General features: G+C 37.4%; 53 protein-coding genes (2 of these 53 running past the window's edge). 10 read left to right on the top strand and 43 right to left on the bottom strand.

Features of this window, described 5'->3' with window-relative positions; all coding sequences use genetic code 11:
- A protein-coding gene (locus B154_RS0120170; protein ID WP_018616155.1) for a tail fiber domain-containing protein crosses the window boundary here: on the bottom strand, positions 1-2,139 show its 5' portion. Its footprint begins 1,011 nt before the window's first position; 2,139 of the gene's 3,150 nt are visible here — the first part of the coding sequence; it begins with the start codon at positions 2,137-2,139; the stop codon falls past the left edge of the window.
- A gap of 221 nt (positions 2,140-2,360) precedes the next feature.
- Between B154_RS0120170 and B154_RS0120165 the strand changes: the two genes are divergently transcribed.
- Positions 2,361-4,148 (top strand): DUF885 domain-containing protein, encoded by a 1,788-nt coding sequence (locus tag B154_RS0120165; RefSeq protein ID WP_018616154.1) that lies wholly within the window; start codon positions 2,361-2,363, stop codon positions 4,146-4,148.
- Positions 4,149-4,282: 134 nt separating this feature from the next.
- Here the strand turns inward: B154_RS0120165 and B154_RS29225 are convergent, their stop codons facing one another.
- The 20 genes from B154_RS29225 to B154_RS0120070 all read right to left on the bottom strand — a co-directional run bounded on the left by B154_RS29225 (position 4,283) and on the right by B154_RS0120070 (position 21,420).
- Positions 4,283-4,771 (bottom strand): CHRD domain-containing protein, encoded by a 489-nt coding sequence (locus B154_RS29225; protein WP_018616153.1) that lies wholly within the window; start codon positions 4,769-4,771, stop codon positions 4,283-4,285.
- Positions 4,772-4,826: 55 nt separating this feature from the next.
- Positions 4,827-5,057: a membrane protein insertion efficiency factor YidD gene (gene yidD / locus B154_RS0120155; RefSeq protein ID WP_018616152.1), complete on the bottom strand. Its 231-nt coding sequence runs from the start codon at positions 5,055-5,057 to the stop codon at positions 4,827-4,829.
- Positions 5,041-5,451 (bottom strand): ribonuclease P protein component, encoded by a 411-nt coding sequence (gene rnpA, locus B154_RS0120150; RefSeq protein WP_026260324.1) that lies wholly within the window; start codon positions 5,449-5,451, stop codon positions 5,041-5,043. Before rnpA ends, yidD begins: the two co-directional genes overlap by 17 nt.
- Before the next feature lie 78 nt (positions 5,452-5,529).
- Entirely contained in the window at positions 5,530-5,685 is a 156-nt protein-coding gene (gene rpmH / locus B154_RS31570) for a 50S ribosomal protein L34 (protein WP_071595313.1), read from the bottom strand.
- Between the two features lie 225 nt (positions 5,686-5,910).
- Positions 5,911-6,747, bottom strand: a complete 837-nt coding sequence (murI, locus tag B154_RS0120145; RefSeq protein WP_018616150.1) for a glutamate racemase — start codon at positions 6,745-6,747, stop codon at positions 5,911-5,913.
- A 67-nt stretch (positions 6,748-6,814) separates the two neighbouring features.
- Positions 6,815-7,465 (bottom strand): OmpH/Skp family outer membrane protein, encoded by a 651-nt coding sequence (locus B154_RS0120140; RefSeq protein WP_018616149.1) that lies wholly within the window; start codon positions 7,463-7,465, stop codon positions 6,815-6,817.
- A 116-nt stretch (positions 7,466-7,581) separates the two neighbouring features.
- The gene (locus B154_RS0120135; protein ID WP_026260323.1) at positions 7,582-8,097 is read right to left on the bottom strand and encodes an OmpH/Skp family outer membrane protein; all 516 of its coding nucleotides are present in this window, start codon (positions 8,095-8,097) and stop codon (positions 7,582-7,584) included.
- Positions 8,098-8,128: 31 nt separating this feature from the next.
- Positions 8,129-10,921, bottom strand: a complete 2,793-nt coding sequence (locus tag B154_RS0120130; RefSeq protein WP_018616147.1) for a BamA/OMP85 family outer membrane protein — start codon at positions 10,919-10,921, stop codon at positions 8,129-8,131.
- A 143-nt stretch (positions 10,922-11,064) separates the two neighbouring features.
- On the bottom strand, positions 11,065-11,820 hold the full coding sequence (locus B154_RS0120125) for an undecaprenyl pyrophosphate synthase (protein ID WP_018616146.1): 756 nt from the start codon (positions 11,818-11,820) through the stop codon (positions 11,065-11,067).
- A gap of 180 nt (positions 11,821-12,000) precedes the next feature.
- Positions 12,001-12,843 (bottom strand): type IX secretion system protein PorG, encoded by an 843-nt coding sequence (gene porG, locus B154_RS0120120; protein WP_018616144.1) that lies wholly within the window; start codon positions 12,841-12,843, stop codon positions 12,001-12,003.
- A 61-nt stretch (positions 12,844-12,904) separates the two neighbouring features.
- Entirely contained in the window at positions 12,905-13,786 is an 882-nt protein-coding gene (locus tag B154_RS0120115) for an NAD kinase (protein ID WP_018616143.1), read from the bottom strand.
- 226 nt (positions 13,787-14,012) lie between these two features.
- The gene (locus B154_RS0120110; RefSeq protein WP_018616142.1) at positions 14,013-15,431 is read right to left on the bottom strand and encodes a POTRA domain-containing protein; all 1,419 of its coding nucleotides are present in this window, start codon (positions 15,429-15,431) and stop codon (positions 14,013-14,015) included.
- 152 nt (positions 15,432-15,583) lie between these two features.
- Positions 15,584-16,243 carry a CBS domain-containing protein gene (locus B154_RS0120105; RefSeq protein WP_018616141.1) on the bottom strand — a complete coding sequence of 220 codons (660 nt, stop codon included), beginning with the start codon at positions 16,241-16,243 and terminating at the stop codon, positions 15,584-15,586.
- A 36-nt stretch (positions 16,244-16,279) separates the two neighbouring features.
- Positions 16,280-17,059, bottom strand: coding sequence for an alpha/beta fold hydrolase (locus tag B154_RS0120100; protein WP_018616139.1), 780 nt, complete (start codon positions 17,057-17,059; stop codon positions 16,280-16,282).
- A gap of 156 nt (positions 17,060-17,215) precedes the next feature.
- Positions 17,216-17,749, bottom strand: coding sequence for a CvpA family protein (locus B154_RS0120095; RefSeq protein WP_018616138.1), 534 nt, complete (start codon positions 17,747-17,749; stop codon positions 17,216-17,218).
- A 161-nt stretch (positions 17,750-17,910) separates the two neighbouring features.
- Complete coding sequence (locus tag B154_RS0120090) at positions 17,911-18,363, bottom strand: GatB/YqeY domain-containing protein (protein ID WP_018616137.1); 453 nt, start codon at positions 18,361-18,363, stop codon at positions 17,911-17,913.
- A gap of 58 nt (positions 18,364-18,421) precedes the next feature.
- Positions 18,422-18,772, bottom strand: a complete 351-nt coding sequence (gldC, locus tag B154_RS0120085) for a gliding motility protein GldC (RefSeq protein WP_018616135.1) — start codon at positions 18,770-18,772, stop codon at positions 18,422-18,424.
- Positions 18,773-18,833: 61 nt separating this feature from the next.
- On the bottom strand, positions 18,834-19,952 hold the full coding sequence (locus B154_RS0120080; RefSeq protein WP_018616134.1) for a glycosyltransferase family 4 protein: 1,119 nt from the start codon (positions 19,950-19,952) through the stop codon (positions 18,834-18,836).
- 185 nt (positions 19,953-20,137) lie between these two features.
- Positions 20,138-20,737: a hypothetical protein gene (locus tag B154_RS0120075; RefSeq protein ID WP_018616132.1), complete on the bottom strand. Its 600-nt coding sequence runs from the start codon at positions 20,735-20,737 to the stop codon at positions 20,138-20,140.
- A gap of 74 nt (positions 20,738-20,811) precedes the next feature.
- A complete protein-coding gene (locus B154_RS0120070; protein WP_018616131.1) occupies positions 20,812-21,420 on the bottom strand; it encodes a superoxide dismutase in 609 nt (202 codons plus the stop codon).
- Positions 21,421-21,760: 340 nt separating this feature from the next.
- Between B154_RS0120070 and B154_RS0120065 the strand changes: the two genes are divergently transcribed.
- Entirely contained in the window at positions 21,761-22,057 is a 297-nt protein-coding gene (locus B154_RS0120065) for a YciI family protein (RefSeq protein ID WP_018616129.1), read from the top strand.
- 42 nt (positions 22,058-22,099) lie between these two features.
- Here B154_RS0120065 and B154_RS0120060 read toward each other — a convergent pair whose 3' ends face one another.
- Positions 22,100-22,546, bottom strand: coding sequence for a nucleoside deaminase (locus B154_RS0120060; RefSeq protein ID WP_018616127.1), 447 nt, complete (start codon positions 22,544-22,546; stop codon positions 22,100-22,102).
- Between the two features lie 141 nt (positions 22,547-22,687).
- Between B154_RS0120060 and B154_RS0120055 the strand changes: the two genes are divergently transcribed.
- The gene (locus tag B154_RS0120055) at positions 22,688-23,275 is read left to right on the top strand and encodes a glutathione peroxidase (protein WP_018616125.1); all 588 of its coding nucleotides are present in this window, start codon (positions 22,688-22,690) and stop codon (positions 23,273-23,275) included.
- A 22-nt stretch (positions 23,276-23,297) separates the two neighbouring features.
- Here the strand turns inward: B154_RS0120055 and B154_RS0120050 are convergent, their stop codons facing one another.
- From B154_RS0120050 to recR, 12 genes are all read right to left on the bottom strand, one after another.
- Positions 23,298-24,062, bottom strand: a complete 765-nt coding sequence (locus B154_RS0120050; RefSeq protein ID WP_018616124.1) for an exodeoxyribonuclease III — start codon at positions 24,060-24,062, stop codon at positions 23,298-23,300.
- A 128-nt stretch (positions 24,063-24,190) separates the two neighbouring features.
- Positions 24,191-26,938, bottom strand: coding sequence for a methionine synthase (metH, locus tag B154_RS0120045; RefSeq protein ID WP_281166888.1), 2,748 nt, complete (start codon positions 26,936-26,938; stop codon positions 24,191-24,193).
- A 38-nt stretch (positions 26,939-26,976) separates the two neighbouring features.
- Entirely contained in the window at positions 26,977-27,999 is a 1,023-nt protein-coding gene (locus B154_RS31940; protein WP_018616122.1) for a homocysteine S-methyltransferase family protein, read from the bottom strand.
- Between the two features lie 279 nt (positions 28,000-28,278).
- Positions 28,279-29,040, bottom strand: coding sequence for a LytR/AlgR family response regulator transcription factor (locus B154_RS0120030; protein ID WP_018616121.1), 762 nt, complete (start codon positions 29,038-29,040; stop codon positions 28,279-28,281).
- A complete protein-coding gene (locus B154_RS30920; RefSeq protein WP_051084326.1) occupies positions 29,037-31,919 on the bottom strand; it encodes a sensor histidine kinase in 2,883 nt (960 codons plus the stop codon). Before B154_RS30920 ends, B154_RS0120030 begins: the two co-directional genes overlap by 4 nt.
- Positions 31,920-31,963: 44 nt before the next feature.
- The gene (locus B154_RS0120020) at positions 31,964-32,518 is read right to left on the bottom strand and encodes a YceI family protein (protein ID WP_018616118.1); all 555 of its coding nucleotides are present in this window, start codon (positions 32,516-32,518) and stop codon (positions 31,964-31,966) included.
- Positions 32,519-32,583: 65 nt separating this feature from the next.
- Positions 32,584-33,555, bottom strand: coding sequence for a DUF5777 family beta-barrel protein (locus B154_RS0120015; RefSeq protein WP_018616117.1), 972 nt, complete (start codon positions 33,553-33,555; stop codon positions 32,584-32,586).
- 19 nt (positions 33,556-33,574) lie between these two features.
- Positions 33,575-34,111, bottom strand: a complete 537-nt coding sequence (locus tag B154_RS0120010; protein WP_018616116.1) for a YceI family protein — start codon at positions 34,109-34,111, stop codon at positions 33,575-33,577.
- 137 nt (positions 34,112-34,248) lie between these two features.
- On the bottom strand, positions 34,249-34,785 hold the full coding sequence (locus B154_RS0120005) for a YceI family protein (RefSeq protein ID WP_018616114.1): 537 nt from the start codon (positions 34,783-34,785) through the stop codon (positions 34,249-34,251).
- 26 nt (positions 34,786-34,811) lie between these two features.
- Positions 34,812-35,201, bottom strand: coding sequence for a hypothetical protein (locus B154_RS0120000; protein WP_018616113.1), 390 nt, complete (start codon positions 35,199-35,201; stop codon positions 34,812-34,814).
- Between the two features lie 20 nt (positions 35,202-35,221).
- Positions 35,222-35,635: an OB-fold protein gene (locus B154_RS0119995; RefSeq protein ID WP_018616111.1), complete on the bottom strand. Its 414-nt coding sequence runs from the start codon at positions 35,633-35,635 to the stop codon at positions 35,222-35,224.
- Between the two features lie 110 nt (positions 35,636-35,745).
- Positions 35,746-36,360: a recombination mediator RecR gene (gene recR, locus B154_RS0119990; RefSeq protein ID WP_018616109.1), complete on the bottom strand. Its 615-nt coding sequence runs from the start codon at positions 36,358-36,360 to the stop codon at positions 35,746-35,748.
- A gap of 221 nt (positions 36,361-36,581) precedes the next feature.
- On the opposite strand from recR, the gene trmB reads away from it, so the two are divergent.
- The gene (gene trmB / locus B154_RS0119985) at positions 36,582-37,286 is read left to right on the top strand and encodes a tRNA (guanosine(46)-N7)-methyltransferase TrmB (RefSeq protein ID WP_018616107.1); all 705 of its coding nucleotides are present in this window, start codon (positions 36,582-36,584) and stop codon (positions 37,284-37,286) included.
- On the top strand, positions 37,267-37,473 hold the full coding sequence (locus B154_RS0119980; RefSeq protein ID WP_033412086.1) for a C1orf53 family protein: 207 nt from the start codon (positions 37,267-37,269) through the stop codon (positions 37,471-37,473). Before trmB ends, B154_RS0119980 begins: the two co-directional genes overlap by 20 nt.
- Here B154_RS0119980 and B154_RS30290 read toward each other — a convergent pair.
- Together B154_RS30290 and B154_RS33155 are read right to left on the bottom strand one after the other, a co-directional pair.
- The gene (locus B154_RS30290; RefSeq protein WP_211217521.1) at positions 37,456-39,609 is read right to left on the bottom strand and encodes an alpha-L-rhamnosidase-related protein; all 2,154 of its coding nucleotides are present in this window, start codon (positions 39,607-39,609) and stop codon (positions 37,456-37,458) included. The genes B154_RS0119980 and B154_RS30290 overlap by 18 nt on opposite strands.
- A complete protein-coding gene (locus B154_RS33155) occupies positions 39,560-39,934 on the bottom strand; it encodes a hypothetical protein (protein ID WP_211217520.1) in 375 nt (124 codons plus the stop codon). The genes B154_RS30290 and B154_RS33155 overlap by 50 nt, the downstream gene beginning before the upstream one ends.
- Before the next feature lie 192 nt (positions 39,935-40,126).
- Here B154_RS33155 and B154_RS0119970 point away from each other — a divergent pair, with 192 nt between their 5' ends.
- The 3 genes from B154_RS0119970 to B154_RS0119960 all read left to right on the top strand — a co-directional run bounded on the left by B154_RS0119970 (position 40,127) and on the right by B154_RS0119960 (position 43,155).
- Entirely contained in the window at positions 40,127-41,134 is a 1,008-nt protein-coding gene (locus B154_RS0119970; RefSeq protein ID WP_018616105.1) for an SDR family oxidoreductase, read from the top strand.
- A gap of 186 nt (positions 41,135-41,320) precedes the next feature.
- Positions 41,321-42,469, top strand: a complete 1,149-nt coding sequence (locus B154_RS0119965) for an XdhC family protein (protein WP_018616104.1) — start codon at positions 41,321-41,323, stop codon at positions 42,467-42,469.
- 80 nt (positions 42,470-42,549) lie between these two features.
- Positions 42,550-43,155 (top strand): nucleotidyltransferase family protein, encoded by a 606-nt coding sequence (locus B154_RS0119960; protein ID WP_018616103.1) that lies wholly within the window; start codon positions 42,550-42,552, stop codon positions 43,153-43,155.
- Positions 43,156-43,205: 50 nt separating this feature from the next.
- Here the strand turns inward: B154_RS0119960 and B154_RS0119955 are convergent, their stop codons facing one another.
- From B154_RS0119955 to B154_RS0119930, 6 genes are all read right to left on the bottom strand, one after another.
- Positions 43,206-45,299, bottom strand: a complete 2,094-nt coding sequence (locus B154_RS0119955) for a beta-galactosidase (RefSeq protein ID WP_018616102.1) — start codon at positions 45,297-45,299, stop codon at positions 43,206-43,208.
- Positions 45,300-45,377: 78 nt separating this feature from the next.
- On the bottom strand, positions 45,378-47,174 hold the full coding sequence (locus B154_RS0119950) for a RagB/SusD family nutrient uptake outer membrane protein (protein WP_018616101.1): 1,797 nt from the start codon (positions 47,172-47,174) through the stop codon (positions 45,378-45,380).
- 20 nt (positions 47,175-47,194) lie between these two features.
- On the bottom strand, positions 47,195-50,350 hold the full coding sequence (locus tag B154_RS0119945) for a SusC/RagA family TonB-linked outer membrane protein (RefSeq protein ID WP_018616099.1): 3,156 nt from the start codon (positions 50,348-50,350) through the stop codon (positions 47,195-47,197).
- A 689-nt stretch (positions 50,351-51,039) separates the two neighbouring features.
- Positions 51,040-51,357 carry an MmcQ/YjbR family DNA-binding protein gene (locus tag B154_RS0119940; protein ID WP_018616097.1) on the bottom strand — a complete coding sequence of 106 codons (318 nt, stop codon included), beginning with the start codon at positions 51,355-51,357 and terminating at the stop codon, positions 51,040-51,042.
- 8 nt (positions 51,358-51,365) lie between these two features.
- A complete protein-coding gene (locus B154_RS0119935) occupies positions 51,366-51,872 on the bottom strand; it encodes a DUF2480 family protein (RefSeq protein WP_018616095.1) in 507 nt (168 codons plus the stop codon).
- Positions 51,873-52,116: 244 nt separating this feature from the next.
- The gene (locus B154_RS0119930; RefSeq protein ID WP_018616093.1) at positions 52,117-54,234 is read right to left on the bottom strand and encodes a peptidylprolyl isomerase; all 2,118 of its coding nucleotides are present in this window, start codon (positions 54,232-54,234) and stop codon (positions 52,117-52,119) included.
- 572 nt (positions 54,235-54,806) lie between these two features.
- Between B154_RS0119930 and nadA the strand changes: the two genes are divergently transcribed.
- Positions 54,807-55,814, top strand: a complete 1,008-nt coding sequence (nadA, locus tag B154_RS0119925) for a quinolinate synthase NadA (protein ID WP_018616092.1) — start codon at positions 54,807-54,809, stop codon at positions 55,812-55,814.
- A gap of 77 nt (positions 55,815-55,891) precedes the next feature.
- On the opposite strand, the gene B154_RS29210 is transcribed toward nadA, so the two are convergent.
- On the bottom strand, positions 55,892-56,884 hold the full coding sequence (locus B154_RS29210) for an MBL fold metallo-hydrolase (RefSeq protein ID WP_157580888.1): 993 nt from the start codon (positions 56,882-56,884) through the stop codon (positions 55,892-55,894).
- 319 nt (positions 56,885-57,203) lie between these two features.
- On the opposite strand from B154_RS29210, the gene B154_RS29205 reads away from it, so the two are divergent.
- Positions 57,204-57,671 carry the 5' portion of a hypothetical protein gene (locus B154_RS29205; RefSeq protein WP_018616090.1) on the top strand. 126 nt of this gene lie beyond the right edge of the window, so the window shows 468 of its 594 coding nt (coding positions 1-468); the start codon lies at positions 57,204-57,206; its stop codon lies beyond the right edge, outside the window.

Here is a 57,671-nt window from a genome sequence, read left to right as displayed (position 1 = left end):
AGAAGAAGTGGCTAAAGCTGAAGGCAATAATTTTCTCACTACCCCGCCTGTGATTGTCAGTATACTGTCTGTGTTAATTCCTGTTTGTACGCCTAACAATGATAAAGGATTAGCAGTTGCAAAAACCTGCAGTTTATTTGCCGGAGTCGTAGTGCCAATACCAACATTGCCGGTACTATCAATACGCATACGTTCATTTGTTGAGGCAGTACCGCCTGTAAAAAAGTTTAAAGTTCTGCCGGAAGTTGCGTTTCCGATAGCAAAATCACTTCCGGCGCTGTACAAATAGCCCGTATTCCCTCCTCCCAATACCCCGGTGCTGGTATTACCACTTGAGTTAATACCTAAATCAACATAATTTAAAGCTTCGGTTGCGGCATCGTTGCTGGCCACCACATCAGAACTGGCAGCAGAGCCATTTGACTTGTTTTGAATGTTTAACTGCAAATAATTGTTGATAAATCCTTTTCCACTTATTACGTTGAAAGAGGTGGTAGGATTGTTGGAGGTGCCTGCATCCACTAATAATTTTTCTGTATTAGGACTGGCTGTAAAAGTTGGAGAAGTTCCAATACCTACACTACCGCTTCCGTCTATTACAAAGCGTTGAGTATTTTGTGTTCGAAACAAGAGGCTTGTGTTGTCGGTGGTTCCCAAAAAGTTTGTAGTCGCATTTATTCCCGTATTCCCGATTGTTGACCATGAACCATTTGTTATATCTGACAGCGTTCTTTTTCTTAATAAGCCACTTGCATTTGCTGTTACAATGCTGTCAGTATAAGCACCACTGCTTAACGCAGAGGCTGTAACGGCGCCTATTAATGTTGATGCTCCTGTTACACTAAGCGTACCGCCAACGCTTGCATTACCACTAAATGTTTTATTACCTGCTATTGTTTGTGCACCGGTCGTTACAACGCCTCTTGAAGTGGCTGAAGCATCAGGTATGTTAAATGTATGTACAGAACCACTTGATGCAATATTAAAATCTGTGCCTGTTGTACCTGTAGCAAAAGTTTGTGTTGCCGAGATTAGACCATTAAGCGAAGTGACGGCACTTGATAAATAAGTTGGAGTTGCGTTAACCCACTTTGTACCATTGTATTGTAGTAATTGGTTAGCGGAGGGAGTTGTAATAGAGGCGTCATTTAAATTACTTATTCCAAGTGAAACAGCACCGGTACTTCCATTTACACTTGTAACAGGGAAGGTAATCGGCGTAGTAACAGCAGAAGTTATACGGCCTTTATTATCAACAGTCAGGTAAGGGTAAGAGGTTCCGGCATTATTACCGGATGTACCGGCGGTAACACCAGTAGTAACCAAAGTAGGGTTTGGAAAGGCACCTGTAAGGTCACCGCCTGCAGCACCTGTGGCTGTTTGTGTATTAGCGCTTAAAACACCGGAAGCATTAACCGTTAGTCCAGTGCCAACTGATACAGAACCTACAGTTGTAGTCGTAGCTATAGGTAAATCGGCTGGTACTAAAGCTCTGAAAGTAGGTGTTGCGTTGGTCGAACCTGTTGAAGGCCCTGCCAAAAAACTTTTGGGAGCTTGTGTATTTAAAGTAAGCGTTCCGGTTGCGGCACCGCCCGCTGCCACAGTAAATGTGTTAGTAGTAGGAAACAGTACACCCGAAGTATTTAGCGTAACGCCGCCTACTTTATTATTAAAATTAGTATAATCCGTATTAGAAAGCAAACCTGCGGCAACATTTGATGCCGAGGCTAAGGGAATATTTAGAGTATGTGTTGAACCAGTAGAACTCCATGTCAATGCTGTTCCTGATGTTGTTGGGGCAGCAAATGTTTGCGAGGTTGATGTCAGACCATTTAGAGCAGTAATTCCACCACTGCCTTGTGCCAGCATCGTCCAACCTGATGTTGCATTATAAAAGTAAAAGCCCTTTGTTGCGTCAGTTTGGTAAACAAGCAGCCCTTCCGCAGGATTAAATATAGCGCCTCTGTCTGCCTGGGTCATTCTCGGTATGAGTATGCCTTTTTTAGCGGAGGAGATATCAAGCATTGCACTTGTATCAGCTAGGTTTCCAGTTGTGTTGATACTTACACTTTGTGAAAATACCTTTGAAATAACAGTTAACTGTACTATTGTCAGCACTATTAAAATATTCTTTTTCATTTAGGTCGGATTATCAAATTAGTTAACGTTATTGTTTAACAGTCATTGTGCAACAACTCAACTTTTTTTATTGGCCCGACTTGTATATTTAATCCTGCAATTCGTTTTAGAAAAGCTATTAAAGAAGATCTTCAACTTTTTTTATAAAAAGTTACTATTAACATCATTTAAGAGGCATATTCTTGTTATTTTGATCAAATAATTAAAGGTTTACGATCAGAATGAAAAAAATCATATTTTTTGCTTTTGCACTAGTTTCTGTTTCGGCTTGCAAGCTCAGTAATACCAATCCCGGAAAAGAAGATAATAAGGAACTTGCTACTCTTTTTAATAATTACTATGAACAGCGGCTACAACTTTATCCACTTGAGGCGACGGCTATTGGCGATACCAGGTACAATAATCTTTTACCCGTTGATTTTACCGATGGTTATCGTGATTCATTAAAAAAGTTTTACAACCAGTATTTAACTTATATCTCGAAATATGACAGGGAAAATTTGAATGATAAGGACAAAATCAGTTACGATGTTTTTAAGCGAGAAATGCAAATAAACCTCGAAGGGTTAGGTTTTCCGGAGAATTTTATTCCTTTCCAACAGTTTTGGGGCTTGCCACTAACTCTGGGCCAGCTTGGCAGTGGAGAAGGAAATCAACCATTTAAAACAGTCAAAGATTATGACGATTGGATAAGCAGGGCTTCTAAATTTGGTGCATGGGCAGACAGTTCCATCATATATTTTAAAAAAGGTATTGCTGCAAATTATGTTCTACCAAAAGCTTTGGTTGTAAAAATGATTCCGGAAATGGAAGCCATGCAGGTCAGCGAAGACACAGCAAGTTTGTTTTATGGTCCTGTAAAAAAATTCCCTCCAGGTTTTTCCGAGGCCGATAAAGCTCGTTTTACCGCAGCTTTTATCACATTAATTCATCAGCAGCTAATTCCTTCTTACAAAAAGTTGGGAGATTTTCTTAAAAATGAATATTTACCAAAAGCAAGAACGACATCAGGCATCAGCTCTCTGCCAAATGGAAAAGAGTATTATCAGTATTTAATCCGGGCACAAACAACTACAGATAAAACACCTGAAGAAATTTACCAGACAGGCCTAAAAGAAGTTGCAAGAATTGGCAAATTGCAGGACAGCGTGAAAAATGCGGTTGGTTTTAAGGGAGACATGCAGGCATTTTTTGAGTTTATGAAGAACAATAAACAATTCATGCCTTACAAAAAGCCACAGGAAGTATTAGCAGCTTTTGAAAATATTCATAAAAAGATTGAGCCTAATCTTAAAAAGATGTTTAATCATGTTCCGAAAACACCTTTTCAAATAAGGCAAACTGAGGCTTTTCGGGCAGCAAGCGCAAGTGCAGAATATAGCCAAGGTTCTCCTGATGGAACACGTCCAGGTATTTTTTACGTGCCTATTTTAGATGCTACCAGATTCAATTCTACAAGCGGGATGGAAAGTTTGTTTTTACATGAAGCCATTCCCGGACATCATTACCAGATATCGCTACAGCAGGAAGATACAAGTCTTCCAAAATTTCGTCGCTTTGGTGGTAATAATGCTTATATCGAAGGCTGGGCATTGTATTGTGAATCTTTAGGCAAAGAATTAGGATTATATACCGACCCTTACCAATATATGGCAGCCCTTGGCGATGAAATACACAGGGCCATCCGACTGGTAGTGGATGTAGGGTTGCATACAAAAAATATGACAAGAGAAGATGCTATAAAATACATGATGGCAAATGAAGCTGCCGGAGAACAATATGCAACAATGGAAATTGAACGATATATGGCAATACCGGGACAGGCATTAGGTTATAAAATCGGCGCCTTAAAAATTGCTGAATTAAGGAACAAATACCAGAAAGAGTTAGGAAGCAATTTTAATCTGGCAGATTTTCACGATAACATTTTAAAAGACGGTGCACTTCCATTAGACGTATTGGAACGTAAGATGGACGACTGGGCGAGCAGAAAACGGGACAAGAATTAAGTTTATATAGCCCTGGTAGGGATACTTCACCCCGCACAAAGTAGTTCATATCGTTTGTGCTTAGAAGACAACAAAACAAGAGGGTGCATTAAAGGCACCCTCTTTTGCATTACGTTACTGATTTACTTATTCGTTTAAAATTCTACTTGTCCCCTTATTTCCCCTCCAGGATGAGTTTTTGTGTGTATGTTATAATACCATTTACCACCTAACAAATCTGCTTCTTTTAATTTTACCTCATCCAGTTTAACGGTTCCTTTTGCTGTGCCTGCTGTACCGGGTGTAAAATCAGGTATAGGATATACTACTCCCGCATTTGTTCCCTTTTCTGCCGGGCCATGAAAATGCATCATAGTTACACTGTCTGTCATACCAGTCCAGCTAGCGGAGTATGAAAGTGTTTTAGTACTTTTATCGTAAGAAACATCTAGTGTTCCTGACCCACTAGGGCTTACAGCTGGCACTTCCTGATCACCAGTTAGCGCTATGCCTTTTTTAGTAACTGAATCATTATTAGCTGCTGAAATGTTCAGGTCGGAATTGACATTTTTGTATGAATAAATGCCAGCAATCAATACGGCAAAAATGAGAAGACGGGCAGTGAAGCCAAATACTGTTTTCATAAATAAAAATTTTATTTAACACAAAATAGTACTTTAAATTTTTTTTTCATAAAAATTATGGAACCGGATCAAATCCATGGCTCCCAAAGGGATGGCATCTTCCTATTCGTTTCAGCGTCAACCAACCACCTTTGAAAATTCCATATTTTTGCAAAGCTTCTTTTCCATATTGCGAGCAAGTAGGTGTAAAGCGGCATTTAGGGCCTATTATGGGAGAAATGCCAACCTGGTATATCTTTATCAGCAGAATAAAAGGGTATGTAACTATTTTAGAAATCTGTCTCAATTGCCTGTAACTTTAAAATATTATTCTGTAGCTTCTGTAAAATTATTCCCATCTTTTCATAAACTTCTGCAAAGACTGGTAATTCTTTTCCTGTGTAAATAAAAAAAAGTACTATAACAAGTCTTTTTTCCTTTAAGATATGCTGAAGAGGTAATTTTTGAAGCCTGTACGCTTCACGTAAAATTCTTTTCGCCCTGTTTCTTTCTACAGCCTTTTTAAACTTTCGGCTACTTACTGTTACTCCGGCACGTAAGGGTACTGCTGTATCTTCTGTAAAATCGTATAAAACTTTAAGTGGAAAAGCAGACACACTTTTGCCTTTTCTAAACAAACTTTCAATCAGCTTTCTGCTTTTTAACTTTTCTTGCTTGTTGTATGTGAAATGCTTTGAAATAAATACTTTTTTTTACAAAATTAAAGCCCTATCTTAACAGATAGGGCTAATTATGCAAAACGGACAAACTAATGCCGTTTATTTTAATCTCTTTTCGTCTGAAACTGTCAGTTTCAAACGGCCTTTCTTACGACGGCTCGCTAATACTTTGCGCCCGTTAGCAGATTCCATACGCTTACGAAATCCATGTACAGATTTACGGCGGCGACGGTGAGGTTGGAATGTACGTTTCATTTTCTAGTTTTTACAAAGCCCGCAAATAAAGTTTTCAAACAGTAGCTGTACGTCCCATTAGTACTGCTATGGTGAAAGGACGGCAAAAGTAGTGCTTTTTATTTAAATATAATAAGTACTATAAAAAAATTTATAGATTAGTCTTTAAAAAGTAAATGGATTAATAGAAAATAGAGTTCTTTAACTATTCCTGACAACTGCCTGCCCTTTTGCATTTGTAAAATTTTACAGGTTAAGAGTTAAATCTAAATGATTAGATGTTACAGTATGGCCGTAAAAGGTAGTTGCTTGCTTATTAAAATCTTCTGTAGAGTCTGTAGTATAAAAAACTATTTTACCATTTTTACTACATTTTTCTTCTATCTCGGGGTGCCTTTTTAAATAATTAGCCAGGCTTCCGGCTACTATATCTCCCTGTGATATAACTGTAACGCCAGCAGGTAACAACTGCTCAAACTTACTTTTTAGCAAAGGGTAGTGGGTACAGGCAAGAAGAATTGTATCAATTTTATTAGACTGGTTTAAAAGGTTTTTCAAATATTTATTTACAAAAAAGTCTGCTCCTTCGGTTTCATACTCATTGTTTTCTATTAATGGTACCAGCATAGGACAAGCCTGCTGATAAACTTTTATTTCCGGAAAGAATTTCTCTATTTCAATCACGTATGATCCCGATTGTACTGTTCCATTTGTTCCTAAAATCCCAACTTCACCAGTTTTGGTAAATTCTCCAATGCGTTCAGTAGTTGGCCTTATTACACCCAATACCCTTCTCCCTGCCCATTTGTCCGGCAAATTATTTTGTTGTATTGTTCGCAAAGCTTTGGCAGATGCTGTATTACAGGCAAGAATTACGAGAGAACAGCCTTGCTTAAAGAACCATTGTACACACTCCCATGTATAATGATAAACAGTTTCAAAAGAACGAGGACCGTATGGTGCCCGTGCATTATCTCCTAAATAAACGTAATCATATGCCGGAAGAAGTTTTACTATTTCTTTTAGAACAGTTAAACCACCATATCCACTATCGAAAACACCAATTGGGCCTTTTATAGACATGTAGCAAAAATAAAAGAACCATGCAAAATCTGCATGGTTCTCATTAAAACTAATTATTGTTTAATTTCTACGGCTTTTTTGCAGCAGGTTTTGCTGTACCAGCAGGGCGGGTAGCAGGCGCAACAGCACGTGCTCCTGGGGCAGCGGGTTGAGCGGCTGGCTGTTCTTGTGCAGGACCCTGGCTTCTTAATTGATCTGGAAGCGTAATTTTAAGTTCCTTTGCAACTTTTTCGAAAACATTTTCAACTTTTGATCCCATTTCGTAAGCACCAGGTTTTAACACAACAAGATAATTGTTTGCCTGGAGCACTTTACTATAGGCGCCTAGCACTTTCTCGTACATAGGTGCAGCCAGTTCCTGTCTTTTTTGTTCTGTCTTCTGTTGAGAAATCTGTTGCCAATAAACGATTGTAGTAGCAACCTGTGATCTCTGGTCTTTCTGGTAATTTAAAACTGTTGCAGATTTTTTAGCGGCTGAATCTGCTTTATAATTACTGTCTAAACGATTGTATTCTTTTACTGCAAAATCATATTCGCTTCTTAATGAATCCTGCTGATATAGCTGAAGTAAGCTATCAACAGTACGATACCCAGGCATTGCCTGTACCATTATATCAATATCAAAAACACCGATTTTTCCACCGGCTTGTGCATTGGCATCGTTGGCAGCAATAAAACTTCCTGCAAAAGCCAACACCACAAATAAAACTTTTTTCATTTTTTCTTTTTTTAATTTCAATCGGCCCTTTGTTTTCACTTAGGCAATCTTAATGCTATTTACCTAATGCAGATGGCCACTTTGTTTTTTTAGTGTTTATAAATAAATGTAGCAAACTAACTTTTTATTCCCAGTTCCTTCAACACATCTTCGCTCTTATCCAATTTTGGGTCGGCGAAGATAACCGTAATTCCTTCACTTTTATCAAGCACAAAATCATACCCCCTGTTAACTGCCATTTTTTGAATAGCATTATACACTTTATCCTGTACAGGCTTTACCAGTTTTTGCCTTTCTTTAAAAAGATCTCCTTCAAAGCCAAAACGCTTTTTTTGTAAATCCCTTATTTCTTTTTCCATGTTGAAAAGCTGATCTTCCCTTTTCTTTTTCAAATCATCGGTAAGCATTACCTGCTCAGCATCAAAGTTGTGATACATCTGGTTTAACTGAGCCTGTTTATCATCTATTTCCTTTTGCCATTGCTGGCTCGTCTCAGCTAGACGCTTATCTGCGTCTTTGTACTCAGGCATTTTGTCTAAAATATACTTCGTATCAATGATGGCATACCGCTGGGCAGAAACAGTTGCAGTTGTTAGTATTAAGCTAAATACAATAAATAATAACTTTTTCATATGTAGTAATTGAAATTTTTGAAAGTTAATATTATTCAGGTTCATATCCCAACATAAAGGTAAATCGGGCTGCATCTTTTAACCCGCCATTCGGCGTATATCTATCCAGGCCTATTCCATAGTCAAACCCTAACAAGCCAAACATAGGTAAATAAAACCGCATACCTATGCCGACAGAGCGTCTCAGTTTGAACGGGTTATATTCTTTCATGCTGTACCAGCCATTTGCTGCCTCAAAAAACCCAAGAGCAAATATGGTACTGCTGGGGTTTAAGCTCAATGGGTAACGAAGTTCCATCGTGTACTTGTTAAACATTGTAAAGAATCTTGAAGCACTTTGTTGGTCAGGGTTAATTTTAGGATCACTGGTTTCATAAACAGGATAACCACGGTGAGCAATGATATCATAACCTAACAGGGCGAAATTATTACTTAAACCTGCATCCCCGAGTTGAAAACGCTCAAAAGGAGAGACCTCAAGCTTATTATTATACCTGCCTATATATCCATATTTGACTGCTGCTTTCAAAACAAATTGCTTATTTCTTTCCGCGCCAGATGGTTTGCCTATAGGTACATACCATTCACCATTAAACCTCCATTTATGATACTCGACAAATTTATAAGGATTTGCAGTTGTGGCTATGTTCTTATCAATTAAAGAATACGGAGGCGTAAACTGACCGCTTAGTAAAAACGTTGAGCCACTTCTTGGGAAAATAGGCTGATCGACCGAAGATCTCTGTAATGCAACTTTCACGTTTACGTTATTAGATACTCCATTGCTAAAACCCTGAAAGATTGCATAATCTTTTAAAACATAGCGGGTATAATTTAACGAAGTTACAAGGCTAAAGAAGTCATCGGGCCATTTTAATTGTTTGCCAAGGCTTATGCTTGCCCCTGACGTTTGGATGTATGAGTCATTTGCACCAAAATTGTAATACCCCGTCTGGTAGTTATAAATTCCGTTTCTATACTTTGTATCGTAAATACTTACCGTAAATGAATTTCTTTTCTTACCTCCTAACCACGGTTCGGTAAATGAAATATTATAGGACCTGAACGCCTTACCGTTACTTTGAAAGCGCACACTAAGTTTTTGACCATCACCGGTCGGTAACGGTTGCCAGGCTGATTTTTTAAATATATTATTTATAGAAAAGTTGTTAAAAGTAACTCCTAAAGTTCCCGTCAGACCAATGCCGCCACCAAAGCCCGCACTCAGTTCGAGCTGGTCACTTGATTTTTCTTCTACAGTCCAATTTATGTCCACAGTACCATCGTCGGCATTAGGCACTACACCCGGATTTATTTTTTCCTGGTTAAAAAAGTTCAACTGCGCAAGTTCGCGGGTAGACCTTATAATATCAGTGCGGCTAAATTTTTCTCCTGGTATTGTTCTTAGCTCACGCCGTATGACGTGTTCTTTCGTTTTTTCATTACCTGCTATACGAATGTTTTTAAGAGTAGCCTGCGGACCTTCCACTATCCTAATTTCATGGTCAATTGTGTCGTTATACACCGCTGTTTCAACAGCCTCTGCTCTAAAAAACAAGTAGCCGTCATCCATGTATAAGCCGCTTATATCTCCACCTTCAGGCGATAATTCCTTCCCTAATTTTTTATTTAATATATCAACATCATAAACATCCCCTTTCTGAATTCCCAGAATATTTGCTAAAACACTGTCCGAATATTTTGTGTTACCCCGCCAGGTTATATTTCCAAAATAATATTTGTGACCTTCATTTACCTTAAGATGTATATTAAGATTACCCTTGCTGTTATAATATTGTGTATCAGATACGATTGCTGCATCACGGTACCCCAGGGAGTTATAATAGTCCAAAATCTTTTCTTTATCTTCCTGGTACTTTTTTTCATTGTACTTAGCTGAAGAAAGTTTCAGTCTTATGTATGGGTCAAGTAATTCTTTTGTTTGAGTAAACGTAAGAAAACCATTATGCCGTAGATAATCTTTAAAACTTAAATGATTTCCTGATATAAAACCAGCCGTGTCCACCGGAGGATGAACAGTTAGCCGGGTCATTTCTTTTGTACCCTTCATCTGCTTTTTAAGCCTTTGTGCCGGAATTGTATTATCGCTAAAATAAATATCGCTGATTTTGACCTTGTTACCTTTAGTAACGGTAAGAGTCATGGTTATAGAATTATCAACTTTAGGATCTTTGGCTTCCTGTATAACTGTTTTTACACCTCTGTAACCTTTTTCTGCGTAATATTTTTCTATGGCTTCAATTGCGGCGCGACGATTATTTTCTGTAACTATCCTTCCCCTTACCAGCCCAACCTTAGGAGTTAAATCATCGGCCTGGCTTTTTGGAATTCCTTTAAATGAAAAAGAAGATAATCTTGGTCTTTCAGTTACAGCAATTTCAACACCTATATTTGAACCTTGAACCTTAGTTAAATAAATCTCAACATTACTGAAATAATTTTGCTTCCATAAATTGCTGATAGCTTTAGAAAAGTTATCTCCGCCGGGTATTAGTATTTCATCCCCTACATTTATATTGGCAATAGAAACAAGCAAAGCTGCATCGAAATATTGATTACCAGTAACAGTAACATTAGCTACTTTATATTTGTGAGGAGTTTTTTGATTGAAGATATTTTCAAGATTAACATCAATTGAAGCTGTATTTCCGGATGTGTCAATTTTAGCCTCGTTTTCGACAGTATCTATCGTAGCCTGTTTTTGTGTAGAATCAGTACGGTTTGGTATAATTTGAGCTGAAGCGTTACTATGAAACCAGCAAGCTGCTACTATAAATAAAAAGAGTCTGTAAACTTTACGCATTAAATGCTTATTTGAATGTTTTTTAAGCCGGGTATGTTGCAGCTAACGAAGTTAGATTTGTGTATCTGCGGCAAATTAGCGGGAATATTTAAAAGTGTTTGTTAAATAGTGTCTTACAACTCGCGAAGCTAATATTTATCATACTATTTCATCTCTTCCTGTAGCTGTTCGCTTATTTTTCCAAACCTTCTTTCTCTTGATTGAAAGTCCAAAATGGCTTCATAGAGGTTGTCTTTTCGAAAATCAGGCCACCGGGTATTTGTAAAATACAACTCTGCATAGGCTAGCTGGTACAACAAAAAATTGCTAATACGGTATTCTCCGCTAGTCCGTATCATTAACTCAGGATCAGGAAAATCACTGGTGCAAAGGTATTTTTCAAGTGTTTTATGTGTTATTTTTTGCGGGTCTATTTCTCCTGCCTGCACATCAATAGCTATATTTTTCACTGCATTTACAAGTTCCCACCTGCTGCTATAGCTGAGTGCCATAACAAGGTTTAAGCCGGTATTGTGGCTCGTCATCTCTCGTGCTTCCTGCAATTCATCAAACGCGTATGATGGCAACATATTCATATCGCCAATAACATGCAGTTTAATATTATTTTTATTTAGCGTGTCAACTTCACGTCTAACGGTATCTACCAGTAACTCCATTAAACCGTTTACCTCATTTTCCGGACGGTCCCAGTTTTCTGTACTAAAAGCATATAGAGTAAGGTAACCAATTCCTAATTCGGCACACCCTTCCACAATATTTCTTACACTTTCAACTCCATGAAAATGGCCAAATAGTCTGTCTTCTCCCTTTTCTTTTGCCCAACGTCCGTTTCCATCCATTATTATAGCAATATGGTTAGGCAACCGGGAAACGTCAATTTTTTCTTTCAGATCCTGCATTTGTATTGAGAAAAACCTCTTTAAAGGGGCAAAGGTAGCAAAACGAATTATTTAAGTGGAAAAGATTTATAATACCAAATAATTAAAACGCCAAGTATTAATAAATTCTTTTCTATAAGAGTGGACAAATCTCTTATGCTGTTATTTTTAAAATACTTCTGTTGATTATATTTTTTCTTATTAAGGTTTTGGGCAACGGTAGGAAGAAATATTAAAAGAAACGCCGATTTGGGCAATGGCGTAAGCGTCTTTTTGCGTGCTGTTACCGCGCTGCCTACCTTTTATGCCAATGGGCTGGCCAAATTCATAACTGCGATCAGACAACAGTTGTGCCGGCGAAGGTTGTCCGTTAGGCATTAAAGGAAAAGCATCAGGGGCATAAGAAGTACTTACGTCGTCCATGTAATCTGTATTGGTAAATCGATATCCTACTTCAGCAAAAACATTAATGTTTTCATTGACATTGTATTTAAAACCTACAGCCACCGGCAGGCAAAGCGCCATAGAGCCGTAAGGTTTGCGAGCAGGATATAAGGGGCTTCCCTGTCCCTCTGTACCTAAAGAACGTAAAAAATATTTTTGATTATTGAGATAAGCATAAGGGTCATACGAGAAAACGCCTACTCCCAAAGAAATATAGGGGGTATAAGTAAAGCCTGAAATGCCGGGATAAAATTTAAAGAAATTAAAATCCCCGCTTACGGAAAATTCCCAGATATTGGTGTTAAAGCTAAGGTTTCTAAGCTGTTGAACTTCATTGTTACTATACTTATCGGAGTACCCAAGGCGGGCATAATTTCCAGCAATTTTTAAACCTATATAGTTACCAAACTGTTTACGAAAAAAAGCTCCCGCGCTAAATTTGGGGCGATTTATAGCAGCACGGTTATTAATATCTCCAAAATAATGTGCACCTCCTATAGCTAGTCCAAATTCGCCTTCCTGAACATAACTGTTCATATCCTGGGCCTGGCTGCTAATACTTATGATACCAGCTAAGATTACAATTGCTATTTTCTTCATACTAATCAGTGCAGAACACCATTTTTATTATTACAAAAAAATCGATTTTCTTTCAAATTAGCTATTTATTTCTTTTATCGAAGCCCCAAGTTAACTTTTCTCTAAGAGTTGACAGAAAAGTATTTTCATTTAACACAAGAAGGGAAATCTCAAAATCTTCTTTTTTTACGGCCAACTGTATGTCATTTTCAACTATTTCGCGGCGCGAATCCATTGTACAAATAAATTCGTCGGTGCGCCCTTCTACTTCAAAACTGATGATATTGCTGTCAGGTATAACGATCGGACGAACGTTTAAATTGTGAGGTGCGACTGGTGTTATTACAAAACTGGCACTATCGGGAAAAAGAATAGGGCCATTACAACTCATGTTATATCCTGTTGACCCAGTAGGTGTTGAAACAATTATTCCGTCTGCCCAATAGCTGTTTAAAAATTCGCCGTTTAGATAAGTATGAATTTTTATCATTGGAGAAACGTCGCGTTTGTGAATTGCAAATTCGTTTAGTGCAAACGGGGCGTCGCCAAATAAAGGGATACTGGAGTCTAAGTGCAGTAACGTTCTTTCTTCTATAATATATCTTCCACTGGCGAGGGCCTCTACTGCAAGGGTAAGCTCACCTTTACTTATACTTGCTAAAAAACCAAGTCGCCCGAAATTGATACCCATAATAGGTATTTTTTTATTGCGGACCAGGGTGGCGGAGTCAAGCATGGTACCGTCACCACCAAAACTTATAATGCAATCTATACTTGAGTTAAGGTCTTCATGCCGGGAGAATACAGAAAAATCTCTGGGAAGCATACTTACTGCGGAATGAGGGCCAACGAGTGATTTATGCAAGCATGCCTGGATGCGATGCCTTCTGAGCTCCTCAAGCAAGGTAAGCAGCTGCACTTCCTGGTCAGGGTCGAGGCCGCGGCTATATATAGCTACTTTCATGGAAATGAATTAGTATGCAATTTTAAAGTTACTAATAAGTGTTACAGCAGTAAAAGAAAGCAATCGTTTATAATACCAGCTATTTGAATAATAAAAGATTGCCGCCCAAAGGTATTATGCACAAGAGTGCGACGCAACAAAAGATTCACAGATGTTTTTTGCCCGCTAACAAAATCTGCTTTTGACATTTCTGGATTATGACAACAGGAAAAGAGAATTGTTTAATCTACCAATCGTTCTGAGTATGAAAAAAGAGCCCCTGGTCTCCTAGTTGATTAAAGCTATATTCGAATCTTAAGACAATATCATAAAAAGTAACGATATCTATACCTGCACCCCAGGTGCGAAGGAGCCTGTTGTTAAGCCTGCTAATACCATAGTTAGGCGTATATGAATAGCCAAGATCGACATAACCTTTTAAAAAAACACGAAAAGGAATCTTATCATACGTCTTGCTGGCTATAGGATTTCGAAGGTTAAAAGACAGTATTTCCTTTTTTACTGTTGCACGTGCTACTCCACCAGCAACCCCCTCAATAACGTAATATTCTAAACCCCGCATGTAAAAGTCGGTTGAGCCCATAAGGCCATTAGATATATAAGGTTGGTTAAAAGGAAAACGAAGTAGTCCCGTTGCCTGTAGCTGGATGAATGAAGTAGGGGAGAATTTTATATTATAATTACCCCTTCCGCTTAGTTGCCACATATTGGCGTTTTTTCCAAACCGTTTATAAATGGTTGCGTCGCCCGCAAAACCTTTTAATGGATAGGGGATGTAATCTAAATTGCTGTAAGACAAGTTGTAACTAAGATCAGCGTATCTTAATCTTTTAGCTTGGGAAGCCAGATAATTAGGGTTTAATTTTAAAACGAGGTCATCGATACCAATACTGGCGTAAGAGGCTTTAATTGTATGCCTTGTTCGAATAGCCGGTCTATAGGTATAGGCGAAATCAACATAATTTTGTTTGATTATAAAACGGTTATCTTGTTTTACAAACCCTATCTTGTTTGGCTTCGTTGAATCCATTCCATAATTTAATTCGCGGTTGCGTCTAAAGCCAAACCCAATGTTTATTCCATGTTTGAGTTTGTTATCAATGTTTGGATTATCATAGCGAAGAGAGAATTGTTGTGTAAACCCTGAAATAAACCACAAATTCAGGTGGTCGTTTCTGCCGCTAACGTTGTTTTGCATAAACTTCAGTCCGTACTCTACTCTGTTGAAATTATGATCTTCTTCGACCCACCAGGTATTGAAGTTGCGGCTGACAATTTTAAAGTAGGGAATGGGAAAAAGATACCACCGTTCCTTTACATCAATAAAAATAAAAATATGACTACTATCAAGAGCAACAGGTTTTACATCCACATCAACAAAAAGAGTGGTATTCATTAATTGTTGCTTACAGAGGCTCAGCTTTTCGTGAAGTTTGCTGTATAGAAGGTACTCCCCCTTTTTAAAGGGAACTTCCCTTTGAATTATGTAAGGTTTGGTTTTTTTGTAACCGGTTATTATAATATCAGAAATGCTAATTAATGCATTAACAGTATCAGAGGGTGGAGCAATAACAGTTACGGGAGATGGAGGCGCTTTTTCAATCAATTGTGAATAGCTGCGTATTGCTGAAAAACTAGAAATCACTAATAAAAACAGTATCCTGCATAAATTTTGCATTACAAGTCAATCCCGGGGGTTTGTTTATATTGTAAATGTAGAAAGGTAATATTAATAAAATTTGTTAGGCGATTATATTAACAAATTGAATTTTAATCTGCGTTAAGCCGTGCTGAGGTTCACACTTTCAAATAAGACATTAAATTGTCATAATTGTATCGAAGCTCATTTTCATAATGTTCTTCACCTATAAAATACCTGATATTATATTCATAGCGTTGAAAAGTGGCAAGAATATCAGAAACTTCTAATTTATTAATTTTTATCGTTGCTACTAAAAGACCTGTTTCGGTTTCAAATAAAGTATTAAACTGGGTTATGTAAGCATCATTTGTTTCTACCAGGCGGCTTATCTCACCAAAAGAATAACTTTTTCGCTCCATCTCAAGCACGATTACAGCTCCAGGTTCTTCGGCGCCTGTAAACTTTGCCGAAGCCTTTAATAATTCAACATACGGAATTGCCCCTACCCACTCCTGTTCGTTATTGACTACAGGTACTATGGAAAGAGCGTATTGAGAAGCCAGTTTAAGCGCAGAAAGAAAATGCTCGTTAGACTTGATCGATTTTTGAAGCAAATTGTTAGAAAGTATTTTTATGGCAGCACCGTCATCAGCATCAAGCAGATCATCTTTACTGATAAGGCCCAGATACTTGTTACCCGTAACCACAGCAATATGAAGAATATCAAAGTCTTCCATCAACTGCAGGGCAGTGAAAATTCTATCATCAGGCTCAACTGTAGGATAATGATCGGTTATTAATTGATTTGCTAACATTCAAAGGTCCCTTGTTTTTAATTAATAAGGCAAACTTTACGCCAGAATAGCTGCTGGTTGCCTGTTTTTACTTAAAAACTGTTCAAGTATAACATTAAATTCTGACGGCACTTCCATCATAGGAGCATGACCGCATTTATCTATAAAATGTACCTCACTGTTTGGGATAAGCCTGTTAAATTCCTTAGCTACAAAAGGAGGGGTTATGGTATCGTTATTTCCCCAAATGAGACAGGTAGGTTGTTTAATGCGATTTAATTCTTCTCCAAGGTTGTTGCGAATAGCACTTTTGGCTAACGCAATTATTTTAATGACTTTTATTCGGTTGTTTGTTATTTCAAATACTTCGTTTACCAGCTCATCTGTTGCATTTGCAGGATCATAAAAAGTAAGTTGAGATTTCTTACGAATGTATTCTTTATCTCCCCGTTTTGGATAGCTATCTCCCATGCCACTTTCAAAAAGGCCGGAACTGCCGGTAAGAGTTAATGTTTTAATTCTCTCAGGATGTTTTAAAATGTAGACGAGCGCAACATGGCCACCTAAGGAATTGCCGAGCAGGTGAACATTGGTATAGCCGCGAGCCTCGAGAAAACGGTGAACAAATTTGGCCAGTCCTCCCACAGTAGTATGAAAAATGTCTAATTCAAACAGGGGGAGCATGGGTACAATTACTTTATAACTGTTCTTAAAATGTTCTATCAGGTCTTTAAAATTACTTAATGCACCAAACAATCCATGCAGAAGGACCAAAGGTTCTCCTTCACCGACTTCTATAAACTTAAATTTATCCTGTTGTTTGATTTCGTATTTCATCTGCAGTTATAGTATATTGGCAAAACAATCTTATTTCTACAAATAAACGCAATTAATACCAAAGATTGTTTTGATTAATACAAACATAATCAAAACAGTTAATTAGATGCTAACGCTAAAATACTCTAAAAGTCGCAAAAATGTAGTACCGGCACTTTATACCTTCTTCGAAACCTCCTCAAAAAAATGGCTGAGATCGGTGAACATGTGGTTAAAAAAAGGTAAAAATTTGCCTAATGCACCAATTACTTTAGGCCCCAGCGGCTCGATAAAGAAATAAGTTTTTGAAGCTGCCTGAACATTGGGAGTTATGAGATGAATACGGGTGCTAAAAAACAAAATGACGCTAAAACACAAAAGATAAATAATTGCATATAACAGCATTCCTGCTACAGAATCAATCCACCCTAAAAAAGCAATGCTTACTGCCTTTTTTATAACACCCGCCACAAATCTTATTAAAAATGCTACAACTATAAAAACAAGTGCAAAAGAAAGAACCGGAAGCCAATATCCACCAATATTCATTTTATCGTGTAAATGTTTTGCAACTGTTGCTGACAGTTTGAGCGCGGCTGCCAGACCCACAATAAAAGCAAGCAAGGAAAATACCGCTACAATAAATCCCTTGCTTATTCCTTTAAATACGGCAAGAATCATCAACATTATGAAAATCAGATCAATGACCATATCTAAAAAAATATAAATAACTTTCTAATCAATTTGACAACAGCAATAGCTTGCCCCCCTATTGCACACTTGAAAAACTCCTAAAAAACAACTTAAACTAACTCTAGTAGAAGGATAAAAAAATCGGCACCGATACATTTGACAAATTAAAACACATTAGCCTACTTGGAAAGCAATTCCTTTACGGTAGTAGAAATAGCTTTGCCTTCTGCCTTGCCTGCAAGCTGCTTTGAGGCTACTGCCATTACTTTACCCATGTCGGCCGGCGAACTCGCTCCTACCTCTGAAATTATTTTAGATACTTCTGTTCTCAGCTCCTCTCCGGTCATTTGTTTTGGCAAAAACTTTTTTATCACACTTATTTCTTCCTGCTCTTTCTGGGCCAGGTCCTCGCGGTTTTGATTTTTGAAAATTTCAAGGCTGTCTCGCCGTTGCTTAACAAGTTTTTGTAAAAGCTTTGTTTCGTCTTCTTCTTTGAGTTCACCACCTGCTCCTTCGGAAGTTTTTGCGATAATTATGGCTGCTTTTATTGCTCTTAAACCGCGCAAAGCAGCTTCATTCTTGGCTTTCATGGCATCTTTCATCTCTGCCATTACATTTTGTTCGAGACCCATATGTTTTGTTTGATGTTTAAAATGCACATTTTCCAACCCTGATATGCCTTCATTTCCGCTACACCAGCTTATTTGTCTGGAGTTGCGATTCTCTGAATTTGGTATAAAAATCCTTCGCAAAATTTTTCATTTGCTGTGCCAAATCTTTATTTTGAGTAGCGCGTTCGTAAGTATCGCCCATTGTAGTTATCGTCTGGTAAAAAAAATCAGCCATCTCATCAACCATCATATCTTTTGTCCATAAGTCAATGCGAAGGGCAGATTTATCCGCACCATCCCAAAAAGATATCATCATTGCCTTAGCTCTCTGAGCTGCATCAGCAGTACTGTCAGAGGCACGCCATGAGATTTGTTGCGGAACTTTATCGTGATCTAGCTGAACATCAATTGTAATTGTGCTGTTTTGCATTTCTGTTATATTAACTTTACTAAATTTAATTACATTTTAACCTCACAAAAGTAAGGGAGATTTATTTGGAAACTGCCTGCTGAATAAGCTGCCACGTGAGCGTAATCGTTTTATCCCAGCTAAACATCTTTGCACGTTCTTTTCCTGCCACTATCATTTTGTTGCGGAGCTGTTCATCTTTAAAAACACGTTTCATTTGATCGGCAATTTCATTAGGATCTTTTATGTCGGCAAAAAAAGCAGCTTCACCAGCTGTCTCTGCCATACTGCTTCCTGCTGATGTTATTACCGGTACTTCACTTTTCATTGCTTCCAAAACAGCTACATCAAACCCTTCATATGAAGAGGGAAAAATCATAGCATAGGCACTTGCCTTAACTATTGCCAACTGGTCCTTCGAAAGATTGTTTGCAAGAATTACTTCGTTTTTGTACTTATACGTATTTAATTTCTCTAACTGATCTTTATATTCTTCACGATGAATTGTGACAAGCAATTTCATATTTGACTTTTGCCATTTCTTAAAAATGGAAAAGGCTTTTAATAAATTTACCAGGTTTCTGCGGGGATTGAGACCGCTATTAAAAACAAAATACTCGCACCCTTTAGCGTACTCCTCTTTTACCTTTTCCCTTTCTTCCCACAACACAGGTTTAAGAGAATTATCGGCAGCAATATCAATTACGGTAATCTTCTCTTCTGGTACTGGGTATGTACCAGTAATCTCTTTTTTTACAAAGTCAGTAAACGTAGCAACTGCAATAGCTTTTTTTAAAAAGACCGGAGTAAACTTTTTATAAAATGACAAGTTTTCTTTTGGGAAAAAAGCAGGATAATGAAGAAATGAAAGATCACTTACCATCAACACCTGGGGTATTGAAGGTGTTACACTGCACAAGCCGGAAGCCCCAACAAAAACATCCGCCTTACACTTTTTCAAGGCGCGAGGAACTTTAAAATCGTACCACCATTTATATGATAAAAGGTTTGAAGGCGCGGGTGTTATAATAACTGGAGTAACATTCTCAGGTAAAGCAGGCAGACTATCAATTGGCTTGTCAAACAAAAAAATAAAAAGATGTTCAGAATAATGATTTGCAAGCCTGAAAAAAATTTCTTTTATAAAAGAATTTTGTACCTCATCTTTTTGAAAAATTCTCGAATCGACTGCAATGCGCATATTGAGACAAAGGTAGGCAACCGATTAAATCAAAGGCAAAACCAATATTACTGAGCAAAAAATAATATAAAGACTGAAAACCTATTTTTTAATAGCATTAAATTTTTGCTTAGGCAGAAGAAGGTTAAGTAGTCCGCACAAAAAGAGGCTTCTCTCCATTTTAGTTCTGAGATAGCCTCTTTTTATTAATATGTCATTTTCTTAAAATTGGCAATAAGCTCTCTCATTTCACTGTTGGTGTAAAACTTATATATCTCTGGTGCTTTGCCACTTTTATCGGCTTCTAAAGTTCCCGGTATTTTGGTAAATGGACCAAACACCCTAGCTCCAGTATTGTCTGATATTTTCTTAGACTGATTTGGTAAAATCATATAATTATGACTACCTGGGGTAATATTTGCGCCGGTAGTCAGTTTGGTAAGACTATCAATTTTCTTCTTCAATTCCTCCTGGGTAATGGTGCGGCTGTTGCTAATATCCGTTCCCAAAATTTGCTGGCTACCGACAATTGTATCTGCCCTTAAATTTAGGATGTAAAAACCTTTATCTGCAGGTATATTAATGGTATTTTTCCCGGTCGGGGTAGTCACATTCCAGGTTACTGGTTTGTCTCCGTTTACTTCAACCGTTTCTTCCGCATAACCAGAGCCCTCTTTCATAGTTACATCGTTGCCATTGGCTGTTATGCTACCGCGACCCATAATTAAGACCTTTTTATTTGCTTCACCATTACATGCAAAAAGTGCCGTAATAGTGATTAAAGCAAAAAAATTGTTTTTTTTCATCTTTATTATAATTAAAACAAACCCTGATAATTTTACCAGGGTTTAATTATACATAATGTGTTTATACAGAAACTTTATTTAGCCGCATCAAAGTTTTCGGCAACTTTTTTCCAGTTAATTACATTCCATATAGCCCCCAAATATTCCGGTCTTCTGTTTTGATATTTCAGATAGTAAGCATGTTCCCAAACATCTATACCTAAAATAGGCTTTCCTTTTACCTCAGCAACATCCATTAAAGGGTTGTCCTGGTTAGGGGTAGAAGTAACTTCCAATTTTCCATCTCTTGAGATAAGCCATGCCCATCCGCTACCAAATCGTGTAGCGCCTGCAGTGTTTACCTTTTCTTTAAGAGCATCAAGTGAACCAAAAGTTGCATTTATAGCTTCTGCCAGAGCACCTGTGGGAGCTTGTTGTGAAGCAGCAGGGCCAAGGATCTGCCAAAAAAAACTATGGTTCCAATGTCCGCCACCATTATTACGAACAGCAGGAGAGATAGAACCTGCAGATGCAATTAATTCTTCAAGGCTTTTGTTCTCATTGTCTGTTCCTGCAATTGCTTTATTCAAATTGTCAATATAGGCCTGGTGATGTTTGCCATGGTGAATCTGCATGGTTTGGGCATCAATGTAAGGCTCTAATGCATCGGGTGCATAAGGCAACTGCGGTAAGGTAAATGCCATAATTATTTGTTTTAAATGTTTTAAATCAATTTATCATACAACAACAAATTTATAACCTAATAGTTGAAAGTGAAAGAACCCGACCAAATCTTTCTAATATCGGAAATGAGATTTACCGTAAGTAAGATCGATTTTCTGACTTCATACGGCTCTTGTTGTTACTACAATACTAAAAGAAACGGGATGGTTAAAAAACTTAAGGAGAATGTTAATACTTAGGATCACAATTTCATACATCTGCAAAGACATTTTAATAACAACTTTTAAAACTACCTCTATATTAGCGGGTGCTATTGCTTATATTTAGAAGAAAAGTACTTTTTCCACATAAAAATTAAGCATGAATAAACATTATTTTGTACTCAAGCTTCTTCCTAACCGCCCCGATTTTGCAGAGACAATGACTACTGAAGAAAGAAACATAATGCAACAACATGTTTCATATTGGAAAGAATACCTCGACAAAGGGATTATGTTAGTTTTCGGCCCTGTGCTCGATCCCAAGGGTGTTTACGGTCTTGGCATTATTGCTGTTGACAATGAAGAACAAGTAAAAACACTAATTGATAATGACCCGGCCTCTGCAATTAATAAATATGAGTATCATCGCATGATGGCAGTGGTTCCGGAAAAATAAGTATGAAGTTTTGAAAAAGGTTTTTTTGCAGAAACCGATAAGTTACCTCCGCTCCTTAAAAAAATCTTTAATCAATTTTGCGCACTCTGCCGCTAAAACCTCTCCTGTTACTTCAGTTTTAGGATGAAAAGGATTTTTGTTACCATAAAAGAATGCATATCCTTGTTTTACATCCCTAGCGCCAAATACAACTCTTTGCAGCTTGCTCCAATATAGTGCGCCTGCACACATGTGACAAGGTTCTATCGTAACATACAAAGTAGCATCGGGTAAATATTTTGCGCCTAAATAACTACACGCTGATGTTATGGCAAGTATTTCAGCATGAGCAGTGGGATCATTCAGCCTTTCAACCTGGTTGTGTCCCCGGGCAATAATCTTATTGTTTATAACTACGACAGTTCCTATGGGTACTTCCCCTTCATAATACGCATCCTGTGCTTCCCTTAACGCCTGCTTCATAAAATACTCGTCATCCTGAATAATCATGTTGTAAAAGTAAATTGTTTCTTGTGCAGAAAAGGAACTATCAAGCTATAACGCAAACAATTTATCTTAGATTTTGTATCGTTAAAGAAGATTTTGACTGATATTTTATAAAATCTTTTTTTCAACCCACCGGTTACACATATGACTTTGCGACAAAAATTTCTGAAAATTACTTATCCTGTTTTAATGAAAGCGGGGGAGTGGTTGGGCATGAAAGCAAAAGTGGAAACACTTAAAAAAGACATTAAGCCAATTACTTCTTTTTATGATTTAAAGGCAATAGCTAATAATGGAGATCAAATAAGTTTTGCAGATTTTAAAGGCAAAAATGTTCTGATCGTAAACACTGCTTCTGATTGCGGGTTCACTTCACAGTATTACGAATTAGAAAAATTGAATGAGCTATATAAAGAGCATTTGATCATTATCGGTTTTCCCTCAAATGATTTTAAAGAACAGGAAAAAGGTACAGATTCGGAAATAGCCGCATTTTGTAAGACAGCATTTGGAATACAATTTTTACTAATGAAAAAAAGCAGTGTTGTAAAAGGAGTGAAGCAAAACGATGTTTACCAATGGTTGACCTGTAAAAATAAAAATGGCTGGAATGACGTTGAACCAGAATGGAATTTTTCTAAATACCTGGTAAATAGACACGGTTTTTTAACTAACTATTTTGGTCCTGCCATATCACCTTTAAGCAATGTTGTAAGAAAAAATTTAGACTGAGAATCACCCCGCTGCATACTTTTTACTGCAGCTCGAGGTAAACAGGGCAGTGGTCGCTGTGTTTTACTTCGGGACAAATCTTTACACTTACAATCCGGTGTTTAAGATTTTCAGTTACATTGATATAATCAATACGCCAGCCTTTGTTTTCAGCTCTCGTTGTGGGTCGCAGTACGTTCCACCATGAATATTGATGCGGCTCCTTATTCAGATGGCGAAAACCATCAATAAAACCATTTTCTAAAAATTTGTCAAACCATGCTCTTTCTTCGGGTAGAAAACCAGTAGTTTTTTTATTTGAAACAGGATTATGAATATCTATTTCTTTGTGAGCAATATTATAATCGCCACAGACCACTAACTTATCGCGGGTCTTCCTCAGCTCATTTAAAAACTCAATAAATTCATCGAGCCATATATATTTATAAGCCTGCCTTACCTCTCCACTCGTACCTGATGGAAAGTAAACACTAATAACTGAAATATCACCAAAATCGGCACGAATAACGCGACCTTCAAAATCACTTTGTTCTATATTGCTGCCATAAACAACGTTATCAGGTTTTATTTTGGTAAGAATGGCAACACCGCTATAACCCTTTTTTTGCGCCAAAAACCAATATGTCTCATAACCCAGCGCCTCTATCTTTTTGATATCTATATCCCCCTTATGCGCCTTTACTTCCTGCAGGCAAATAACATCAGCGGGGTCTGTTGCAAGCCAGTCTATAAAACCTTTTCTTGTTGCGCTTCGAATGCCGTTTACGTTATAAGTGATTATGCGCATAAATGTGCTTATGTATATAGTGCAGGTTAATAAGTAACTAATATCTGTTTCTATTTGATGATAGCAGAAATATGTGCAGGAAAAAACGTTTTTGTTATGAAGTTGAAACTGCAACAACATAGTTGCTTTTATGCATCATATTCTAACACCGGTCTCAACCACCGTTCTACTTCTTCTAATGGCATGTTTTTTCTTTTTGCATAATCCGTTACCTGGTCCTTTTCGATTTTACCAATACCAAAATATTTACTTTCAGGATGAGCAAAATACCAACCGCAGACTGAGGAAGCAGGGTACATTGCCAGGCTTTCTGTTAATTGAATACCGGCAACATTGGTAGCATCTAACAAAGCGAAAAGCTTATATTTTTCAGTATGGTCAGGACATGCTGGATAACCAGGTGCAGGACGAATGCCGACATATTTTTCTTTAATAAAGTCTTCATTTGTCAGATTTTCATCTTTTATGTAGCCCCAAAATTCTGTTCTTGTTTTATGATGCAGTAATTCTGCAAATGCCTCAGCTAATCTGTCAGCAAGTGCTTGTAAAGAAATCTTATTATAATCGTCGTGTTGCTCAGTAAAACGTTTAAGATGAGGCTCAATACCGTCAATTGTTACAGCAAAAGCGCCAATGTAATCTTGTATACCGGTTTCCTTTGGTGCAATAAAATCTGTTAAGGACATATTAGGTTGTCCTTCAGCTTTTTTTACCTGTTGGCGAAGCGATTCAAGTTCTACGACTGTAGAGAGTTCATCGGTTACTGTAATAGTATCCTTACCGTTAGAGTTTGCAGGCCAGAAACCAATTACGCCTTTAGCAGTTAACCACTTTTCTTCTATTATTTTTTTAAGCAATGCCTGAGCATCGTTGTAAAGTTTTGTTGCTTCTGTACCTACTTTTTCATCGGTAAGTATGTTTGGAAATTTTCCATGTAACTCCCACGCAATAAAGAAAGGCTGCCAGTCAATATATTTTGCTATTTCAGCAAGGTCATAATTGATAAAAGATTTTGTTCCGCAAAAAGAAGGTTTAGTGGGAATGTAATTATACCAATTAAGCTTTATTTTATTTTCCACCGCCTGGTTGTACGATAAATACGCTTTGGTCACTTTTTTGTTTCCGAAATCTTCTTTAAGCTTCTTATATTCTCGATTAATATTTGTTATAAAATCATTTTTTTGATCTTTATTTAATAAAGAACCTGCCACAGTTACACTTCGTGAAGCATCGAGCACGTGCACAACTCCTTCTTCATATTCAGGGGCAATTTTTACTGCTGTATGCATTCTGCTTGTGGTTGCACCACCGATCATCAGCGGCAGATGCATTTGTTGTCGTTTCATTTCACGAGCTATGTGCACCATTTCATCTAAAGAAGGAGTGATGAGACCGCTTAATCCAATAATATCTACATTCTCTTTTCTTGCTGTTTCCAAAATTTTATCTGCAGGAACCATTACGCCAAGATCAATAATATCATAACCATTGCAACCCAGAACGACACCCACAATGTTTTTACCTATGTCATGCACATCGCCTTTAACCGTTGCTAATAATATCCTGGCTGCACCGGCTCCTTCTTCATTTACTGTACCAGCGGCCAGGTGTGCCTGCCTTCTTTCTTCCTTCTCCGCCTCAATAAAAGGAAACAGGTAGGCTACACTTTTTTTCATTACCCTTGCACTTTTTACGACCTGTGGTAAAAACATTTTACCACTTCCAAAGAGGTCTCCCACTATGTTCATTCCATCCATTAAAGGACCTTCAATTACGTCAAGTGGTTTCGGATACTTCTGCCTGGCTTCTTCAGTATCTGCTTCTACATAATCTGTTATACCGTTTACAAGAGAATGAGCAAGTCTTTTTTCAACAGGTTCATTTCTCCACGCTTCGTCTTTTACAGTTTCTTTTCCTTTTGCCTTTACAGTTTCTGCAAAATTGATTAATGCTTCTGTTGCCTGGTTATTATCGTTGTTCCGGTTGAGAATAACGTCCTCGCAAAGCTCGCGAAGCTTTGGCTCGATTTCGCTATATACCTGCAACTGACCTGCATTTACAATACCCATATCCATACCCGCTTTTATAGCATAGTATAAAAACACAGCGTGAATAGCCTCGCGCACATGATCATTTCCGCGAAAGGAAAACGATACGTTACTAACCCCACCACTTACTTTTGTAAGAGGCATTTTTTGTTTTATTTCCCTGGTGGCCTCTATAAAGTCAACGGCGTAATTGTTATGCTCTTCTATACCCGTAGCTATTGCAAAAATATTTGGGTCAAATATTATTTCCTGCGGATCGTATCCTACGTGCTCTGTTAATATTCTATAAGCTCTTTCGCATATTTCAACTTTCCTTTGTTTCGTATCGGCCTGCCCTTGTTCATCAAAAGCCATTACTATAACAGAAGCGCCATAATTTCTACAAATAATAGCTTGTTCTATAAACTTTTCTTCGCCTTCTTTCATGCTTATAGAATTCACTATACATTTTCCCTGAACGCATTTTAAACCCGCCTCAATAATTTCGAATTTAGAACTGTCTATCATTACCGGTATCTTTGCAATATCAGGTTCAGCTTGCAGTAGATTTAGAAAAGTTGTCATGGCCAGCTTTCCATCCAGCAATGCGTCATCCATGTTTACGTCAAGTATTTGTGCGCCATTTTCTACTTGTTGCCGGGCTACTGATAATGCTTCTTCGTATTTGTTTTCACGAATGAGACGTGCAAATTTTTTTGATCCTGTTACGTTTGTTCGTTCGCCTACGTTCACAAAATTCGTCTCGGGTCTTACAACTAAAGGTTCAAGACCTGAGAGGCGGAGATATGGTTTAATAGTCATGATTTTCTTTTCTTCTCTTTCACTTATTTTTAAACACTGTGTCCTTCTTACTTTTCTTTGTATGATTAGTTCAGACTTTCCTCTACCACAGGTAATGCCCGGGGTTTAAAAGTTTTTACATAATCGGCGATGTGCTTTATATGATCAGGTGTGGTACCACAACAGCCGCCTACAATGTTCACAAAACCTTCCTGTGCCCATTCAGCAATAATATGAGCAGTCTCATGTGGTTGCTCATCGTATTGGCCAAATGCGTTAGGAAGGCCGGCATTAGGATAGGCTGATGTAAAACATTCTGCAATCTGGCTCAGCTCCTCAATATGCGGACGCATTTGAGTTGCACCAAGGGCACAATTTAAACCGACACTTAAAGGCTTTGCATGACGGATAGAAGTATAGAAAGCTTCAAGAGTCTGACCGCTTAGAGTTCTGCCAGAAGCATCAGTTATTGTTCCACTGATCATAATAGGCAATTCCGGCGATTTATTATCCCGGAAAAACTTTTTTACGGCGTAGATAGCTGCTTTGGCATTTAGGGTATCAAAGATTGTTTCTATCAGCAAGAGATCTACACCTCCATCTACGAGTCCTTTTATTTGTTCAGTATATGCAGTTGCCACTTCATCAAAAGTGACAGCACGAAAACCTGGATTATTTACATCAGGAGAGAGGCTTAACGTTTTATTTAAAGGTCCGATCGCTCCAGCGACCCATGCCCCGCTTCTGCCTTTCCCTTCGTCTGATGCAAGAAATGTTTCAATTGCATTTCTTGCACATTTCGCAGAAGCAACGTTAAGTTCATAAGCAAGGGATTGCATATCGTAATCTGCCTGAGCAATAGTTGTACTGCTAAATGTATTTGTTTCTATTATATCAGCTCCGGCGGCAAGATACTTTCTGTGAATTTCCTCTATAATTTGTGGCTGGGTAAGGCTTAGCAAATCATTGTTCCCTTTTACATCTGTATGCCAATCTTTAAAACGCTCGCCTCGATAATCTGCTTCCTGCAAATTATATTGCTGAATCATTGTACCCATAGCCCCATCTATGATCAGGATCCGTTTTTCAAGCTCTTTTTGAATATTCATTAATTAGTTTTTTTACCACAATTGCAAGTTGATGCAAAGTGGCAGTGACTTCACTTAAAAAATTTGACTAACTAAAAACGATGACATTCTGGGAAAGCTGGCAGAGTGAGTCGTTTATTAGTTCAGTTAAGATAAATTGTAAAATCAGCAGGTTGAACAATAAACAAATCCACCTTCTGAAGTTTTGCAAAAATAGAATAAGAAACCCGCATTGCAAAATCAAGGACTTTACTAGCACATTTAACAATTGTTAACAATTACCATTCATAATGGAAAAAGTCAACGATCGAGCCACGACTTAAAAGATGCGGAACGTTCGGAACTGACAATAGTCTCAAGTTTACTGGGAGGGTTTAATTTTATTAATACCCGTGACTTTGAATACGTAAACATTTCGGTGATTGCTTGAAAACCAATAATAAACTGCCGATTAATTCTGAAGAACTTTTTGGGGTCGAGTAATTCTTCCAACTGGTCCAGGTTATAATCGATCGCGTAGCGTTTATTGTCCTTGGTTACCAAAAAATTAGCCTTGTTTTCGGTATAGAAATATGCTGAGGTGCTTGTCTCAATTGTCTTAATATGCTCACCATATTTTACAACAAAACGTTCTTTATAGCTGGCTGGCTGCAATTGTAGCGCGGAAATCATTCGTTGAAAATTTATCTCAGAAACATAAGATAGGTTATGGTTAATAAATTTATCAATTGCACGGTTGAGCTCTTCTTTTTTTATTGGCTTAAGCAAATAGTCTATGCTGTTTACTTTAAAAGCTTCCAGGGCATATTGATCATAAGCAGTTGTAAAAACAATGGGACTTTTAACTTTTATTTTTTTAAATATTTCAAAGCTCTCGCCATCGGCCAAATGAACATCGAGAAAAATAAGGTCAGGTTGATCGTTTTGTGTAAACCAGTCAATAGCAGATCCAATGCTTACTACAGGAGACAAAATGTTTGCATGTGGTAGTGCTTCCTTTATCATTTTGCGCAGCCGTTGAAAGGCTGCATCTTCATCTTCTATAATTAATATCGTTATCATGTATCAGAAGTAAGTAATGGTATTTTTACTATAAATGATTCGTCCGTCTTTTTAATTGTCACTTCTTCATTCGTCAGCAATTTATAACGCTTTTCAATGTTTTGCAAGCCCATGCCTGCACCTTTTTCAAAAGACCGTTTTGCATTAATGTTATTTTTAACCAGTAGCGATTTTTTACAAATGGCTATTTCTATAACCAAAGGTGTTTCTGATGAGATTGCATTGTGCTTTACCGCATTTTCAGTGAGCATTTGCAAAGTCAGCGGCGCAATCATATACAGCTCTTGTTCTTGTTCTGATACGTTGTTTTTAAATTGAAGGTTGTCACCAAAACGTTTTTTCTGAATAAAAAAGTAATCGTTACTTATTTCAATCTCTTCCTTTAGCGTTATTACATCTTTATCCCGGTAGGTAACAATTTTTCTGTACAGGTCGGAAAGGTGTTCAACATATTCGACAGCTTTTTGTTGATCTTCTTCTATAACCGATATGAGGGTATTAAAACTATTAAACAGAAAATGAGGATTTACCTGGCTTTTTAATGTTTCAAATTGCGATTGAACTTTTTCCTTTTCACTTCTTTCCCAACGCTTTATTCTTTTTACACGTTCTTTTACTAACAGATATAATAGCAGGCCAAGAGCCAATAATACCATCGCAATAAACCACCATTGTAACCACAAAGGCTTTTGGATTAAAAAAGAATAAGAAGCTTCGTAGCTGTCATCGAACTCGTTGCTAATAGATGCTTTTACACGAAATGTATAGTTTCCGGGAGGCAGTTTAGGAATATTTAAACTGTTGTCTTTGGTGTTTATCCATTCTTGGCTTAAACCTTCCAGTTTATATTGATACCTTATTTTGTCGGGATGAGAAAAAGAAATGCCGGTGTAAGAAAAGGTAAGATTATTTTCATCGTAAGAAAAAGTTCTTTTCTGCCCCAGGTCAACGTTGTTTAAAAACACCTGCACGCCCTCTAACACTATTTTTGGCTTCAGCGATTTTTCCGTTGAAAGGTATCTCATAATACCTTTATTGCCTACAATATAAACTTCATCGTTGCCTGCAACGCAATTGAGGTCTGTATTTACCTCTTCAAGGCCCTGGTTTATGTCGAGATAAGAGATACTGTTTGTTGCTGCATTTATTATATTAATACCCTTTTTACTGATTGCTATAATATTGTTTTTAGCATCTGTAGTCAATGCGGTTATCGTGGCATCATTAAGGCCTTGCTCAACAGAGATATTTTCAAAGTTTTTACCATCAAATTTGTATAATCCGTTATTTAATGTACTAAACCAGATACTGCCGTTTTTATCTTCACAAACATTATAAATCACAAGGCTTTTTATGCCATTGCCCTGGTTATAATTTGTAAATATTCCGTGATCATATACTGTGATTCCCCTGCCATCAGTCGCAAACCAAACCCGTTTTTTACTGTCTACCAAAATGCTATAGATATAATTACTGCCAATGCTGCTAACATTTTTAAAGTTTATGAAAGAATAAGGTTGAAAAATGTCTTTATTTTCCTCTCCTAAATTGCAATGCACCGCACCTCCAAGACTGCTTATCCATAGCTCTTCATCTTTTCCGGTTATAGAAAGAACGCTACCATCAACTAATAAGTTATCTTCAGTCAAATGCCTGTTTTTACCTGAAACAGGGTCAATAATAATAATACCCTTGCCCATTGTACCTACCCAAATGTTTCCATATTTATCTTCGTAGAGAGATGTTATATCAGTCTTATCGTCCACGATAGACAGTATATATGATTTTGCTCGCCACTGCTGCTTTAAACTATCAAAATAAAACCTGCGTAATCCTTTATTTACATTTACCCAAATATTGCCAGTTCTATCTTTTAAAATGCTGTGGATTTGGGAATATATCTTTTTATCGAAAGGAATAATGTTTTGCAGTCGTGCGCCATTTGTTTTTATAAGCTGGTTATTACTTGTAAACCAAATATTGCCTTCGTCGTCACAAATGAGGTTATTCGCTTTGGCAAAATTGGTATAAATGTTTTTTACTGCTAAAATTTTATTCATCGACGCATCTGCAAATTCTACTACCACAATTCCTTTATCCTGCGTCGCAATCCACAACTGCCGTCCGGACGTTATGAGGGAGTTTACCTGCCCGAATGACCAGTCTTTTATAAACCCTGAAAAGGTGGAATCAGAAGCTGAAAAACTTGCTATTCCTTTATCCTGCATTCCTATCCAATAACTAGCGGAAGAATTGTTTTCTGCATTATTATTTTTTAAATACAGATACCGCACAATGTTATCTGGTAAGCCATTAGCAGATGTAAAAAAATGAATATCTTTTTCGCTTTTTCCAATATCTATTATATTTAAGCCCCTATCTGTAGAGGCTACAAGATGGCCCTGTTCAATAACCATTTTATATACATAATTGTCACTTAGTCCATCATCAGTATTGCTGTTATAAAACCTTTTATTTTTATAATAGTAAATGCCTTCTCCTGCCGTACTGAAATACTTTCTACCAGAGGTATCTGCTAAAATGGATGTTATTGCAACAGCCGGATGACCTTCTTCGGCATGTAATAGTTCGACTGTCTTATTTTTTAGAAAACCTATTTCACCGCTTTGAAAACCAATCCATACCAATGAATTTTTGTCTTCGGCAATTGCTGTTATTGATTTGTTTTTTATCTGGGTACTAAGAGCAAAGGGGGTAAAACTATGACCATCAAAACGGTACAAGCCATTAGTTGTTCCAGCCAAAAAATAGCCTGAGCTATGTTGTATTAAAGTGAGTATTTTAAGACCAGGCGCATCTGAGCTGATCACGTATGTGGCTGGTATTTGGGCTATACTATTATTCCATAGTAAAAACATTATACAAGAAAATAGTATGTGCTTTAGCAAAACGGGCATAAGTGTCAGCGAGGTTCCAGCTCGCAGTTAACTTTTACATTGATCTCACTGCTTAGTTTATCTTTTACCACTTTTGGAATTGGGATATTATGATCATCGAGCAAAACGGAAAAAGCAGACTCAATATTTATTTTACCGTTTTTGACCGCAACATCACTTTTTATAATTCTCTCCTGGGAAATACCGTGCACTGTAAAATTTCCTTTAGCCCTTATTGTATAGTTACCGTCTTTGGTTAAGTCTACGTCTTCAATAATTTTACCGTTAAAAGTGGCTTCAGGAAATTTGCTGCTTTCTATATAATTTTCGTTGAAATGTTCTTTTTGCAGGCTACTGTTGAAACCGTCGAAACTTTCCATTCGCACTTTAAAAGCAAATAGCTTTTTTTCAATTTCCAGTAATCCTTTTACATCATTGCTGCTTGCCCTGATAGTTTCAAAAGGAGCATCTGACTGAAAAGAAATCTTACCAGATTTAACTGAAAAAATTTTTGCTTCCTGTGCAAACAAAGAGGTAAAACTAAAAAGTAATATAGCGACTACAAATGATCTCTGTTTCAATTGTTTTTTCTATTATTTTACTTGAAAACCTGGTAAAACGGAAAGAGAAAAAAAACTACAAAACGCTAGTGACCTTCTGCTATTTTATATTTTGATTGAGTTTTTTTCTTTCCTATTACAAATACCCGTGAAATATTGAACCCAAAATTGATATCTCCTTTTGACCATTGACTACCTTCTTTTTGTGTTTTGGCAATAAAAGATCTTTCAGTCATTCCTGTCGAATTAGTAAGATGAAGCTGAAAAACATGTCCCCCGGTTTCAATATCAACCCCAAAGGATAAGGAATTGGTGGTTCCTTCAAACTTATAGGCTGGTAAAACATAATAATATTCTCCATTTATACTCACCCGTTTAGATATTTTCTGCCTTCCTCCAATACCTATTGCAATATTATTATTTGGGTCACTTGCCTTTTTTACAATATTGTTATGTATCAATGTAGGCATGATCTGAAGCGAAGTGCTTTCATTAAACTTTCGTGCAATTATCACCTGGAAGCAATAATACATCTTGCGGCTCCAGGGAATGTCTTTTACAGAGAGCGCATGATTGGTTATTAATTCTGATATGATAGCGGCAGTGTCTTTGCGACGCATAACAGAAGCCATCACATCTACAGTTACAGGCATTTTTTTAAACCCCGAAGTTTGTCTTAAAATTTTGTACTTGACAAAACCATCGTACTGTTTTTCGTAAGTACTGCGGCCAAGGCCAAACATAAACCTGTCTGTTAAACCGTAATCTAAGCCTATCCTCATTTTTGCATGATCGAGACCAAACATTTCATAAAAACCATCACTGAATTTATCGAAGCGGTGAGATATTCTAAAATCTAAAATTCCTTTTCCCAATGTTTCTACCGAATGGCCGTTTATAAGACGGGTTGATTTAAATGTTGCAGAAGTGTAATTTGTCCTCATCTTATCCTCCTTACTGCTTTCTTCTTCGAGCATCTTAGAAAGGTCAAGATCCTGGGCAACGATATGACCTGCACAAACAAAAGCAATTATAAGGACAACAAACTTCTTGTACATAAGATTAGGGTTTAAAAAGTTATTCGTACTCGCAGTTGACTGTTATAGCAATAGTGTTAGCAATCTTTTTACCTATCAGCGCCCCTCCAATGTTGTAATCCCTTAGAGCAATATCAAATTTTGATTTCGCAATCACTTTTGGCCCTCTCACTTCAATGGTACCATTTGATGCTATTTCCTTAGTCACTCCATGAATAGTTAAGCTGCCTTTTACCTTTGCCGGGTATACTCCGTCTTTAGAAAGATTTATTTCGCTGATATTAATAATATTTCCTTTAAAATTTGCCTTAGGATATTTGGTACTTTCAAGATATTCTTCGTTAAAATGATCTTCCATTTCCTGGTTTTCAAATTCAAAACCTTTCATTAGCAGCGCAAAAGCAATTTGCCCGTTAGAAGCAAACTTACTTTCCACTTCAGTCGTTCTGGCTTCTATATCTTCTAAAGGCGCACTTGAAAAAAATGATATTTTTCCTGCTTTGGTACTATAAATTTGCTGAGCATTCATGCTACCTACAAATGCTGTAAACGCAATAAGAATTGTGATCCTTTTCATTTTTTATTGATTCAATATTTAATTAATATTCACTAGCTCCTCATTTGGTTTTTTTAAAGACCAGAACTAATAGGTCCGTAAAATGGGAGGCACTAACGAATATATTAAATTAGTCAATAAACAATTAGTCAAAAAAATTATTCATACTCACAATCCACTGTTATAGCAATGGTACTTGCAATTTTTTTACCTATCAGTGCTCCACCAATGTTATAATCTTTTACAGCGACATCAAATTTTGATCTTGCAATTATCTTAGGCCCTTTCACTTGAATTGAACCATCTGCTGTTATATCTTTCGTTACTCCGTGAATAGTCAGTTCGCCTTTTACTTTAGCAGGATAGGTGCCGTCTTTAGAAAAATCAATTTCGCTGATATTTGTGATATTTCCTTTGAAACCAGCCTTTGGATATTTTGAACTTTCCATGTAATCTTCATTAAAATCATCCTCCATCTTTTGATTATCAAACTGAAAACCTTTTATAAGAAGAGTAAAAGCAATCTGTCCGTTTGAAGCAAGCTTACTTTCAACTTCACTTGTTTTAGCTTCTATATCCTGCAACGGGGCGCTCGAGAAGAAAGAGATGTTTCCTGATTTTGCACTATAGATTTTCTGTGCATCTACGCTGAAAAATGATGATACAAATACCAGCATAATCATTATTGATTTCATATAGATTTATTGAAATATTAATTAATTTAATTATCAGGCGCTCCTCTGTTTACCCATGCTGTTATTTTCATAATATCGCAATCTGAGAGTTTACTTCCGCCGTAAGGCATTGGTACTGCTCCGGGCAAGTGATTTATTGCCTTTAACAATTTTCCATTAGCAATCATTTGTTGCAGTACCGAAAATTTATCCAACTGATGGAACCCACCATTTGTAGCATACTTGTCTGCACTATGGCATATATAACAGTTTTGTTGAAGAATGCTTGTGACATCAGACCGGTAAGAAATAATGCCTGTCGTGTCACAATCATTATGTGGTATTATTAGATCTGCTTTACTATTATAACAACCGGAAAAAATAATTGAAAAGGCCATTATTAAAAACACGAAGTATGGCGTTACAAGTTTCTTCATTATAAACCTGATTTAATTTATTATTTATTTACAACCACAGCTTCTCTTAACCGCACATCAGACAACATGCCACTGCAAATACCTTTTATAATAATAGTGCTGCCTGTAGTTACATTCACTGGCTTTTCTTTTAGCGTACAAAAAACACCTGTAAATGCATCATCAGAAGAAAGTGTTATTGTAGAGTTACCCTCCTGGTTGTTTTTAATATCTGCAACCACCCCGGTAACCTGTATAGCTTTGTCAAGGTATTTTTTGTTTGCCTCTGCTTCATTTGCCTGGTAGTCTTTTACCAATTGTGCGGAAGTAACTTCTATTCCTTTTTCGTTCTCAACTTTGCGTTGTGGTTTGTTCCACATAACATAGGCAACAGTGAAACTGCCTGCAATAAAAAGTATGAGAATAATAATGATAAGTCTAACCTTATTATTCATAATTATAAGATTTCATTAAACAAATTACGTGTGTAAATAATGATAAGCTTTATTAGTGTTGCTGAGTAAGGAAAAAGAAGAATTTAACAGGAATAAGGAATGCTAAAAGATTACTTGACATACTGTCCGACAGGCAGACGATTGCTTAAACTTCGCGCAAGTGTCATCTCATCTGCATACTCAAGTTCTCCGCCAAAGGCTATGCCACGAGCAATAGTCGTGATTTTGCATTGCGATTGCTGCATCTTTTTCTGAATGTAGTAAATAGTAGTGTCACCCTGTATATTAGGATTGAGCGCAAAAATGAGTTCTTCAGTATCTTCTTTCTGAATGCGCTGAATGAGCGGTTCAATACTAAGCTGGTCAGGACCAATGCCATCTAGTGGAGAAATAACACCACCAAGCACATGATAAGTACCATTGTATTGTTCCGTGCTTTCGATTGCGATGACATCGCGAATGTTTTCTACAACACAGATAAGATGTTGATTTCGCATTCTGTTGGCACATATGGAGCAAATGTCAGCATCAGAGATATTAGAGCAACGCTGACAAAATTTAATATCCTTGCGCATCCTGGAAATGATTTCACCGAATTGCACAACTTCTCCGACATCCTGCTTTAGTAGATGCAAAACTAAACGCAGAGCTGTTTTTTTACCAATGCCCGGCAGCTTCGAAAATTCATTCACCGCATTTTCTAATAAAGAAGAGGGAAGTTGCATTTTGCAAAAATAATAATGCCTTTTGACAGATTAGCTAACAACAGACAGATTAGATGCGTTTTGAAAGTTAAAGTTGAGCCCTGATTAAACATACTAACAGGGTAAACGCTACATTGATCTTTTATTAAAAAGTTCCACCTGGTAAAGAGATAAACTAAAAGTAAACTTTAAAAAAGTTTGAAACGGCACATAACCTTATTATAATATTTACTTTTGCGCTTATGGGTCAAAAAAAATTGCAACGCTTCGCTGAAATAAAGAACTTTTCAAATGTTCTTGAGTATCCCGCCGGGATGAAAGGGCAATGGAAAAACTTCTTTAAAAATTCTAACCCTATTACCCTCGAACTTGCGTGCGGCAAAGGCGAATATGCTGTTGGTCTTGGAAGAATACATGGCGATAGAAATTTTATAGGTTTAGATATAAAAGGAAACAGGCTTTGGGTAGGTGCAAAAAAAGCGCTTGACGAAGGGTTGACAAACATTGCATTTATACGTACTCAAATTGAAAAAATAAACGACTATTTTGCCGAAGGCGAAGTAAGTGAAATATGGATAACTTTCCCTGACCCGCAGCTTCGGATTAGTAAGGCCAAAAAACGATTAACACATCCCAGGTTTCTGCGGTTATACCAGGCAATAGTGGGAAGTAATGGCGTTATTAATTTAAAAACAGATAGTCCTGATCTCTACCAATTTACCAAACAAGTCATCAATTTATTTGAACTTGATTTGTTAGAAGATTTTGAGGATATTAATGCGAAAAACGAAATAGGGGATGACCTGAAAATTAAAACGCATTACGAAAAGCTTGATATTGCCAGAAGTAACCGCATTCACTATCTTAAATTTTGTCTTAATAAACCTTTACCTGTTCACGCCGACGAGCAATTAAAACAATTACTAATTGAAGAAGAAATTGATTGAAGGTGATGATTTTTATTATAATGAAAAGGGGTTTATAGTTTTCAAAGAAAAATATCATTTAGAGAGAGGGCATTGTTGTGGCAATGGCTGCCGCTATTGCCCTTACCACTATGAAAATGTGCCTCAGCCAAAAAGAAGTGAACTTTTATTAAAGCAACAAGAAATAAACTTAAATAACATTAATTAAATTATTACCTTCTTTCAGTTTATAACTTTTGCCCTTCCAGATAAAATCCCCTGAAACCTCTTTAGGAAGATTAATTTCAATATTCCATTTTCCGTCATTATTTCTGTAATCTACTTTTATTTTCCCTTTTGGATGAGGCATTTCGCCTGTCACATTCTTAAGCGACCCAAGATGTGGCTCTATTTTTACTTTGGCAAATCCTGGTGCATCAGTGTCAATTCCCAGTACCGTTCTAAAAAATTCTATATTCGGACTTGAACCCCAGGCATGGCAATCAGACCTTGTAGTACTTATGTCCGATGTTTCTGCCCACGTTGTCATTCCCATATTTATGTTTTCTTTCCATATATCCAACCAGTTTAAATAGTCATTTCCTAATCCTGCCTTTACTAGCGCCTGGTGCACATAGTATTTAAAGTAGATAGAAGCAGGGGTAAGAGTAGTATCTGACAATATTTTCTTTCCTATAGCAGCGGCCTCATTCTTAGTTGTTATTCCTGCAAGTATTGCCAATGAATTAGTATGCTGAGAAAATTTGTCTTTTTCTTCCCTGTCTGCAAATAAGTGGCGGTTAGCATCCCAATATTTTCTTTGTACTGATTTTGCCAGTTGAGCTGCCCTTGCTCTATATATAGCTGCATATTCTTTCATTCCCATTTTTGCTTCCATTTCGGCAGCAAGTTTATATGTCCATAATAACTGGATATCTAAAATAGCAGATTCTCCATTTTTACCAATCGGAGCCATTCCTCTCGGCCAGCCTTTTATACCATATACCCAGTCAGAAAAATTCCAGTAAGGAACGTCTTTTAATGAACCATCTGACTGCTGGTAATGGTTGAAGAAATTTAAAACCTGCCGCTCTCCGGGTAACTTGTCAGCAATAAAAGTACTGTCTGGACCATACATCCAGTAATCGTGCAACATCCCAATCCACCACAGCGAAAAAGTCGGTATCTGTTGATCAAGGTCTGTTGGATAACGGCTAAGTGTGATCCCCTCTGCAATTCGTGAATGGTCCATTAAATTTATAGCGTTTCTTACCAACCTGTCATCCCCGCTATTGTATAAAGAAATCAACGCCTGGATACGTGCATCACCAATATACTGCAATTGCTCATAGTAAGGGCAGTCCATATAGGTTTCAAAAGCGCACAAACGAGCTGTTCGCCACCCAATGTCAAGCATTTGATTATAAAGAGGATTTCCTGTTTCAAACCGTGCATTGTTTTTAAATGGATAACCTGTAAAAGTGCCATAGAGATCTTCAATAACCAAAGGTTGGTCTTTCGTCTGGATGTGAAGCTGAATATAACGGTAGGTTCGCCACCAAAGCGACGTAAATACCTGGCCATTACTTCCATCAGAAATAATACTGTCTTTTTTACCTATAAATATTTTTCCTTCCGTTTCATTGCGGTTTCCTTTTGGCAATAAAGGCAAAGAACCATTCAGATCTCTACCATTTGGAATGTATAAGCCTTCGGTATAACCTACAGAAATACCAGCATTATTGCCTTTGCTAAAAATAAGTGTAGGATACGCATTGGTAAGAAATGCCTGGTCTAGTAAAAGAGTGGCACTGCTATTTGCCGGAACAGTTATTTGCTTTTTGCCTGATAAGAAGCCCGAATCAACAGAAACGCCCTCAGCCTTAGCAACTCTTACCAAGCGTTGTTGAGTCATTTCTGTCTGAGGAAGGGGAGAAGGAACAAGCATCCAGCCTCGCGAATCAATTGCAGCATTTTTCGTTAGCCCGTTAAAAAGTATTCTTGATTTTACCCACCCGGAATCATTATAGATACTCTTTTCCCATCCTCTTATATTACTATTCATATTAACAAATTGCCCGGGGCCGGCTACATAGTAACCCGGCACTCTTACAGGTAAGGGTAAATAGCTGCTGTCACGAATACTTTTCCAACTTGTATCTGTATTTAATATTTCTTCTGCGGCTGTATTTCCCTGTAGGATAAATGCTGTCATGTAAGATATCTGACCCTCAGGCTTTAGTTTTCCCTCGTTCCAAACCAAAGCTGCCACTGTGTTTTTTCCCTGTTGCAGGTATGGAGCTAAATCAACCGTCTCAAAATTCCAGAAATAAAGGTCTCCACGCGCCGGTCCCTGCGAAACCAATTTTTCGTTTACATAATAATTTATAACGATTATCTCCTGAGATATGCACTATAAAAGAAGAAGGTTTTGAAGCAAGATTTATATTCTTTCGAAATTTATAAACGCCATAATCTTTAAGTGAGGGATCAGACATGGTGGCCCAGGGATTATCTGATGCACCCGGACCAGTAATCCAGAATGCTTTCCATGGATTTTTTAAAATAGATGGTGCAATGGATTGAGCGAAAATTAAATTACAAGAAAAAAGAAGAATTATTAATACGAAGAGATAAGGCAGCTTTTTATTATTTATCATTTTTACTTTAATTAATTTTTCTTTTATCATTATTAATATTTCTGAAAGCAATATAAAGCTTTTACATAATATCGAAAGTATCAATTAAAATGAAAAACCTTCTTTTACATGAGCCGGTGTATGAGAATATGTGGGACTCAAACCGAGGTGGCTTTAGTTTTGTGTGAACATATCTTTCTAAATAAAAATCTCATTTTCATCATCATCTTCAATTAATACGATATGAACAACCAGCAATTAAAACGTTTTCTATACGGAAAAACAGTTGTTATAACCGGAGCTTCCAGTGGCATTGGGCATGCGGCAGCAATTGCATTTGCTGAATGTGGAGCAAACCTCGTATTGGCAGCGCGTCGTGAAGATGTTTTGGAAACTGTAGCTGCTGAATGCGAAGCATTAGGGGTAAAAACGATTGCAGTTAAGACCGACGTTACTAATGCTGAGGATATGAAACATCTCGCTGATACTGCAGCAGCATTTGGAAATACAATTGATGTGTGGATTAATAACGCTGGCATTGGCTGTGTTGGAGAATTTACGGAGACACCTGTTTCATCGCACCAACGTGTAATTGAAACGAACCTTTTGGGCTATATTCACGGCGCGCATGCTGCTTTGCCATATTTTAAACGACAGGGATACGGGGTGCTTATAAATACCAATTCTTTAGGTGCCTGGATTGCTCAACCTTATTCAGTTGCTTATGCTGCAAGTAAGTTTGGTTTACGTGGTTTTTCTGAAGCCCTTCGCGGAGAGTTAATCAAATTTCCCGGCATTTACGTTTGCGATATTTTTCCGGGATTTATTGATACCCCGGGTTTTCAGCACGGCGCCAATTATGTAGGTCGCAAAATTAAACCTATTCCGCCTGTTTATGATGCCAGACGGGTTGCCCATGCAATGGTGTCACTAGCAGTGCGCCCCAAAGAAGCAGTAAATGTTGGAGCATCTGCTGTTTTTTTTCGTATCATAAATTCTTTGTTTCCCACCGTTACGCAAAGGGTGCTTTTTACCCTTATGAGTTCTTATTTTAAAAGGGCTAAACCTGTTCCCGTCTCTGATGGTGCTCTATTTAGCTCAGATAATACTGATACAGGTATAGATGGTGGTTGGACTTCACCTCATAATACTCGAAATATTGTTATAACAACTGCAGCGCTGGCGGCCGGAGTAGGAGTTGGTTATTATCTATTAAGAAAAAAAGGAAAAAGAAAAAAAACGGTTGTTTGATCGTTAGCAAAAAATGATGTTTTAAAAATACTCGACATTCTAGTTTGAGGCTCACATATTTTTTATAATTCTTTCTGAAAAAGATATGCGTCTTTTATTTCTTTTCTCCTATTAACAACCATTTATATTATAAATGGGCTAATTTTAATAGCCGGAATTGATAATTCGTCTATAAAGAATTGCAAGATGAAAGAATTAAAAGACATTATAACAGCGTATGATAAAGCGACTGCGGAAGGCAAACAGACAGCTTTGGCAACTGTTGTTCATTTGCAAGGTTCTGCATATAGAAGACCGGGAGCCAGAATGCTTGTGACTGAAGATGGAAAGCTTACAGGAGCAATAAGTGGCGGTTGCCTTGAAGGAGATGCATTACGGAAAGCGCAAATGGTAATGATTCAACAAAAACCAATGCTTGTAACGTATGATACTACCGATGATGACGATGCAAAACTCGGGGTAGGTTTAGGATGCAATGGTATCATTTCTATTTTAATTGAACCTGTGAATCCAAGTGACCCCAATAATTCCATTGAGCTATTAAAAACGTTTGTATCTAAACGGCAGACAGCAGTACTTGTAACATTATTCTCGCTTCACAAAAAAGCAACACAGCCGGGCACATGTATGCTCTTGACTGAAGACGAAAAAATAAAAAATACCCTAAGTGAAGAATCATTGAAAATAAACTTATCTGAAGATGCACGGCAGGTACTAACAAATCGCACTTCAATAGTAAAATCTTATAATGAAGAAAACCTATTAACAGGTTTCATAGAACTTCTCGAGCCTGCTGTTTCACTTGTTATTTTTGGAGCAGGAAACGACAGTATACCCTTAGTTCAGATGGCTAATGTGTTAGGGTGGGAAACAACCGTTGCAGATGGGCGTCCCAACTATGCAACAAGGGAGCGTTTTCCATCAGCTAACCGTATTATAGTTTCAAAGCCTGAAAACGCTTTAACCCAAATAAATTTTGATGCCCGAACAGTTACGGCTCTCATGACCCACAATTATAATTACGATATCTCGATCTTAAAACAATTATTACCGCTGCGATCAGTATATCTGGGTGTGTTGGGGCCGAAAAAGAAACTCGACCGAATGCTTGACGAATTGAAAGAACAAGGAATGAATGTAGACAAAGAAAGCCTGCAAAATATCTTTGGGCCTGCAGGTTTAGATATCGGGGCAGAGACTTCAGAAGAAATTGCTTTATCCATCATTTCAGAAATACAAGCAATACTTACTAAACGAACTGGGTTTTCATTAAGGGATAAGGAAGAAAGTATCCACCCAAGGCATACACAACAAATTGTTCAGGCAGTTCTTTAATGTTTGGCAATTTTAATACCCCTTGCAATGTTTAACGTATTCAAATATTTATAGTGTGTTTGAATGTTTAATTAATTATAATGACAGGGATAATAATACTTGCTGCAGGATCATCTTCGAGGTTAGGTCACCCAAAACAAAAAATAGTTTACAACGGTAGAACTTTATTACAACAAACTGTTGAGACGGCTATACATTCTAAATGTAACCCTGTTATTGTTATATTAGGTGCCGATGCTGAAAAAATACATCCGGATATAGAAAAAGAAGAGATTTTCGTGTATCACAATCCCGATTGGGAGCAAGGCATGTCTTCTTCGATACAGATAGGAATAACAATGCTGAAAAAAATAGCTCCACACGTTTCAGATGCTATTCTCATGGTTAGCGACCAGCCGTTTGTAGATACTGCTTTGCTTAATGATTTAATAAACAAAAAGGCAGCAATCGGCAAAGAAATTATTGCCTGCTCTTATTCTAATACCTTAGGTGTTCCAGCCTTGTTTAATAAGAAATTTTTTCCGGAATTATTACTACTGAAAGGGCAGGAGGGAGCTAAGAAATTATTAATAAAACATAAAGAATCAGTTGCAGCCATTCCGTTCCCTTTAGGCAGTATTGATATAGATACAGTGAAAGACTACCAATCTTTGATAAATACAGAAAGTAAACATCAAAAGAAATAAGTTTTAAAAGATTTCTTCTAATGTTTACAAAATTGGTTTTATTCTTTAGTTTATTTTTCCTCTACGATTTTTACTCCCCATGGTTCTATTTGTAACTGCTCATTTATTTTTACCTGCTTTTTGCCTAATAATTCTGTCCCATCCTTAAAGGGATATTCTGCAGTTTTCATATCGTCAGAATAATTTAAAATATAATGCACTGTTTTGCCTTGACCATTTACACCTGAACGAACAATTATTGGATATGTTAGCTTCTGAGCAGGAGAGCTAATACCTGCTTGCATAACGGCATTTTGCATTACTGCACTCATCAGTTCTTTGCTTAAGACAGTACCTATATATGTAAGTGAACCTTTGCCATAATTGTTATTAGTTATTGCAGGATATTTACCCCAGTGCTTGTCGTTATAATATGCAAGAGGTTTAGCTGTTTCGGGTATAATAAATTCTGCCCAATCCTTTACTTTGTTTTTATCTGTTCCTACTTTAAATGGATCATCTTTTAACCCTGTTTCATCAATATTTGCAAATTCCTGGTAATAGAAGCCACAGGCCTTACGCAATGGGCCGGGTGCTAATTGTGCACGCACCGCTGAGTTCTCGTTGGCGAATCCACTTTTCATTGCCATTACCACGTGTCCTCCATTTTTCACATAATCACTTATTCTCTCCAAAAGAGAATCGCTTGCTATGTAAAGAGGAGGAATAACCAACATACTGTATTTGCTGAAATCGTCTTTGTCAAGAATTATATCAGATTCTATATTCTGTTTGTAAAGCGCTTCGTGCATAGGTTTCAACCATTGGTCCATATAGCCATTAAAAGAAAACCACGGATGCGAGCCGGTTTGATTAGAATATTTCATAAACTCAATGCCATAATAAGAATCCTGGCTGAAAAGGATCGCAACTTTATTTGTTTTCTTTAAGTTAACCAGATGAGTTCCGATTTCTTTCAATTCTTTAGCCGTTTGGCTTACCTCTTTATAAGTTCTATTAGGTTGTAAGTCATGGCTTAACACGCCTTTCCAATAGGTCTCCTGGCCATTGTGAATCGAGTGCCAGTGCCAGTACTCCACCATATTAGCGCCGGAAGCTAAGTGAGCAAAGACATTCATACGTAGTTGACCATCATAAGGAGGTTTTTGAAATTGGGAAGACCAGCTAGTAGTTTGTGCATTCGTTTCTGTGATGAGGTAATTACTCTTTTTGATACCTCTGAAATAATCTCCAGCAAAAGCAATTTCAACACCGGTTAAATCATTTTCCTGCGGATGATATACATTTACTGCCATTACATCCATATATTTTGCTGTTGCAGGATGATCGATATCTTGAATTGCAGGCATGAAACATTGTGTTACAAATTGTTCAGGTCTTTTATATTCACGAACTATCTGGGACTGCCAGGTTAAAAAATTCGCCACAATTTGTCTTTTATAACGCTCCCATTCCAACAAATAGGAGGGATTCGTTGCACCATCGCGGGTAGGAAACTCTTCCCATGAATTTATATTCATTCCCCAATAGTTCAGGCCCCATACTTTATTCAAAGTATCTAAAGATTTGAACTTATTTTTTACATAATTTACAAATCCAACAAAAGCATCATAATTGTTTACATTCCGAGATGTTGTTTCATTATCAACCTGGTAACCAATAATGGCAGGATGTTTCGCATAGTGTTGCATCATTTTACGAATAATACGTTCACTATAAAATAAAAAAGTAGGATTGGTTATATCCATGTTTTGACGAATACCATAATACGCCTGCCCACCTCCCGGATATTTAAGTAAGACTTCGGGATGTTTATGTGCCAGCCATGCAGGAATGGAATACGTAGGTGTTCCAAGGATCACTTTAATACCAGCCTGATGCATTTTATCTAAAATTCGATCCATCCATTCAAATTCAAATTTCCCTTCCTGCGGTTCAAAAAGACTCCATGTAGATTCTCCCACACGTACTACGTTTATATTAGCATCCTTCATCATTTTAATGTCGGTCTCTAACCTGTCTGACGGCATGTATTCATGGTAATATGCTACGCCATACAATACATTATCAAACTTAACCTGGGAGTATCCGTTTAGACAAAATGATATTACGAGAATAAAAAAAATAAAAGCTTTTCTAATCATTTTATACCTTTTCCATTTAAACTTGTTTTAATAAAAAAACAGGCTGCCGATAAGGGCAGCCTGTTTCAGTTTCAAATATTAGTAAAGCGGATTTTGAATCAACTTATCATTCCTGTTTATCTCATCTAACTTTATGGGGAAAAAATAAAACCTCTGGTTCCAGGCCCGGTCCTGAGCATTTATAACCGAATAGGTAGGTGGAGCAATAGGATTACCTGATGCATTAGCTTTATAACGTATGCTTATGCCTTGTCCCACTGTATACGCTTGCGGTGCGATCATCCAACGGCGAACGTCAAAATAGCGGTGATCTTCAAATGCCAGTTCTATGCGTCTCTCATTACGGTAACGATCTATCAACGCCTGGCCATTATCAGTAATATCAGGCATAGCAGATCTTTTCCTGATCATATTGATATATGTTTTTGCTTCAGCTTCCTGGCCAAGTCCTAAACATGCCTCAGCATAATTTAATAAAATTTCTGTATAGCGGATATATCGCCATGGCTGGTCCTGCTTATCATATTGCGCATTTATTGATGGATCAATAAATTTACGCATATAGTAGCCGGTATACGAACCGTTCCAGTCTTCTAAAGGACTATTTCTTGTATCGAGTCCCGGTATAACGGTGCCATCCGGCTTCTCGTAATATCCTGTTTGCACTATACCTATAGGATCTCTGCCTATAGCGTCAGAAGGCCTTGGTCTCCATTTCGCACCATCATAATTAATAGAGGCATAAAAACGTGGGTCACGGTTTTGATAAGGCGCAGCTTTATGAGCGGGGTTATTCCAGTCGAATTTAGTACCATCGCTCATTTCGTATGCATCAACCATTTGCTGCAAAGGAGTATTGCTACCCCATCCATGCCACCCGTTCGGATTGTTATACAAACCTGGATTATAACCATCCCAGTTCTCATCAATTTTTACAGTAAAATAGCGAAGGTAGATATCCTCGGGATTGTCTTTTGACAGGAACATATCTGCATAATTCTTGCTTGCTTCTTCTACAGAGGCCGGATTGGGCATGTATAAACTATAGACGCCTAAATCTATTACAGCTTTTGCAGCGTCTTTGGCAGCCTGCCAGCGTGCAGCTCTGTCGCCTCCAACATAACCAATTAATTCTTTATTAGCATAACCACCTGCCCATGCTCCATTATTATTATATAAATCACTTGCTGCGTACAACAATACCCTTGATTTTAATGCCAAAGCAGCCCCTTTAGTAGCGCGTCCTTTGTTGGCGCCCTCATATGAAAGTGGTAATAAGGCAGCAGCAGAGTCTAAATCAGAAACAATGGATTTGATGCAGTTTTCGTAAGTATCCCTTGGGACTTTAAACTCGTCGTTCAAGCCAAAAGTTTTCTTAATAAGCGGAACACCTCCATACATAGAAACAAGGTTTTGATATAGGTATCCTCTTAAAAAGTACACTTCACCCTTCATGCGACTCTTGTCGTCAGGGTTATCAAAAGGAGCATTATCTACTTTTTCAAAAAATAGATTAGCAGACCTAATGAACTGGTACACCATGCTCCAGTTCATTAATCTTTGGCGGTTAGCAGTCCAAAATCCTGCGTCAAAGATGCTTAAATCGCTCGGTGTAATTAAACTTTTTGTTACGTTACTGCTACCAAAGTCAGCATTATACATCGTTTCATCTACAACAGATGACATCATGATATTGCTGAAGCCGTGAGGAATACCAAGGTATATGTTGTTAACAAATGTTTGAATTAGCGCAGGATCTTTCCATACCGCCTGATCTCCAAACTTATCAAGCGGCTGTAAATTCATAAAGTCTTTTTTACAAGAAACAGCTCCTGCTAGTACTGCCGCTATAAATAAATAATAAACTCTTTTCATAATAGCTTTTCCAATTGTTTTTAAAAAGTAATTGACAAACCTCCGTTAATGATTTTCTGTAAAGGGTAGCTTTGGCCGCCTGTACTTACGTTACTTCCTGTAGCTCCACCTGTTGGAGAAGTTAATTCAGGATCGAAATCTTTTAGATCGGGGCTATATGTTAACAGGTTATAAGCATTAATGTAAACACGTAAATTTTGAATACCTAACCGACGAACTACTGAAGGAGGAAGATTATAACCGATTTCAATATTCTTCAATCTTACATAGTCAGTCTTGTGAAGCCAGAAAGTGTTCCCACGACCAACCCAATATTCGTTACTGCGATTAAATGTTCTTGGGCCAGATGCATCAGGATTTTGGCTAGTCCAACGATCTGTTGCATAAGATTGTAAGAAGTTACCAATTTCTCCTGATTCTGTTGAGATGTATCGCACTCCTCCTGCAGCTCCCTGAACTAACGCTGAGAAATCAAAGCCTCTGTATTGAACTCCTAAGGTTAAACCACCGGTGAAAGTCGGCAAATCTGATTTTTGAATTCTTATCCTGTCAAAATCATCAATTATACCATCTCCATTTATATCAGCAAAAATAACGTCGCCAGCTCTTGCACCATCCAAATGTGCTGTCTTACTAACAGAAGCGGAATCTCTGTAAATGCCAATGGCTTTATAGTACAATGTGCTGCCGATCGGGTATCCTGTTGACTTTTGATAATCAGGAAGCCCTGCGGGTTCATCCCAAAAATCAATTCTGTTTTTCTGGTATCCCCCATTTAACCCAATTTGATAAGATAATTTTCCAACAGTATTGTTGTAGTTGATACCAAAATCAAAGCCTCTGTTAGATACTCTTGCTATGTTTTCTCTCGGTGGAGTAAATCCAGCCGTAGTTGGTATAGATGCGTTACGTGCCAATAAAATATCAGATCGCTTGTATTGGAAATAATCCGCGGTAACTGATAACCTGTTTTTTAATAAAGTTGCGTCAAATCCAATATTTCCCTGGTCTGCTGTTTCCCATGTTGCATTAGGGTTTGGTACCAATGTCTCGTAAAGTGCCGGATTTTCTACATTACCATTCGTAACAAATGGCAGTGGAGGATTCCATGAGTTCGGTCTTATACCACCAATTCCATAAGTTGAAAGATATTGCCACTCGGGAATTTGATCATTACCGGTTCTACCCCAACTGGCCCTTAACTTAAATGTATTGATAAAAGACAGGCTTTCCTTCCAGAAGTCCTCGTCAGAAATTCTATACCCTAAAGAAACACCAGGGAAAAATCCAAATCTTTTAGCTTCAGGAAAAATGTAAGAGCCCTGGTATCTCCAAACAAATTCGGCTAAATATTTTTCTTTATAGTTATAATTTACCCTGCCAAAATAATTTAATCTTGCCTGCCTGTAAGCAGAACCATTATTTGTAAGGTATTGATCCTGTGCCCCGGCAAACATTTGGTCTAATATAGATGAGATAAAATTTCTGCGGTAAGCGCTAAAATTATCTCCTTTGCCAGTTATTCTTTCTGCACCTATCAAGAACTTAATGTTATGATCATTAAAAACTTTCGTTTCATAATTAAGCAAGCCATTTAAAAGTATGTTTTGATTGTCCTGAGAGTTTTCGGTAAGAGCAGGGCTTGAGAAACCTTTTTGAGATTTTTGAAGCACAGGCTGACCACTGGCATCACGATCTACACCATTCCAGGAATATAAAAACCACGGTGTTTGCCACAACTTATGAAAATCGAAGCCTTTATCTATTGCTGCATTACCGGTAAAAGACAATCCCTCTATCCACGGTATCTTAACATTTAATTTTGCGTTTGAATTTAGTACATACAACTTATCATGGTCGTAACCTGTTGCCTTTGTACTTACTACCACTGGGTTGTCACCGTATTCAATATCAGGTCCGGGTGTGCCATTAGGCCAATAAGCTGTTTCATTAGGTTTTCCTCTCATAACCATCCTGAAAATACTACCCGCTGAGCGTGTTGGAAAGTTGCGATCCTCCATGCGGCCGGCTACGTCAAAAGAAAGACTTATATTTTTACTTACATTGGCATCGAGGTTGCTTCTGAAATCGTACTGATTGTATTTCGTCCCGCTGTTTTTATAATAACCTTCCTGTCCTTTTTTAGAAAGAGAAACAAAATATTTTACTGCTTCATTTCCTCCATTAATGGAGATATTGGCATAGTTCTGGCCAGACCATGGCCTTAATACTTCTTTAAACCAATCGGTATTAGGATGACCCCATGGATCAGATCCGTCCTGATACTTTTTAATATCTTCTGCAGTAAATTTAGGTGCTCTGCCTGCATACTCATTTATTTCATTCAACATAGTAGCATAAGTGGCAGCATCAGCCATTTTTGGAATCCTTGTTGGTCTTCCGTACCCCTGGTTAAAACTTGCAGTAACGGTTGGCTTCCCAGTTTTACCTCTTTTTGTTGTAATTAATATAACTCCGTTAGCAGCCTGTGCTCCGTAAATAGCTGCAGATGCATCTTTTAAAACGGAGATACTTTCAATAGTACTTGGGTCAATTCTATCTAAAGAACGACCAGGTATACCGTCTACCACAATTAACGGGTTATTATTTCCAAGCGTATTCACACCGCGTATTCTTAAAATAGAGCCATCAGCACCCGGCTCGCCACTTGGCGTTACAGTAACAAGGCCTGGCAAACGTCCCCCTAAACTGTTACTTACGTTCATAGTAGGCGACTTTGAAACTTCAGTTCCTTTAACAGTACTTACAGAACCTGTTAAAGTCGCTTTCTTTTGAGTACCGTAACCAACTACGACCACCTGTTGCATTTCTTGTGCACTAGATTGTAGCTGTACATTAATACTTGAGCGATTATTTGTCTTCACTTCCTGCATGGTATAACCAATAGAGCTGATTACCAGGGTTGCATTTGCAGGTGCATTAATAGTGAAGTTTCCGCTAGAGTTAGTTTGGGTAGCAGTTTTCGTGCCCTTAACCTGCACCGTTACTCCTGCTACGGCAGTGTCTCCAGAAAGAACTCTTCCACTGATCGTTTTTTGCTGGGCAAAAAGTGTCGAAGAAATAAACCCTAAGATTACCAGCAAGACAAATTTTCCCTTTTTAAAATTAAAAAAAGTACGATTATTTAATAAATCATCTGAAAAGCAATTGTTCATTGAACTAAATTTTTATTTAGTGATTAAAGTATACCAACTGTAAAACGTTATTAATTTACTTGAACATTAAGCAATGCACACGGCGGCCTTATTCGCCCTTTAGAAGAAAATTTTATCATAGTTGTTTTTAATAAACTTATCATGGTTATAAAACAAAATCACACATACTTGCATACCTATCCCCTGTACTATTATTAGCCAAGCTAATAGCTTATATTACTGTTGATACACCTTTACAATAAGAAGATGTTCGACAATCTTAATATCATTTTGTTTTCAGTGAATAATATAGGGGAGATATGGCGGAAAGTATTATTACGCTCTCAAGGGAAATAATATAATTTTTATCAGCATCCTTATTAAAATATTGTTAGCAATGACGTTAGAAAACCAAGTTTTAAAAAAATAAAAGTAAAATGTATTTTTTACATTTAAACATAATTTTCGCTTTTTTTTTTAATTTTTTTTATGATATACTGCGAGGATTCGTTGGTGCTTTTTCGAAGGACGAGAATTTTAATAATTTTATACCGAGTAGTAAGTATACGCCTTAAATATTCTATAAGAGATTAACTCTGTTTCAACAAGGCCAATTTGAATTGCTTTTCTTTTAAAGTAGAAAAAATTCTCTTCGAGCCGTCCGTTTTACTCTTAAAAATAATCTTGAATTTAATTAAGGGCGCTCATTTTCATCTGGAGACAAGTAAATAGGAATCATCTATAAATTCCTTTAATTCATTAACAGGTATGGATCCGTCAACGATAATAGTGTTCCATAGTTTCTTATTCATATGATAACCCGGAAGAACAGACAAATACTTTTCCCTCAATTCGATTGCTTTCTCAGGGTCACATTTTACATTAAACTGCAAGGGTTGCTTTTCCAATGGCGCAAGTAGGAATATTTTTTCCTTTACTTTAAAAACTAAGGTTTGGGGGCCAAATGGAAAACCTTCTTGTGCTCCTGGTTTTGATTTACAGTATTCCCATAACTGTTCTATATTCATAGAAGAAATTATTTTCTTTTATAAATCGGAACGGTGCTACATGGCTCACCATACATTATGCTTTTAGCAAAAGGACGCAGTTTATTGGTAATTTCAACATAAGCTGCTTCAGGAACCGGTTCATCGCCACAACCTTTTACAACCACCCGTTTATCAGTATATTCCTCACCTTTTATTTTTGAAATGTTTCTAAGCAATAATGTTTGTAATATGTTCTTTTCTTCTCCAAAAACTACCTCTTTAGCTATAGGTTGTAAGTTGCTTGCAACCAGCATATAAGACCAAATAGGAATAATTGCATCAGCAGAACAGGTAATTGATACTAATTTATCTCTAAATCTTTCCCAATCATAGGATTGAAGCGCAGCCCGGAAATCTTTTTCTTTCAATATTAATCCCATAAATAAATGTTCTTTTAAATCAAAAACTGCAGTTTCACCTTTGGGATAAAATTCTTCCAGATCTATTGTAGTAAGTGCACTTTCTGCAACTTTATTTATAATTATATTTTCCATAATGATATCTCAAAGTTACGAAATAAGATTAGGATAAAAAGTGGCACCAGTGTCATTGGTTGCAAAATCGAGTACTTATTAACTCTGTATTCCGGTTGCGTACAGTCCATACAATATTGTAAACTTTTTAGAATAAAAATTTTAGAAAAGAACTTTTTTGGTGGGCGGATTTAAAAGTTTGAAAATAAGATAAATAAAAAACCCGGCCTAAACTGGCCGGGTTACAAAATTTAGAAGAATAATATTAATAAAAATCGAAACGGTTATCTTTTATGTTTGCTGCTTTTTTGAGTGCTTCTATGCTGCGGTAACCCCCCATTTGCTTTTGTTGCATTTCGAGTTGTTTACGCAGTTGCTCAGCGTTCATGTCTGTGTTTGGGACAGCAGAAATGTTTTCACCTTTAATAACAAATACGCCTGTATTTCCTGCGATCGGTTCACTCATTTTGCCTTGTAGGCCTTTGTTAAATGCTGCGCCCGCTATTTTAGGTTCATTGCCAATATTTGGAATGAAGGGTTGTGCAAAACCAACACTATCAGCATGAAGAACGCCTACACCTGCCGACTGAGCTACCTGCTCTAATGTTGTACCCTTAAATTTAGTTGAAATAATTTGCTGCGCTTTCTTTTCATTTATAATTAATGGCTCAGCTAAAGGTCTGGCCTTGGCTACATTCATTAATCCCTTGTCAGATTCTCCTGTTACCACAGCAACTACATATTTATCGCCTAACTCATAAGGCTCACTAACATCTCCGGTCTTATTCTCATATATCCACCTGATAAACTGGCGGCTATCTCCTAAACCAGCAATCTGAAAATCATTTTTCTTAATATCAGGAACAGATAGTACCGGCAAATGTTGTTTGGAAGCATTTTCCGTAAACTGTTTGTTATTACGGCTGCTTGCAGCAAACTGGGAAGCTGCATTATTCGCTGTATTAATTGTCTCCTGGCTAGCTTCGATCGGCCTTGAGAGATAGGCAATTTTATAAGCAGGTTCAATTTTCTTTTGGTCCACTACCTCTATATAATGATAACCACTATAAGCCTGGTTTTCTACCTTAACTACTTTTTTATCACCTGGTTTTCCATAAAAAGCGACTTCGGCAAATTCTTTACTAAGGTTAGGAAATTGAGAAGAGGTAAAATCATATTCGCCTTTTGTGTTTTTACTTCCCTGGTCGTCGCTATATTTTTGTACAAGTGCATTAAAATCTGCTCCCGACTGCGCTGCTGCTGCTATACTGTCAATTCTTTTTTTAGCTATACTATCGGATAATGTTGGCTGACCTTTTTCTGCTGTCTTTATCAGGATATGACGCACTTTTACACTGTCTGGCATTGTACGCTTGTCTATCATTTTTGCGAGTGTGTAGTTTCCTCCATCTATAAATGGACCATAAACTTGTCCGATCGCTAACTTTTTTATAGTATCCGCATTAGGAACCTGTAGTTTAGAACCTAATGTATAACCATTAAAATAAGGAGTTTCTGAACTTACCCTTGCCAAATACGTTTCCGGATCTGTTGCTGCTGCAAACTCGCTTTTCAGACTATTAACCTGGTCTAATATTTTGGCGCTGTCCTGCCTTGATGCAGAGGCGTTGAATACGACATAAGAAACTGAGCGAACTGCTTCGTCCTGCTTAAAAGATTCCTTATGTTTTTGTATATAGCTTTTTATATCGTCGTCCGTTACCTTAACTGAACTATCGCTAATAGTTGCGTAAGGAACGGATACATAAGAAAAACGAGCCACTGAACTTTGATCGGCAAGTGTTCTTTCTGCCAACCACTTAGGTACGAAAGAGCTATTTCCCAACAAAGCCATGTACTTCATACGAAGCGCCTGGTCAATTGTGGGTTGAATATATGCCTCGTTAAACATTTCGAGGTTCGGATTATTCTTTTGTTTTTTTATCTGCGCAAAATATTGCTTTGCCTGGTTCACATTAAACTGGCCAGTTTGTGGGTCGGTAAATTGCTGACTGAGCCATTGAGGGGGGTTAGCACCAAAAAGTACGTCGTTCAGCTCTTTGGCCGTAAGCTGTAGACCTACCTTTTCGTATTCCTGGTTCATTACGATCTCGTCAACAGTTTGATCCCAAACGCTACTTATTAGTTGTTCGCGTTGCGGAGCCTGGGATCCATACATCGCTGTCTGCAGATTTATTTTCTTCTCAAAATCATTTCTTTCGATCTTCTCGCCATTAACTTTACCTATGCTTCCGTTAGCGCTTCCCATACCTCTACCACGACCAACAAAAGCATCCATTAAAATAAAACCAACCAGGCTAAGGGCAATAACCGCGATAACCAAAGCGGCATATTTATCCCTGATTTTTTGAATAACCGACATATTGTTTAATATCTTTTAAAATTGGAGGGCAAAAATAGGGGAATAATTGTTTGAATAAATGTGGAAAAAATTCTAAAACCCTTATTACTGCTCCATTACAGAAATCTTGGCACAACTTTTTATTGTTAATAACTGATTCACTAACCTGAAAAGTTCAAATTTCAAAAAATTTTGTTTCCACAATCCATTGTTTATAACAACAATTTCTGTGGAAAAGTCTTTGTTTTCCTTTTAATAATGGGGAAATTTATAGAAAAACTTCCCTCCTTTTTATAAACCCCGGTTGTAATAATCCTATTCAACTTAGTTTATTCTTTGCCGGTTAACATTAAGATAACTAACGCGCTTGATTTGATTTATACAGTACTGCAGTTATCCTCTAGTGTTAGTAAACTATTATAATCCTTAATTTTACTGTATTAACTAATGTGAAATGGTTGTGAATAAAGGTGTATAAAGCAGTAATTTTTACTTTTTAAAATAATTTTGGTAAAAGTTATCCCGTTATTAACAGCCGTAGTAGTAATAGGTTTATTTATAAATAATGTATTATAAGTATTAATACAACGATTATGAACATTGCTGAAGCAAAAAATAAAGTAGAAGAAAAAGGTTTCCTGGACATAGATATAGATGTACAGATGGATTTATTTTCAGAAATTGAAAGACTGAAAAAAGAAAAGAATGCGATTGTGCTCGCCCATTATTACCAGGAGGCAGATATACAGGATGTGGCAGATTTTTTAGGTGATAGTTTAGGTTTGGCGCAAAAGGCTCAATCTACTAACGCAGATATGATAGTATTTGCAGGAGTACACTTTATGGCCGAAACCGCTAAAATTCTTAATCCCACTAAGAAAGTGGTTTTGCCCGACTTAAAAGCAGGATGTTCTTTAGCAGATAGCGCACCTGCAGATATGTTCAAAGCTTTTAAAGAAAAGCATCCTGATCATCTGGTGATTAGTTATATTAATTGCACTGCTGAAATAAAGGCACTAAGTGATATTATTTGTACCAGTAGCAACGCCGAGGCAATTTTGAACAGTCTGCCGGCTGATCAAAAAATAATCTTTGCCCCTGATAAAAATTTAGGTGGTTTTTTAAATAAAAAAACAGGGCGAAACATGCTGTTGTGGAATGGAGCATGTATGGTACATGAAATCTTTAGCCTGGAAAAAATTACGAAGCTAAAAGTTCGACACCCTGATGCAAAGGTCATAGCTCACCCTGAATGTGAAGAAGCTGTTCTTCGTGTTGCTGATTTTATTGGTAGCACCACGCAGTTGTTAAAATATGCTGTTACAGACAAATTCAATGAGTTTATCGTCGCTACCGAGACGGGTATTTTGCACCAGATGCAAAAAGATGCACCTTATAAAACTTTTATTCCTGCACCGCCAAATAATAATTGTGCATGTAATGACTGCCCTTATATGAAACTAAACAATCTTGAAAAACTGTATTTGTGTATGGAATACGAAACACCTGAGATCCTAATGGATGAGCAACTACGTCTTGCAGCTAAAAAGCCAATAGATCGAATGCTCGACATAAGCAGGGCAGCCGGCTTAATTGGATAAATTTCAATTAGGTAACTATAAAAAAAGACATTATATGTATTTTATAATGTCTTTTTTTAGTGCTTTTTTAAGGAAGATTAATAATTGTACTCTACCTCAAGCAAGTGCTCATGGGCCCGGATTTTCTTTTTCTTTTTGTATAGTGCCCATACTAGTCCTGCAGTAGCAAGCGCTGTAAAGCCGAAAGTTTTAAGGGGTAGTTCATTTTTCAAGTGTTTCTTTGGCGGAACATAAATGACCCCATTTGCGTTAGTAATTGCTGGATTTGGTACGTATCTGCCTTGTTCTGGTATAGCTTCAGTATCAAAGTGATTGCTAAGTTCTTTCAACGATTCCTGCAATTCGAGTCCGCGCATTGGCTGTCCGTGGCCGGTAGCTGCAATTTTAGGGCTCAGTTTAATAAGCTCTTCAACTGAGTTTCTTGCATCATCCCAGTCACATGTAAAGTATTTAGGTGGACCGGAAAGTTTTTTTGTTTGCAGCATTACAGAAATCACTGATTCTTGTTTCGTAGTTACAAAAGCATCTCCGGCTATTAAGACTCCGTCACTTTCTCTAAATAGGCTAATATGACCTGGAGAGTGGCCAGGAGTGTGAATATATTTCCATTCGCGTAAAACTGGTATAGATCCGTTGCCAGGTAATACTTTTACATGCTTCCATATATTTATGGGGCTGTTAGGGTATAAGAAGGACATTGTAGCCATTAAACCACCGCCCACTGTAGGGTCGGGTGGTGGATAGTCTGATTGGCCTGTTAGATAAGGTATTTCCAAATGGTGGGCAAACACAGGTACGTCCCATTCCTCTGCAAGGCTTTCTACAGAACCTACATGGTCGAAGTGACCGTGTGTTAAGATAATTGCTTCTGGTTTACTTCCTACACCAAAAAGATAGTCTGCCATTTCCTTCACCTTAGAAGCAGACCATTTTAAGCCCGTATCAACCAAAACCCATTCATTATTTTCCAGATCCTGGATCATGTAGAAATTTACGAAAACGTCCTTTCTTCCCCACACACCGGGCGCTACCGTAAACATACTAGATAATACCTCTGCATTATTTTTCATATTTCTTATAAATCGTTAAATTATTAATTAAAATACTTGGTAATCGGAGCAATAAAAGCATGCCATCGTCAATCTATTTTAGAAAAACAAATTGATTAACAGTTATCAAAAAGATTAATTTGTGAGAAACAGCTTTGTTTCACTTTTATGTAACTTAGAGTCAAGTTCGTTCTAGTTTAAGTAACGGCAATTACTAAAAGTTTATAAAAATGTGTACAGAGACCGATGTTTTTATTTAATGCCTCAAAAGGGTGGTTAGTTAAAATCAGATTTCTTTTGCGGCATATGTTTTTTATACAATCCCTTAAATCCAACCACAATGTCAATGCAAACTGATCCAAAAGAAACTAATACGAGTCATCAGCCCACTACTAATGATCCGGATGAAGTTATAGATACTCCTAAAGAAGTGGAAGAGTCTAATGATGAAAAGATTGATGAGGATTTTCCAGGTTATCCCCACTATCCTGCTAAAGAAGATATATTGAATCAAGGAAATGATATTGAAAGAGTAGACGTTGATGTAGAAAATCTTACACGGTCGCATAAAATTCCCTCCGATCATATTAAGAGGATCGAAGGAACTCCAGAAATAGAGCCGGACTTTACACAGGCAAATGAAGAAGAACCTGATGATTTAGGAATGGTTGCTGGTACAGATGCTGATGTGACAGACGAGGACCTTTTAATTTTAGGACCGAAAGATGCGGACATGGACATGGACGAAGATGAAGAACTGAGAGCAAGGGGTTGGGTTCCGATGACAGGAAAAGACCTCGATGTTCCA

It is taken from the genome of Segetibacter koreensis DSM 18137 (assembly GCF_000374045.1).
In the GTDB taxonomy this organism is placed as follows: Bacteria; Bacteroidota; Bacteroidia; order Chitinophagales; family Chitinophagaceae; genus Segetibacter; species Segetibacter koreensis.
The sequence above is the reverse complement of the archived record's forward strand: the minus strand, read 5'-3'. Positions and strand labels throughout refer to the sequence as shown.

Excerpts from the sequence above, each read along its gene's own strand:
- B154_RS0119930 (WP_018616093.1), bottom strand. The coding sequence starts at position 54,234 with ATGTCGGTTATTCAAAAAATCAGGGATAAATATGCCGCTTTGGTTATC.
- B154_RS0120055 (WP_018616125.1), top strand. The coding sequence starts at position 22,688 with ATGACTTTGCGACAAAAATTTCTGAAAATTACTTATCCTGTTTTAATG.
- trmB (WP_018616107.1), top strand. The coding sequence starts at position 36,582 with ATGGGTCAAAAAAAATTGCAACGCTTCGCTGAAATAAAGAACTTTTCA.
- B154_RS0120015 (WP_018616117.1), bottom strand. The coding sequence starts at position 33,555 with ATGTACAAGAAGTTTGTTGTCCTTATAATTGCTTTTGTTTGTGCAGGT.
- B154_RS0119955 (WP_018616102.1), bottom strand. The coding sequence starts at position 45,299 with ATGATTAGAAAAGCTTTTATTTTTTTTATTCTCGTAATATCATTTTGT.
- B154_RS0120115 (WP_018616143.1), bottom strand. The coding sequence starts at position 13,786 with ATGAAAGTAGCTATATATAGCCGCGGCCTCGACCCTGACCAGGAAGTG.
- B154_RS0119970 (WP_018616105.1), top strand. The coding sequence starts at position 40,127 with ATGAACAACCAGCAATTAAAACGTTTTCTATACGGAAAAACAGTTGTT.
- B154_RS0120070 (WP_018616131.1), bottom strand. The coding sequence starts at position 21,420 with ATGGCATTTACCTTACCGCAGTTGCCTTATGCACCCGATGCATTAGAG.
- B154_RS0120135 (WP_026260323.1), bottom strand. The coding sequence starts at position 8,097 with ATGAAAAAGTTATTATTTATTGTATTTAGCTTAATACTAACAACTGCA.
- B154_RS30920 (WP_051084326.1), bottom strand. The coding sequence starts at position 31,919 with ATGTTTTTACTATGGAATAATAGTATAGCCCAAATACCAGCCACATAC.
- recR (WP_018616109.1), bottom strand. The coding sequence starts at position 36,360 with ATGCAACTTCCCTCTTCTTTATTAGAAAATGCGGTGAATGAATTTTCG.
- B154_RS31940 (WP_018616122.1), bottom strand. The coding sequence starts at position 27,999 with ATGAATATTCAAAAAGAGCTTGAAAAACGGATCCTGATCATAGATGGG.
- B154_RS0120090 (WP_018616137.1), bottom strand. The coding sequence starts at position 18,363 with ATGGGTCTCGAACAAAATGTAATGGCAGAGATGAAAGATGCCATGAAA.
- B154_RS0119965 (WP_018616104.1), top strand. The coding sequence starts at position 41,321 with ATGAAAGAATTAAAAGACATTATAACAGCGTATGATAAAGCGACTGCG.
- B154_RS0120000 (WP_018616113.1), bottom strand. The coding sequence starts at position 35,201 with ATGAAGAAACTTGTAACGCCATACTTCGTGTTTTTAATAATGGCCTTT.
- porG (WP_018616144.1), bottom strand. The coding sequence starts at position 12,843 with ATGAAGAAAATAGCAATTGTAATCTTAGCTGGTATCATAAGTATTAGC.
- B154_RS0120065 (WP_018616129.1), top strand. The coding sequence starts at position 21,761 with ATGAATAAACATTATTTTGTACTCAAGCTTCTTCCTAACCGCCCCGAT.
- B154_RS29210 (WP_157580888.1), bottom strand. The coding sequence starts at position 56,884 with ATGAAAAATAATGCAGAGGTATTATCTAGTATGTTTACGGTAGCGCCC.
- B154_RS0120125 (WP_018616146.1), bottom strand. The coding sequence starts at position 11,820 with ATGCAGGATCTGAAAGAAAAAATTGACGTTTCCCGGTTGCCTAACCAT.
- B154_RS0120080 (WP_018616134.1), bottom strand. The coding sequence starts at position 19,952 with ATGCGCATTGCAGTCGATTCGAGAATTTTTCAAAAAGATGAGGTACAA.
- B154_RS0119940 (WP_018616097.1), bottom strand. The coding sequence starts at position 51,357 with ATGAATATAGAACAGTTATGGGAATACTGTAAATCAAAACCAGGAGCA.
- B154_RS0120030 (WP_018616121.1), bottom strand. The coding sequence starts at position 29,040 with ATGATAACGATATTAATTATAGAAGATGAAGATGCAGCCTTTCAACGG.
- murI (WP_018616150.1), bottom strand. The coding sequence starts at position 6,747 with ATGTCTATAAAAGGCCCAATTGGTGTTTTCGATAGTGGATATGGTGGT.
- rpmH (WP_071595313.1), bottom strand. The coding sequence starts at position 5,685 with ATGAAACGTACATTCCAACCTCACCGTCGCCGCCGTAAATCTGTACAT.
- B154_RS0120100 (WP_018616139.1), bottom strand. The coding sequence starts at position 17,059 with ATGAAATACGAAATCAAACAACAGGATAAATTTAAGTTTATAGAAGTC.
- B154_RS29225 (WP_018616153.1), bottom strand. The coding sequence starts at position 4,771 with ATGAAAACAGTATTTGGCTTCACTGCCCGTCTTCTCATTTTTGCCGTA.
- B154_RS0120060 (WP_018616127.1), bottom strand. The coding sequence starts at position 22,546 with ATGATTATTCAGGATGACGAGTATTTTATGAAGCAGGCGTTAAGGGAA.
- B154_RS0119995 (WP_018616111.1), bottom strand. The coding sequence starts at position 35,635 with ATGAATAATAAGGTTAGACTTATCATTATTATTCTCATACTTTTTATT.
- B154_RS0119945 (WP_018616099.1), bottom strand. The coding sequence starts at position 50,350 with ATGAACAATTGCTTTTCAGATGATTTATTAAATAATCGTACTTTTTTT.
- nadA (WP_018616092.1), top strand. The coding sequence starts at position 54,807 with ATGAACATTGCTGAAGCAAAAAATAAAGTAGAAGAAAAAGGTTTCCTG.
- B154_RS0119935 (WP_018616095.1), bottom strand. The coding sequence starts at position 51,872 with ATGGAAAATATAATTATAAATAAAGTTGCAGAAAGTGCACTTACTACA.
- B154_RS0119950 (WP_018616101.1), bottom strand. The coding sequence starts at position 47,174 with ATGAAAAGAGTTTATTATTTATTTATAGCGGCAGTACTAGCAGGAGCT.
- B154_RS0120050 (WP_018616124.1), bottom strand. The coding sequence starts at position 24,062 with ATGCGCATAATCACTTATAACGTAAACGGCATTCGAAGCGCAACAAGA.
- B154_RS0120005 (WP_018616114.1), bottom strand. The coding sequence starts at position 34,785 with ATGAAATCAATAATGATTATGCTGGTATTTGTATCATCATTTTTCAGC.
- B154_RS0120130 (WP_018616147.1), bottom strand. The coding sequence starts at position 10,921 with ATGCGTAAAGTTTACAGACTCTTTTTATTTATAGTAGCAGCTTGCTGG.
- B154_RS0120075 (WP_018616132.1), bottom strand. The coding sequence starts at position 20,737 with ATGAAAAAAAACAATTTTTTTGCTTTAATCACTATTACGGCACTTTTT.
- B154_RS33155 (WP_211217520.1), bottom strand. The coding sequence starts at position 39,934 with ATGATAAAAGAAAAATTAATTAAAGTAAAAATGATAAATAATAAAAAG.
- B154_RS0120165 (WP_018616154.1), top strand. The coding sequence starts at position 2,361 with ATGAAAAAAATCATATTTTTTGCTTTTGCACTAGTTTCTGTTTCGGCT.
- B154_RS0120010 (WP_018616116.1), bottom strand. The coding sequence starts at position 34,111 with ATGAAAAGGATCACAATTCTTATTGCGTTTACAGCATTTGTAGGTAGC.
- B154_RS0120095 (WP_018616138.1), bottom strand. The coding sequence starts at position 17,749 with ATGGTCATTGATCTGATTTTCATAATGTTGATGATTCTTGCCGTATTT.
- B154_RS0119960 (WP_018616103.1), top strand. The coding sequence starts at position 42,550 with ATGACAGGGATAATAATACTTGCTGCAGGATCATCTTCGAGGTTAGGT.
- B154_RS0120140 (WP_018616149.1), bottom strand. The coding sequence starts at position 7,465 with ATGAAAAAAGTTTTATTTGTGGTGTTGGCTTTTGCAGGAAGTTTTATT.
- gldC (WP_018616135.1), bottom strand. The coding sequence starts at position 18,772 with ATGCAAAACAGCACAATTACAATTGATGTTCAGCTAGATCACGATAAA.
- B154_RS0120105 (WP_018616141.1), bottom strand. The coding sequence starts at position 16,243 with ATGTTAGCAAATCAATTAATAACCGATCATTATCCTACAGTTGAGCCT.